The sequence below is a fragment of the Pseudarthrobacter sp. Hb11 genome (assembly GCF_059383655.1).
This window is the reverse complement of the sequence record NZ_JBWZCM010000017.1, coordinates 1-56,778: the sequence shown is the minus strand read 5'-3', so window position 1 is coordinate 56,778 and position 56,778 is coordinate 1. Positions and strand designations below refer to the sequence as shown.

54 protein-coding genes (1 of these 54 only partly in view) are annotated in these 56,778 nt (G+C 65.8%); 41 read left to right on the top strand and 13 right to left on the bottom strand.

Features of this window, described 5'->3' with window-relative positions; translation table 11 throughout:
* The 4 genes from AC50X7_RS17425 to AC50X7_RS17410 form a co-directional block, all read left to right on the top strand.
* Positions 1-466, top strand: partial view of an FtsK/SpoIIIE family DNA translocase gene (locus AC50X7_RS17425; RefSeq protein WP_494980154.1) — the 3' portion only. It extends 2,453 nt beyond the left edge of the window; the window shows 466 of its 2,919 coding nt (coding positions 2,454-2,919); its start codon lies off the left edge, out of view; its stop codon occupies positions 464-466.
* A gap of 23 nt (positions 467-489) precedes the next feature.
* On the top strand, positions 490-1,131 hold the full coding sequence (pgsA, locus tag AC50X7_RS17420; protein ID WP_494980153.1) for a CDP-diacylglycerol--glycerol-3-phosphate 3-phosphatidyltransferase: 642 nt from the start codon (positions 490-492) through the stop codon (positions 1,129-1,131).
* Positions 1,128-1,622 (top strand): CinA family protein, encoded by a 495-nt coding sequence (locus AC50X7_RS17415; RefSeq protein WP_494980152.1) that lies wholly within the window; start codon positions 1,128-1,130, stop codon positions 1,620-1,622. The genes pgsA and AC50X7_RS17415 overlap by 4 nt, the downstream gene beginning before the upstream one ends.
* 149 nt (positions 1,623-1,771) lie before the next feature.
* Positions 1,772-2,224: a helix-turn-helix domain-containing protein gene (locus AC50X7_RS17410; protein ID WP_104042778.1), complete on the top strand. Its 453-nt coding sequence runs from the start codon at positions 1,772-1,774 to the stop codon at positions 2,222-2,224.
* 136 nt (positions 2,225-2,360) lie between these two features.
* On the opposite strand, the gene AC50X7_RS17405 is transcribed toward AC50X7_RS17410, so the two are convergent.
* A complete protein-coding gene (locus tag AC50X7_RS17405; RefSeq protein ID WP_494980151.1) occupies positions 2,361-2,894 on the bottom strand; it encodes a MarR family winged helix-turn-helix transcriptional regulator in 534 nt (177 codons plus the stop codon).
* A gap of 41 nt (positions 2,895-2,935) precedes the next feature.
* On the opposite strand from AC50X7_RS17405, the gene AC50X7_RS17400 reads away from it, so the two are divergent.
* The 6 genes from AC50X7_RS17400 (at position 2,936) to dapF (ending at position 8,525) form a co-directional block, all read left to right on the top strand.
* Positions 2,936-3,160, top strand: coding sequence for a DUF3046 domain-containing protein (locus AC50X7_RS17400; protein WP_307095600.1), 225 nt, complete (start codon positions 2,936-2,938; stop codon positions 3,158-3,160).
* 190 nt (positions 3,161-3,350) lie between these two features.
* Positions 3,351-4,406, top strand: a complete 1,056-nt coding sequence (gene recA / locus AC50X7_RS17395; protein ID WP_307095599.1) for a recombinase RecA — start codon at positions 3,351-3,353, stop codon at positions 4,404-4,406.
* A gap of 3 nt (positions 4,407-4,409) precedes the next feature.
* Complete coding sequence (locus tag AC50X7_RS17390; RefSeq protein ID WP_494980150.1) at positions 4,410-5,048, top strand: regulatory protein RecX; 639 nt, start codon at positions 4,410-4,412, stop codon at positions 5,046-5,048.
* A 3-nt stretch (positions 5,049-5,051) separates the two neighbouring features.
* Entirely contained in the window at positions 5,052-6,632 is a 1,581-nt protein-coding gene (miaB, locus tag AC50X7_RS17385; RefSeq protein WP_494980149.1) for a tRNA (N6-isopentenyl adenosine(37)-C2)-methylthiotransferase MiaB, read from the top strand.
* A gap of 3 nt (positions 6,633-6,635) precedes the next feature.
* Positions 6,636-7,532, top strand: coding sequence for a tRNA (adenosine(37)-N6)-dimethylallyltransferase MiaA (gene miaA, locus AC50X7_RS17380; RefSeq protein WP_494980148.1), 897 nt, complete (start codon positions 6,636-6,638; stop codon positions 7,530-7,532).
* A 48-nt stretch (positions 7,533-7,580) separates the two neighbouring features.
* Positions 7,581-8,525 carry a diaminopimelate epimerase gene (gene dapF / locus AC50X7_RS17375; RefSeq protein ID WP_494980147.1) on the top strand — a complete coding sequence of 315 codons (945 nt, stop codon included), beginning with the start codon at positions 7,581-7,583 and terminating at the stop codon, positions 8,523-8,525.
* On the opposite strand, the gene AC50X7_RS17370 is transcribed toward dapF, so the two are convergent.
* Positions 8,497-9,120: a class I SAM-dependent methyltransferase gene (locus tag AC50X7_RS17370; protein WP_494980146.1), complete on the bottom strand. Its 624-nt coding sequence runs from the start codon at positions 9,118-9,120 to the stop codon at positions 8,497-8,499. The genes dapF and AC50X7_RS17370 overlap by 29 nt on opposite strands.
* A gap of 424 nt (positions 9,121-9,544) precedes the next feature.
* Here AC50X7_RS17370 and hflX point away from each other — a divergent pair, with 424 nt between their 5' ends.
* Both hflX and AC50X7_RS17360 read left to right on the top strand, forming a co-directional pair.
* Complete coding sequence (gene hflX, locus AC50X7_RS17365) at positions 9,545-11,125, top strand: GTPase HflX (protein ID WP_104042771.1); 1,581 nt, start codon at positions 9,545-9,547, stop codon at positions 11,123-11,125.
* Positions 11,118-13,175: an ATP-dependent DNA helicase gene (locus AC50X7_RS17360; protein WP_494980145.1), complete on the top strand. Its 2,058-nt coding sequence runs from the start codon at positions 11,118-11,120 to the stop codon at positions 13,173-13,175. Before hflX ends, AC50X7_RS17360 begins: the two co-directional genes overlap by 8 nt.
* 21 nt (positions 13,176-13,196) lie before the next feature.
* Here AC50X7_RS17360 and lexA read toward each other — a convergent pair whose 3' ends face one another.
* Entirely contained in the window at positions 13,197-13,928 is a 732-nt protein-coding gene (gene lexA / locus AC50X7_RS17355; protein ID WP_494980144.1) for a transcriptional repressor LexA, read from the bottom strand.
* A gap of 369 nt (positions 13,929-14,297) precedes the next feature.
* Here lexA and AC50X7_RS17350 point away from each other — a divergent pair, with 369 nt between their 5' ends.
* The 8 genes from AC50X7_RS17350 (at position 14,298) to AC50X7_RS17315 (ending at position 20,524) form a co-directional block, all read left to right on the top strand.
* Positions 14,298-14,654: a LysM peptidoglycan-binding domain-containing protein gene (locus tag AC50X7_RS17350; protein ID WP_494980167.1), complete on the top strand. Its 357-nt coding sequence runs from the start codon at positions 14,298-14,300 to the stop codon at positions 14,652-14,654.
* A gap of 63 nt (positions 14,655-14,717) precedes the next feature.
* Positions 14,718-15,836, top strand: a complete 1,119-nt coding sequence (locus AC50X7_RS17345) for a histidinol-phosphate transaminase (protein WP_494980143.1) — start codon at positions 14,718-14,720, stop codon at positions 15,834-15,836.
* A 60-nt stretch (positions 15,837-15,896) separates the two neighbouring features.
* Positions 15,897-16,523: an imidazoleglycerol-phosphate dehydratase HisB gene (gene hisB / locus AC50X7_RS17340; protein ID WP_104042767.1), complete on the top strand. Its 627-nt coding sequence runs from the start codon at positions 15,897-15,899 to the stop codon at positions 16,521-16,523.
* On the top strand, positions 16,520-17,287 hold the full coding sequence (gene hisH / locus AC50X7_RS17335) for an imidazole glycerol phosphate synthase subunit HisH (protein ID WP_494980142.1): 768 nt from the start codon (positions 16,520-16,522) through the stop codon (positions 17,285-17,287). The genes hisB and hisH overlap by 4 nt, the downstream gene beginning before the upstream one ends.
* Positions 17,288-17,446, top strand: a complete 159-nt coding sequence (locus AC50X7_RS17330; RefSeq protein ID WP_307095583.1) for a CG2302 family histidine operon protein — start codon at positions 17,288-17,290, stop codon at positions 17,444-17,446.
* A 68-nt stretch (positions 17,447-17,514) separates the two neighbouring features.
* Positions 17,515-18,261, top strand: a complete 747-nt coding sequence (gene priA / locus AC50X7_RS17325; RefSeq protein ID WP_494980141.1) for a bifunctional 1-(5-phosphoribosyl)-5-((5-phosphoribosylamino)methylideneamino)imidazole-4-carboxamide isomerase/phosphoribosylanthranilate isomerase PriA — start codon at positions 17,515-17,517, stop codon at positions 18,259-18,261.
* A 28-nt stretch (positions 18,262-18,289) separates the two neighbouring features.
* Positions 18,290-19,171, top strand: a complete 882-nt coding sequence (locus AC50X7_RS17320; protein WP_494980140.1) for an SseB family protein — start codon at positions 18,290-18,292, stop codon at positions 19,169-19,171.
* A 54-nt stretch (positions 19,172-19,225) separates the two neighbouring features.
* Positions 19,226-20,524, top strand: a complete 1,299-nt coding sequence (locus AC50X7_RS17315) for an MFS transporter (RefSeq protein ID WP_494980139.1) — start codon at positions 19,226-19,228, stop codon at positions 20,522-20,524.
* A gap of 181 nt (positions 20,525-20,705) precedes the next feature.
* On the opposite strand, the gene AC50X7_RS17310 is transcribed toward AC50X7_RS17315, so the two are convergent.
* Positions 20,706-21,092, bottom strand: a complete 387-nt coding sequence (locus AC50X7_RS17310; protein ID WP_307095577.1) for a DUF1844 domain-containing protein — start codon at positions 21,090-21,092, stop codon at positions 20,706-20,708.
* Positions 21,093-21,481: 389 nt separating this feature from the next.
* Between AC50X7_RS17310 and infC the strand changes: the two genes are divergently transcribed.
* From infC to AC50X7_RS17290, 4 genes are all read left to right on the top strand, one after another.
* Complete coding sequence (infC, locus tag AC50X7_RS17305) at positions 21,482-22,483, top strand: translation initiation factor IF-3 (RefSeq protein ID WP_494980138.1); 1,002 nt, start codon at positions 21,482-21,484, stop codon at positions 22,481-22,483.
* A 115-nt stretch (positions 22,484-22,598) separates the two neighbouring features.
* On the top strand, positions 22,599-22,793 hold the full coding sequence (rpmI, locus tag AC50X7_RS17300) for a 50S ribosomal protein L35 (protein ID WP_009358635.1): 195 nt from the start codon (positions 22,599-22,601) through the stop codon (positions 22,791-22,793).
* A 119-nt stretch (positions 22,794-22,912) separates the two neighbouring features.
* Positions 22,913-23,299 carry a 50S ribosomal protein L20 gene (rplT, locus tag AC50X7_RS17295; protein ID WP_050055645.1) on the top strand — a complete coding sequence of 129 codons (387 nt, stop codon included), beginning with the start codon at positions 22,913-22,915 and terminating at the stop codon, positions 23,297-23,299.
* Positions 23,300-23,365: 66 nt separating this feature from the next.
* Positions 23,366-24,277, top strand: a complete 912-nt coding sequence (locus AC50X7_RS17290; protein WP_494980137.1) for a TrmH family RNA methyltransferase — start codon at positions 23,366-23,368, stop codon at positions 24,275-24,277.
* 78 nt (positions 24,278-24,355) lie between these two features.
* Here the strand turns inward: AC50X7_RS17290 and AC50X7_RS17285 are convergent, their stop codons facing one another.
* Positions 24,356-25,564: an MFS transporter gene (locus tag AC50X7_RS17285; protein WP_494980136.1), complete on the bottom strand. Its 1,209-nt coding sequence runs from the start codon at positions 25,562-25,564 to the stop codon at positions 24,356-24,358.
* Between the two features lie 164 nt (positions 25,565-25,728).
* Between AC50X7_RS17285 and AC50X7_RS17280 the strand changes: the two genes are divergently transcribed.
* The gene (locus AC50X7_RS17280; protein WP_494980135.1) at positions 25,729-26,178 is read left to right on the top strand and encodes a (deoxy)nucleoside triphosphate pyrophosphohydrolase; all 450 of its coding nucleotides are present in this window, start codon (positions 25,729-25,731) and stop codon (positions 26,176-26,178) included.
* On the opposite strand, the gene AC50X7_RS17275 is transcribed toward AC50X7_RS17280, so the two are convergent.
* From AC50X7_RS17275 to AC50X7_RS17265, 3 genes are all read right to left on the bottom strand, one after another.
* Complete coding sequence (locus tag AC50X7_RS17275) at positions 26,175-27,287, bottom strand: Rv2578c family radical SAM protein (protein WP_494980134.1); 1,113 nt, start codon at positions 27,285-27,287, stop codon at positions 26,175-26,177. The genes AC50X7_RS17280 and AC50X7_RS17275 overlap by 4 nt on opposite strands.
* 70 nt (positions 27,288-27,357) lie before the next feature.
* On the bottom strand, positions 27,358-28,113 hold the full coding sequence (locus AC50X7_RS17270) for an SIMPL domain-containing protein (protein ID WP_494980133.1): 756 nt from the start codon (positions 28,111-28,113) through the stop codon (positions 27,358-27,360).
* 3 nt (positions 28,114-28,116) lie between these two features.
* Positions 28,117-28,593, bottom strand: a complete 477-nt coding sequence (locus AC50X7_RS17265; protein WP_494980132.1) for a hypothetical protein — start codon at positions 28,591-28,593, stop codon at positions 28,117-28,119.
* 208 nt (positions 28,594-28,801) lie between these two features.
* Here AC50X7_RS17265 and pheS point away from each other — a divergent pair, with 208 nt between their 5' ends.
* From pheS to AC50X7_RS17250, 3 genes are read left to right on the top strand one after another with little or no spacing between them, the layout of a single operon-like run.
* A complete protein-coding gene (pheS, locus tag AC50X7_RS17260) occupies positions 28,802-29,863 on the top strand; it encodes a phenylalanine--tRNA ligase subunit alpha (protein WP_494980131.1) in 1,062 nt (353 codons plus the stop codon).
* A 2-nt stretch (positions 29,864-29,865) separates the two neighbouring features.
* Complete coding sequence (gene pheT / locus AC50X7_RS17255; protein WP_494980130.1) at positions 29,866-32,409, top strand: phenylalanine--tRNA ligase subunit beta; 2,544 nt, start codon at positions 29,866-29,868, stop codon at positions 32,407-32,409.
* Positions 32,410-32,426: 17 nt separating this feature from the next.
* Positions 32,427-33,122, top strand: a complete 696-nt coding sequence (locus AC50X7_RS17250) for a 4'-phosphopantetheinyl transferase family protein (protein ID WP_494980129.1) — start codon at positions 32,427-32,429, stop codon at positions 33,120-33,122.
* On the opposite strand, the gene AC50X7_RS17245 is transcribed toward AC50X7_RS17250, so the two are convergent.
* The 3 genes from AC50X7_RS17245 to AC50X7_RS17235 form a co-directional block, all read right to left on the bottom strand.
* Positions 33,119-34,477, bottom strand: a complete 1,359-nt coding sequence (locus AC50X7_RS17245) for a M1 family metallopeptidase (protein WP_494980128.1) — start codon at positions 34,475-34,477, stop codon at positions 33,119-33,121. The genes AC50X7_RS17250 and AC50X7_RS17245 overlap by 4 nt on opposite strands.
* Before the next feature lie 71 nt (positions 34,478-34,548).
* Entirely contained in the window at positions 34,549-38,529 is a 3,981-nt protein-coding gene (locus tag AC50X7_RS17240; RefSeq protein WP_494980127.1) for a Pls/PosA family non-ribosomal peptide synthetase, read from the bottom strand.
* Positions 38,530-38,656: 127 nt separating this feature from the next.
* Positions 38,657-39,622 carry a quinone oxidoreductase family protein gene (locus tag AC50X7_RS17235; RefSeq protein WP_494980126.1) on the bottom strand — a complete coding sequence of 322 codons (966 nt, stop codon included), beginning with the start codon at positions 39,620-39,622 and terminating at the stop codon, positions 38,657-38,659.
* A 164-nt stretch (positions 39,623-39,786) separates the two neighbouring features.
* On the opposite strand from AC50X7_RS17235, the gene argC reads away from it, so the two are divergent.
* The 10 genes from argC to AC50X7_RS17185 all read left to right on the top strand — a co-directional run bounded on the left by argC (position 39,787) and on the right by AC50X7_RS17185 (position 49,827).
* Positions 39,787-40,818 (top strand): N-acetyl-gamma-glutamyl-phosphate reductase, encoded by a 1,032-nt coding sequence (gene argC / locus AC50X7_RS17230; RefSeq protein WP_494980125.1) that lies wholly within the window; start codon positions 39,787-39,789, stop codon positions 40,816-40,818.
* The gene (gene argJ / locus AC50X7_RS17225; RefSeq protein WP_494980124.1) at positions 40,815-41,981 is read left to right on the top strand and encodes a bifunctional glutamate N-acetyltransferase/amino-acid acetyltransferase ArgJ; all 1,167 of its coding nucleotides are present in this window, start codon (positions 40,815-40,817) and stop codon (positions 41,979-41,981) included. The genes argC and argJ overlap by 4 nt, the downstream gene beginning before the upstream one ends.
* Positions 41,982-42,020: 39 nt before the next feature.
* On the top strand, positions 42,021-42,974 hold the full coding sequence (gene argB / locus AC50X7_RS17220; RefSeq protein WP_307095556.1) for an acetylglutamate kinase: 954 nt from the start codon (positions 42,021-42,023) through the stop codon (positions 42,972-42,974).
* Positions 42,971-44,224, top strand: coding sequence for an acetylornithine transaminase (locus AC50X7_RS17215; RefSeq protein WP_494980123.1), 1,254 nt, complete (start codon positions 42,971-42,973; stop codon positions 44,222-44,224). Before argB ends, AC50X7_RS17215 begins: the two co-directional genes overlap by 4 nt.
* Positions 44,221-45,231, top strand: a complete 1,011-nt coding sequence (argF, locus tag AC50X7_RS17210; RefSeq protein WP_494980122.1) for an ornithine carbamoyltransferase — start codon at positions 44,221-44,223, stop codon at positions 45,229-45,231. The genes AC50X7_RS17215 and argF overlap by 4 nt, the downstream gene beginning before the upstream one ends.
* A complete protein-coding gene (locus AC50X7_RS17205) occupies positions 45,231-45,761 on the top strand; it encodes an arginine repressor (protein WP_102976225.1) in 531 nt (176 codons plus the stop codon). The genes argF and AC50X7_RS17205 overlap by 1 nt, the downstream gene beginning before the upstream one ends.
* 45 nt (positions 45,762-45,806) lie before the next feature.
* Positions 45,807-47,012, top strand: coding sequence for an argininosuccinate synthase (locus AC50X7_RS17200; protein WP_494980121.1), 1,206 nt, complete (start codon positions 45,807-45,809; stop codon positions 47,010-47,012).
* On the top strand, positions 47,009-48,424 hold the full coding sequence (argH, locus tag AC50X7_RS17195; protein WP_494980120.1) for an argininosuccinate lyase: 1,416 nt from the start codon (positions 47,009-47,011) through the stop codon (positions 48,422-48,424). Before AC50X7_RS17200 ends, argH begins: the two co-directional genes overlap by 4 nt.
* A gap of 88 nt (positions 48,425-48,512) precedes the next feature.
* The gene (locus AC50X7_RS17190; RefSeq protein WP_494980119.1) at positions 48,513-49,049 is read left to right on the top strand and encodes a pyridoxine/pyridoxamine 5'-phosphate oxidase; all 537 of its coding nucleotides are present in this window, start codon (positions 48,513-48,515) and stop codon (positions 49,047-49,049) included.
* A gap of 10 nt (positions 49,050-49,059) precedes the next feature.
* Positions 49,060-49,827 (top strand): maleylpyruvate isomerase family mycothiol-dependent enzyme, encoded by a 768-nt coding sequence (locus AC50X7_RS17185; RefSeq protein WP_494980118.1) that lies wholly within the window; start codon positions 49,060-49,062, stop codon positions 49,825-49,827.
* A gap of 16 nt (positions 49,828-49,843) precedes the next feature.
* Here AC50X7_RS17185 and AC50X7_RS17180 read toward each other — a convergent pair whose 3' ends face one another.
* Positions 49,844-50,338, bottom strand: a complete 495-nt coding sequence (locus AC50X7_RS17180) for a methylated-DNA--[protein]-cysteine S-methyltransferase (protein WP_494980117.1) — start codon at positions 50,336-50,338, stop codon at positions 49,844-49,846.
* Positions 50,335-51,885, bottom strand: a complete 1,551-nt coding sequence (locus tag AC50X7_RS17175; protein WP_494980116.1) for a DNA-3-methyladenine glycosylase 2 family protein — start codon at positions 51,883-51,885, stop codon at positions 50,335-50,337. Before AC50X7_RS17175 ends, AC50X7_RS17180 begins: the two co-directional genes overlap by 4 nt.
* Before the next feature lie 115 nt (positions 51,886-52,000).
* Here AC50X7_RS17175 and AC50X7_RS17170 point away from each other — a divergent pair, with 115 nt between their 5' ends.
* The 3 genes from AC50X7_RS17170 to tyrS all read left to right on the top strand — a co-directional run bounded on the left by AC50X7_RS17170 (position 52,001) and on the right by tyrS (position 56,347).
* Positions 52,001-52,648, top strand: coding sequence for a DNA-3-methyladenine glycosylase (locus AC50X7_RS17170; RefSeq protein ID WP_494980115.1), 648 nt, complete (start codon positions 52,001-52,003; stop codon positions 52,646-52,648).
* Positions 52,649-52,715: 67 nt separating this feature from the next.
* Complete coding sequence (locus tag AC50X7_RS17165) at positions 52,716-54,944, top strand: HelD family protein (RefSeq protein WP_494980114.1); 2,229 nt, start codon at positions 52,716-52,718, stop codon at positions 54,942-54,944.
* Between the two features lie 89 nt (positions 54,945-55,033).
* Complete coding sequence (tyrS, locus tag AC50X7_RS17160; protein ID WP_494980113.1) at positions 55,034-56,347, top strand: tyrosine--tRNA ligase; 1,314 nt, start codon at positions 55,034-55,036, stop codon at positions 56,345-56,347.
* Positions 56,348-56,778: the final 431 nt, after the last annotated feature.

Here is a 56,778-nt window from a genome sequence, read left to right as displayed (position 1 = left end):
GAAGCAAATCGACGACGACATCGGGGACGACCTCGAGGTGCTGCTGCAGGCCACCGAACTGGTGGTCACCACCCAGTTCGGCTCCACCTCCATGCTCCAGCGCAAGCTGCGCGTCGGCTTCGCCAAGGCCGGCCGCCTGATGGACCTGCTCGAATCAAGGGGTGTGGTTGGCCCGTCCGAAGGTTCGAAAGCCCGCGACGTCCTGGTGAAGCCGGACGACCTCGCCCCGGTCCTCGCTGCCATGAAGGGCCAGGAGGCACCCAAGGCACCGGATGCCCAGACCGCGGCCCTCAGCGACAACGCCAACGCCAACATCGCGCAGGGCGGCTACGCCGAGGACCTGGTGGCGGCGGACCTGGACCAGCGGAAGCAGAACGTCGAATACTACGACGGCTCGGATTCCCCGCCGGGGGGCTATGACGACGAAGAGGGATCGGAAGACGCCTGGTCGCTGACCGGGCGCTAGCCCGAAGAATGTAGCCTAGGAAGGTGACTAGCACTGATGCAACCGCCGCCGGCAAGGGCCGTGCCGAGGTCTGGAACCTTCCCAATGTCCTGACCATGCTCCGCATCGCGCTGGTGCCGTTCTTCGTATGGTTCCTGCTCCTGGACGCGCCGCGCCTGCAGAGCGAGGCAGGGCCCTGGCGCTGGGCAGCGGCGGCATTGTTCGCCGTCGCGATTTACACGGACAAGCTCGACGGCGACATCGCCAGGAGCCGGAACCTCGTGACCGACTTCGGCAAGATTGCCGATCCCATCGCGGACAAACTGCTTATCGGTTCCGCACTGGTGATGCTGTCCGTACTCGGCGAACTGCCCTGGTGGGTCACCCTGGTCATCCTGGTCCGTGAATGGGGCATCACCGCCCTGCGTTTCTTCGTCATCCGCTACGGCGTCATCCCCGCGTCACGCGGGGGCAAGCTCAAAACCGTTGTCCAGACCGCCGCCATCTTCCTTTATCTCCTGCCGCTGGCAGCCATTGCGCCCTGGCTTGGCTGGGTGGCGTTCGCCGTGATGATGGTGGCCGTGCTGATCACGGTGTGGACCGGCGTCGAGTACGTTGTCGAGGCGCTGCGCCTGCGGTCCAAGGGAAAGCTGCAGGGAACGGCCAACGGGCAGGAGCAGGAGTGACCAACGTCCAGCACGTGTCCCTTCACCATCTGTCTGAACAGGCTGTGAAACAGGCCCTGGAGCGCCGTCTCACCGTGGCCACGGCCGAGTCCCTGACGGCCGGCATGGTGTCCGCTGTCCTCGCCGACACCCCGGGAGCCTCCGGAATGCTGCAGGGAGGCGTGGTGGCCTACCAGAACTCCGTGAAGGAAAATGTCCTGAAGGTACCCCCGGAACTTCTGGCCGACGTCGGGTCGGTTGACAGCGATGTGGCGGCAGCGATGGCGGACGGGGCCAGGTCGGCCCTTGGCGCCGATATCGGCATTTCCACTACCGGGGTAGCGGGACCTGAAGCACACGATGGAAAGCCTGTGGGAACTGTGTACATCGGCATAGCGACGGGTACGGGATCAACAGGGTTCGAGTATGTGTTTTCCGGAAGCCGGGCGGAGATCCGCGGACAGGCCTGTGGGGCTGCCCTGGAACGGCTGCTCGAAGCGCTGGCATCCTGAAGTTACCCGGCTGTAAAGTTGGCGGGAACAAAAGCCGGTACCGATTAGTTATTACATTGTGTCGCTTCCGGAGAGCGGAGGCGCCTAGGATGAAAACACTAATGGTTCGCTCCACGGCGGACCGGACTATGAGGAGCAAGGCGATACAGATGGTAAAGCAGCCCGTATCCGTAAACGGCGTTGTCCGCTGGAAGGATGTGGGCCTCGCCGATCAGGCTAAGAGCGAACAAAAGGAGCGCAAGATGGTTGTACTTCGTCACGAAATTGGTGATGTCCTGCGCGATGTTCGCCAGCGTCAGGGGCGCACGCTCCGTGAAGTCTCGCACAGCGCCCGTGTCTCCTTGGGTTACCTCAGCGAGGTTGAGCGCGGCCAGAAGGAAGCATCCTCCGAGTTGCTGTCCTCGATCTGCTCGGCCCTGGACGTCCCCTTGTCCAGCATGCTTCGTGAGGTCAGCGACCGCGTGGCAGTCGCCGAAGGCGTTGCCGTTCCGGACACCGTACCCCAGGAATTCTCCCAGCGTTACGGACGTGACCTCGATCGCGACCTTAACAATGAACTGAACGACGAACTTTCAACGGGCCTGTTCTCAGGGGCCCGGTAAGGGCTGACCACCTTAAGGTTGCCCTGCAACTCATGAAGCCTCCGGCGGTGTGCCGGGGGCTTCAGTTGTTTCTGGACACTTGCGTCGGAGCGTAGCCTTCCTGCCCTGGCCGGGCGGTGCTGGTTTGCCCTGCCTGCTAGTCCCCGGAAGCGGCGGGGGCCTGCGGGCCGTCGTGCGGGAAACCGTCACGCTCATAGGTGGAGTTGAGCTTGGACATAAACCGGGCCAGCTCCTGCAGGTCCTCCACCGGCCATTCCCCCAGCCGTTCCCGGAAAACCTGCCGACGGGCATCCTGGACCTGGTGCATCTTTTCCTCCCCCTTGGGTGTCAGCCTGATGGCCTGGGCCCGTCCGTCCAGCGGGTCAGCCTCCTTGGACACCAGCCCGATGCTCTCCAGGAAGGCAATCTGCCGGCTCACGGAAGGTTTGCCGACGCCGATGTTCATCGCCAGGTCCGTGAGCCGGATGGGGCCCTCCCGCCGGATGACGGTCAGCAGGCCATAGGCCGCGGGTTCCATGTCCGGGTGCACCTGCCGGGAGAGCTGGTTGGAGATGGCCCGTGCGCGCCGCCAAAAAAGGCTGATTTGATGTTCCACGTTCTGCAGCGCGGCGTCCACGGTGGCATCGTCTTTGCGGCCGTCCGCGGGCGGGACGGCGGGGGAGTTGCTCATGGCAACAATTCTAGGGTGCGGGATCGTGAGAGACTTTTCTGGTGCGAATCAGCGACTATTGGCGACTTATGGACGACGAATTTGGCGCCGGGTACTCGCGGGTCCTCAGCAATACCCTGGTTCTTGCCGGGGTGGGCGGGCGCACCGCGGACCAGGCACTGGCCGCCGGCGTGGAACCGCGCAAGGTGTGGCTGGCCGTCTGTGATGTGCAGGACGTTCCGGCTGAGCGACGGCTGGGCCGGGACATCAAACCCCGCAGCGAGTAGCGGTTTTGTCCTGACACGCCGCGCGGTTGTTCGAATACCTGTTCGGATAAAGCTATGCTTTTCCTAGCGGGTTTTCCACATAGCCGCCGTCAACCGGCCGGAATGTCAGTGGGTCCCATTAGCGTCAGAGATGACCAATAAACGGCCGCTGAGGCCACTCCAAAGCGAGAAAGCATTAGAGGTGTGAACCATGGCGGCAGCCCCGGATCGTGCAAAAGCGCTCGAAGCAGCGCTTGCCCAGATCGATAAGCAGTTCGGTAAAGGCTCGGTCATGCGGCTCGGGGACGAAGTCCGGGCCCCGATCGAGGTTATCCCTACCGGTTCCATTGCGCTGGACGTAGCTTTGGGCATTGGCGGCCTTCCCCGTGGCCGCGTCGTAGAAATTTACGGGCCGGAATCCTCCGGTAAGACCACCGTGGCCCTTCACGCAGTGGCAAACGCCCAGCGCCAGGGCGGCATCGCTGCCTTCATTGACGCCGAGCACGCCCTTGATCCTGAATACGCCGCCAAGCTCGGCGTGGACACGGATGCGCTCCTGGTTTCCCAGCCGGATACGGGTGAACAAGCCCTGGAGATCATGGACATGCTGGTGGGCTCAGGCTCCCTGGACGTCATTGTCATCGACTCCGTCGCCGCCCTCGTGCCGCGCGCTGAAATCGAAGGCGATATGGGCGACAGCCATGTGGGACTCCAGGCCCGCCTGATGAGCCAGGCCCTGCGTAAGATCACCGGCCGCTTGAGCCAGACCAAAACCACGGCGATCTTCATCAACCAGCTCCGCGAAAAGATCGGCGTCTTCTTCGGTTCCCCCGAAACCACCACCGGTGGTAAGGCGCTGAAGTTCTACGCCTCCATCCGTATTGACGTGCGCCGCATCCAGACCCTCAAGGAAGGCGCCGACTCGGTCGGTAACCGCACCAAGGCCAAGATCGTCAAGAACAAGATGGCCCCGCCCTTCAAGATCGCAGAGTTCGACATCATCTACGGCCAGGGCATCTCCCGCGAGGGCGGCATCATCGACATGGGTGTTGAGCACGGCATCATCAAGAAGTCCGGCTCCTGGTTCACCTATGACGGCGACCAGCTGGGCCAGGGCATGGAGAACTCGCGCAGGTTCCTCCGCGACAACCCCGAGCTGGCCGCCGAGCTCGAGCGCCTCATTAAGGAGAAGCTCGGTGTTGGCGTGAAGCCGGCGGAGCCCGAGTCCAAGGACTCCCCGAAGCTGAAAGCCGTTGACGGGTTCTAAACCTTGACCAGTGCTGAAAGTGCGCGTCCCCGCCGGGCCAAAACCGGCGGGAGGCGCGCTGCTTCGTATTCCAACGACTTCGAGGACGGCCCCGGTCCAGGTTCGCCGGTTGCCGGTCATCCTGAACCGGATCCCGTTTCCGTCGCCCAGGCCATCGTGTACCGGCAACTCGCGGCTTCCGCGAAAAGCAGGCTTCAGCTTGCCCGCAAGCTCTCCGAACGGAATATCCCGGAAGACGTTGCCGAGGCTGTGCTGGACAAGTTCCAGGAGGCGCGGCTTATCAACGACGCCGAATTTGCGGACATGTGGGTGCGGAGCCGGTCACAGTCCCGGAAGCTGGCGAAGGGGGCGCTCCGCCGCGAACTTGCGGAGAAGGGCGTCGACCAGGAAACCGCCGCCGCAGCGCTGGAACAGCTCTCCGACGCCGACGAGGAAGCCGCCGCCAGAGGCCTGGTGGAGCGAAAATTGCGTCCCGGGACTGATCTGGGGGACAGGACGGAACGGGACAAAGTGACGCGCCGGCTGGCTTCCATGCTGGCCCGCAAGGGGTATCAGCCCTCCCAAGCGTTCCGCATTGTCAGCGAGGTCCTCGATGCCCACGGTGCTCCCAACAACGACGAGCCATTGAACCGGTACCCTTAACAGGTGAGTTTGACCATTCCTTCCCCTCTTTCCGGCACCAACCCGTCTTCAGGATCCAGCGGCGTGGACCAGCCTGCCCCTGCTCCGGAAGTTGGCCAGGGGAAGACACGGACCTATGAGGTGCGCACCTTCGGCTGCCAGATGAACGTGCATGATTCAGAGCGCATGGCCGGCATGCTGGAGGACGCAGGCTACGCGCCGGCAGAGGTTGGTGCGCAGGCGGACGTAGTGGTGTTCAACACCTGCGCCGTCCGCGAGAACGCCGACAACAAGCTTTACGGCAACCTCGGCATCCTTGCCCCCGTGAAGGCAGCCAACCCCGGCATGCAGATCGCCGTCGGCGGCTGCCTGGCGCAAAAGGACCGGGAAACCATCCTGAAGAAGGCGCCCTGGGTGGACGCGGTCTTTGGCACCCACAATGTCGGCGCCTTGCCTGCCCTGCTGGAGAGGGCACGGCACAACGATGAGGCGCAGCTGGAGATCCTGGAGTCGCTGGACGTTTTCCCGTCCACGCTGCCCACCAAGCGCGATTCCGTGTACTCGGGCTGGGTTTCCATCTCGGTGGGTTGCAACAATACCTGCACGTTCTGCATCGTTCCGGCCTTGCGCGGCAAGGAAAAGGACCGCCGGCCCGCGGACATCCTCGCTGAAATCCAGGCCCTGGTGGATGACGGTGCCATCGAAGTGACCCTCCTGGGCCAGAACGTCAATTCCTACGGCGTGGAGTTCGGCGACCGGCAGGCCTTTTCGAAGCTTCTGCGGGCGTGCGGGGAGATCGAGGGCCTGGAGCGGGTCCGGTTCACCAGCCCGCACCCTGCGGCTTTTACGGACGACGTCATCGATGCCATGGCCGAAACGCCCAACGTGATGCCGCAGCTGCACATGCCGCTGCAGTCGGGCTCGGACAAGGTCCTGCGGGACATGCGGCGGTCCTACCGCTCCACGAAGTTCCTTGGGATTCTGGACAAGGTCCGGGAGAAAATTCCGCATGCCGCCATCTCCACGGACATCATCGTCGGCTTCCCCGGCGAGACTGAGGAAGACTTCCAGGCAACTCTGGACGTGGTGGAACAGTCCCGGTTCGCGACCGCTTTCACCTTCCAGTACTCCAAGCGCCCCGGCACCCCGGCGGCGGACCTGCCGGACCAGCTGGCGAAAGCCGTTGTGCAGGAGCGCTTCGAGCGGCTCACGGCGCTGCAGGACCGGATCGCGGCGGAGGAGAACCGGAAACAGCTCGGCCGCCGGGTGGAGGTTATGGTCACCGCCCAGTCAGGCCGAAAGGCCGGGGAGACCCACCGGCTGTCCGGGCGCTCCCAGGACCAGCGCCTCGTGCACTTTTCGGTACCGGACGGTGCCCCTGCGCCGCGCCCGGGCGATCTTGTCACCGTCACCATCACCGAGGCCGCTTCCTTCCACCTGGTCGCCGATCCCGTCATTGAGGATTACAGCCTGCGGCGTTCCCGCGCCGGTGACGCCTGGGACAGGTCCCAGGCCGATTCCTGCGGGGCACCGGTACCGGGGACGGCCAACGGCCGGGCCGGGGTTTCCCTCGGGATGCCTTCGCTGCCTATCCGCAGCCGGTGACCCGTGGGCTCTCCGCCGGTTATCGCCGTCGTCGGTCCCACGGGTTCCGGTAAGTCAGACCTCGCGGTAGGCCTCGCCCTTGAGCTGGACGGTGAAGTCATTAACGCGGATGCAATGCAGTTCTACCGCGGCATGGATATCGGCACAGCGAAAATCACGGTTGATGAACGCAGGGGAGTTGTGCACCACCTCCTGGACATCCTGGACGTCACGGACGAAGCCAGCGTTTCCCAGTTCCAGCAGCAGGCGCGTGAGGCTATCGCTGACATCCACGCGCGCGGGAAGCGGGCCATCCTCGCCGGCGGCTCGGGCCTGTACGTTCGGGCTGCCCTTGACGTCCTCGAATTCCCGGGGACGGACCCGCGGCTGCGGCAGCAGCTGGAGGATGAGCTGGCCGCCCAGGGAAGTGGCGCAATGATGGCCCGGCTCGCAACGGTTGACCCGGTGTCCGCCGGCCGGCTCTCGGACGACAGGCGCATCATCCGTGCCCTGGAGGTCCATCAACTCACCGGCCGTCCGTTCAGTTCCTTTATGCCCCGGCGCGAGTACTTCCAGCCCGCGGTGCAGGTAGGCCTCACCGTGGACCGCGACCAGCTCCGGGAGCGCCTGGGCCGCCGAGTGCATGGCATGGTGGAAAACGGCCTGCTCGCCGAAGTGGAGCGGCTTGAAGCGCAGGGGCTCCGGCAGGGCAAAACCGCGCCCCGCGCCCTGGGTTACTCGCAGTTCCTGCGGGTCGTGGACGGCGCAACAACAGTCCCCGAGGCCGTTGAGGAGACCATCGTGGCCACGCGGCAGTTCGCCCGGCGGCAGCTGACCTGGTTCCGTGCCGATCCCCGGATCAAGTGGCTGGACTGGCAGGATCCGCACCTGGTGTCCGCTGCAGCAGTACTCAGCCGGTAGATACGGGTGGTTACAGAGGCACTGCGGCCGGCCGGTACCCTTGAAACCATGAACGCAACCCTCGCCGCGACGACAGAGCACGCCTTCCGGACGCTGGGCGGGCTCCGCTTTTCCAAGGGGCACGGCACCGGCAACGATTTTGTCCTGGTCGCCGACCCTGAGGGCCTGCACACGATAGCTGCCGACCAGGTGGCAGCCCTGTGCGACCGCCACCGTGGCATCGGTGGAGACGGCCTCATCCGCGCCGTTCCGTCCCGCCTCCTTCCCGAGGGCCGGGAACTGCTGGCCGCAACCCCCGACGCCGAATGGTTTATGGATTACCGCAACGGCGACGGATCACTATCCGAGATGTGCGGCAATGGCGTCCGGGTCTTCGTCCACTTCCTCCGCACCGAGGGTCTGGTGGACCTTCCCGACGGCGGCGCGCTCACCATCGGCACCCGCGGCGGGGCAAAAACGGTCGTACGGACCGGCGAGGATTACGCGGTCGACATGGGCCCGTGGGAGTTCATCTTCCCCGGCGAGGCTACAGCCAAGGCCATGGATTCGCTGGTCACGGCGGACGGGCTGGAAGTTCCCCGTCCCGCGTTGTCCGTCAGCATGGGCAACCCCCACACTGTGGTTGCCCTCGCCGAACTCTCGGAACTCGAAGGGACCCGCCTCTTTACTGCACCTGTGGTTGATCCAGCGCCGGTCAACGGCACGAACGTCGAGTTCGTCGTTCCGTCCGAACCACTGGTGCACGACGGCGTCGGTTCCGTCACCATGCGTGTCCACGAACGCGGGGTGGGGGAAACCCAGTCCTGTGGAACGGGAGCCTGCGCCGCAGCCGTGGCCATCAGGCACTGGGCAGGGGCGGAAGCGCCGGACACCTGGCTGGTTCACGTTCCTGGAGGCGTGGTGGGCGTCAAATTCTTTGCCGGCCCCGGAGGACACGAGCACGTGGAGCTCAGCGGTCCCGCCGTTATTGTGGCAGCTGGGACGCTTTCCTGACCGTCAGGATCCGGAAGGACTTGGACGTTGACTCGCGGCTCACGCTGAAGGAATTGTCCAGTTCTGCCGCCAGCCAGCGTTGAAGCGAGTCCGAGCCCAGGTTCTTCTGCACTACCAGCCAAGCAGTTCCGCCTGGCGCCAGGCGCGGCAGCCACAGCTTCAGGAGCGAATGCAGTTCGTCCTTGCCGATCCTGATGGGCGGATTGGACCAGATGGTGTCGAAACGCACCTCCGGGTCCACCGCATCAGGCGTACTGGCCGCCACATTGGACAGTCCCAGCGCAGCCGCATTCTCGTTGGTGAGCGTAACGCACCTTTCATTGACGTCAACGGCATAGACCTGGGAGTGCGGCGCACGCAGTGCCATGGTGAGCGCAATCGGACCCCAGCCGCAGCCGATGTCCAGCAGGTTCCCGGCAGGCGCGGGCGCGGGAACCTCGGCCAGGAGCACGGCAGTTCCCTTGTCGATCCCGTCCGGGCTGAAGATTCCCGAGGAGGTCTGCAGCCTGCGCGTTTCCCCTGCAAGTTCAACCGTGAGCGGCTTTCGCGTGAACGGGCCGGCGGGGGATGCGCTGAAATAGTGTGCGGACTCCATAACTCGCCAGAGTAGTTCCCCTTGCAGCGTAAAGTGAAACTGTGGTCTTTGCTCCTCTGCTAGGGTTGAACGCATGTTCCTGATCTTCGAGTAGCCGGCCCGGGCCCTGCCCGTTCCGCAGCCATGTCCCACAGCGACGCAGGTATTAATCCTTCCGCACAGTGCACCGGACCACGCGCATGCGTTCATTCCGGCCGCCGGACAATACTCGAAGGCCAGCCTCCCGCTTGCTCTTTCGCCGATTCTCCGGCTCCTTCAACTTCGCCACGTCCCCGCGATGTGGCCGCCACCGCCGTCCGCTATTCAGCCCGGCGCGACAAACCAGGAGAACCGCATGACCGCAGGCCGTCAGCCCAGCGCGAATACTTCCCCAAGCACCACCCATCGGCACTATTCTGGAGTTGCCGAATCTTCAAAGGAGACCATGACCAGCCAGCCCAACACCGGATCCGATCCAGCCGCCCAGGACATGAGCCCTGAGGAAATCCAGGCCGTGATCGACCGGATTCTTTCCAAGGACGTACCGGCCAAATCCGTCAGCACGCCAGGTGATGCAAGCCGCGGCGACGGAAGGGCCGTACTGGGCAAAGCCCAGGCCATATCCCGCCTGGATGAAGAACACACAACGTACGACGGCGACCAGCAGGATCTTGAGGAACGCCGTGCCCTGCGGCGCACGGCAGGCCTTTCCACCGAACTGGAAGATGTCACCGAAGTTGAGTACCGCCAGCTCCGTCTGGAGCGCGTAGTCCTCGCCGGTATCTGGTCGGAGGGAACCCTTGCCGACGCGGAAAACTCGCTGCGGGAGCTTGCCGCCTTGGCCGAAACAGCCGGGTCGGAGGTTCTGGACGGACTTGTGCAGCGCCGTGACAAGCCGGACCCGGGCACCTTCCTGGGCTCAGGCAAAGCGCTGGAACTGAAGGACATCGTGATGTCCACCGGCGCGGACACCGTTGTGGTGGACGCTGAGTTGGCGCCGTCCCAGCGCCGTGGCCTTGAGGACATCGTTAAGGTCAAGGTCATTGACCGGACAGGGCTGATCCTGGACATCTTCGCCCAGCATGCGAAGAGCCGGGAAGGCAAGGCGCAGGTGGAGCTCGCACAGCTCGAGTACCTCCTGCCACGCCTCCGCGGCTGGGGCGAGTCGATGTCCCGCCAGGCCGGTGGCCAGGTGGGTGGCGCAGCGGCCGGTATGGGCTCGCGAGGTCCCGGTGAGACGAAGATCGAACTGGACCGCCGGAGGATCCGTACCCGCATGGCCAAGCTTCGGCGCGAAATCGCCGCGATGAAGCCTGCACGGGAGACGAAACGCGCCAACCGCCGTCGCAATGAGGTGCCCTCGGTGGCAATCGCCGGGTACACCAACGCCGGCAAATCCTCACTGCTGAACCGCCTCACGGACGCCGGGGTGCTCGTGGAGAACGCACTGTTCGCCACGCTGGATCCCACGGTGCGCAAAGCAGAAACGGCCGACGGGCTGGGATATACGCTGGCCGATACCGTCGGATTTGTCCGCTCCCTGCCCACCCAGCTGGTTGAGGCGTTCCGGTCTACCCTTGAGGAGGTTGCCGATTCCGACTTGATCCTTCACGTCGTGGACGCCTCACACCCGGACCCCGAGGGCCAGATAACTGCAGTCCGCAAGGTCTTCAGCGAGGTGGACGCACGCAAGGTTCCGGAAATCATTGTCCTCAACAAGGCCGACGCCGCAGATCCTTTTGTGGTGGAACGGTTGAAGCAGCGCGAACCGCGCCACGTGGTGGTGTCGGCCCGCACGGGGGAGGGTATCCCCGAGTTGCTGAAGGCGATCAGCGAGTCCATTCCGCGTCCGTCGGTCAAGCTGGAGCTGCTCATCCCCTACGACCGTGGGGACCTGATGAGCAAGCTGCACGACTCCGACGCCGAGATCATCAGCGTTGACCATGATGAAGCCGGTACCCGGGCAGTTGTTAAAGTCCGGGAAGGCCTCGCGGCTGAACTGGAACCATTCGTCAGCAATGACTGACCTCGTGGCTGACGAAGCCACAGGCGCGGCCGGCGAGCAGTTCGTCATCGAGCTGCTCGACCGCGCCGTTGCCGGCATGGGCGGGCAAAGCCGGAGTGGGCAACGTGAAATGGCCAGGCAGGTGGCCCGGGCAATCGAAACCGGCGACCACCTGCTGGTCCAGGCGGGGACGGGTACGGGCAAGTCCCTGGCGTACCTGATACCCCTGATAGCCCACGCCCTGGAGAGCGACAAGCCGGCCCTGGTGTCCACCGCAACGCTTGCCCTGCAAACGCAGATTGTAGGCCGGGACATACCCCGGCTCCTGAAAACCATCACTCCGGCGCTGGACCGGCCGGTAAAAGTGGCCCTGGTCAAAGGGCGGTCCAATTACGTCTGCGTGCATAAACTCGAAGGCGGGTTTCCCTCCGAGGAGCCCGCGGAGGGCCAGCTGTTTTCCCTGGGGGAGGACACCAGCGTCCCGCACTTCGCCGCGGCTGTGGGCGGTCCAGCCTCCCAGCTGGGCAAGGAAGTGGTCCGCTTGCGGGAGTGGGCGGAGAAAACCACCACCGGCGACCGCGATGAGCTCCTGCCCGGCGTCACCGATCGGGCCTGGCGGCAGGTCTCCGTCACGTCCATGGAATGCCTGGGCGCCCAGAAGTGCCCCATGGCCGCAGAGTGCTTCAGCGAGCTCGCACGGCAGGACGCCGCCGAAGCCGATGTTGTGGTCACCAACCACGCCATGCTCGCCGTCAGCGCCTTTGAAGGCCTGGCCGTGCTGCCCGAGTACGACGTCGTGGTGGTTGACGAGGCCCACGAACTCCAGGACCGGGTCACCGGCGCCGTCTCCGGACAGCTCTCGGTGGCCATGGTCCACGCCGCTGCCGCTGGCGCCCGCAAGCACACCGCCATCACGGTGGACGCGCTCAACGCCGCCGCCGCAAACCTCGAGCTGGCCCTCGCGGGAGTTCCAAACGGGTTGCTCCCCAATGGCCTGAACGACGAGCAGCTGGACTGCGTGGACCAGCTGCGCGAGGCCTGCCGGGCAGCACTGTCTGACTCCAAGGGGGACAGCAGCACCACTGCCGACGGCGGGCGGCAACTCGCGCGCTCCCGGCTGATGCTCATCCTGGAACTGTGCGAACGGCTCCTCGCCGCCCGTGAGAACCGGGAAGTGGTGTGGTTTTCCCGCGCCAGTTCCTTTGACCCGCAGCAGGGATACTCGCAGCCCGACGAGACAGCGCCCGCGCTGATCAACATCGCTCCGCTGTCCGTAGCCGGGCGGCTGCGTGAGGGCCTGTTCACAGGTCATACGGTGGTGCTGACCTCCGCCACCCTCGCGATCGGCTCAGCCTTTGAGCCCGCCGCAGGCGGACTCGGGCTGGTGGGAGAAGGCGCCCCCAGCTGGACCGGTATCGATGTTGGATCCCCCTTTGACTACCCCAAGCAGGGAATCCTGTACGTGGCCGGGCACCTGCCCAAGCCGGGCAGGGGGGCATCCCCCGAATCGCTCGCCGAGCTGGAGGCCCTGATCAGAGCCTCCAACGGCGGCGCACTATGCCTGTTTTCGTCCCGGCGCGCGGCAGAAGAAGCAGCCGATGCACTGCGGCCCAAGTTGGATATGACCATCCTGTGCCAGGGCGACTCCACCATGACGGCCCTGGTGAAGCAGTTTGCCGACGAGCCCGACACCTGCCTGTTCGGCACAATGTCGCTGTGGCAGGGGGTGGACGTTCCCGGGGGCTCCTGCCGCCTGGTGGTCATCGACCGGATTCCCTTCCCCCGGCCCGACGATCCACTGATGACCGCCCGGTCCCGCGCCGTGGCGCAGGCCGGCGGCAACGGCTTTATGTCAGTCTCGGCCACCCACGCTGCAATCCGGCTTGCCCAGGGTGCGGGCCGGTTGATCCGGTCCACCGGGGACAAGGGTGTGGTGGCAGTGCTGGATTCCCGGCTGGCCACCGAGCGATACGCCGGATTCCTTCGCGGTGCGCTGCCGCCGTTCTGGTCCACAACGGACAGGAAGACGGCGGTCGCGGCGCTGGAGAGGCTGGCAAAGGAGAAGGTGTGAGCAGGCGCCGCAGCCCGCGGCTTAGAGCGAGCGGAGCACCGACACAACCTTGCCCATGATGGTGGCGTGGTCGCCAAGGATGGGCTCGTACTGGGTGTTTTGGGGGAGCAGCCAAGTGTGGCCGTCGCGCTGGCGGAAAGTCTTCACAGTGGCTTCGTCGTCCAGCAGCGCCGCGACGATGTCTCCGTTGGCGGCGTCTGCCTGGCGGCGGACCACCACCCAGTCGCCGTCGCAGATGGCGGCGTCCACCATGGAATCGCCGGCAACCTTGAGCATAAACAGTTCTCCCTGGCCCACGAGTTGGCGGGGGAGCGGCATCACGTCCTCCACCACCTGGTCCGCCAGGATGGGACCGCCGGCAGCGATCCGGCCCACGAGGGGAACCATGGCAGTGTCCATGGCGGTGGGAAGCACGGTAACGGTGCCGCCGCCGGGCAGGAGAGGAGCCGGCTCGGCCGCCTGCTTGGGAGAACCGCCGTCCAGCGTGAGGGGCATCAACACCTCCATGGCACGCGGCCGCTTGGGATCGCGCCGGAGGTAGCCAAGCTTTTCCAGCTGTGACAGCTGGTGGGTGACGCTGGACAGGCTTGCCAGGCCAACGGTGTCACCAATCTCCCGCATCGACGGCGGGTACCCGTTGTCATTGACCGAGCGCTGGATGGTCTCGAGGATCTTTTTCTGCCGTGGCGTCAGGCCCTTGGCGGTCTTCTTCGGTTGGGAGGTTGCCCTTCCCCCGGCGGCTGCTGCTGCCATATTCGCCAATGCCTTTCGGTTGCCCCGGGCTCCTGTGGCCCGGACCTGAAGTACACGCCGTAAATTGTCAGACCCTGCTGATCAACTTCAGAGTGGTTGTTCTTTCCTTCAAAGCTAGGCCAGCCACATTGCTTTTTCAAACATTTGTTCTAGCGAGTCTCGACATTGTTCGTTGATAAGTGCTAAAACAGTAGGAGCAAAGTTCGAACATTTGTTCTACTCCGAACGCGGACATTCGAAGACTCGGACCAAGAGTCGCCGGGGCTGCGGATCCGGAGGGGGAACATCGGGCAGCACAGTACGGTCCAGGAGGGCTAAGTCATGTCAGCTACATCTGCTTCGCAGGATTCATTTTCGGTGCACCACCTTATGTCCGGGCCGGACCAGCGGCCGGCGGAGCGTCCTACGCCCCTCCCGCCCCTGCGCCTGACGCGTCGCGGAAAGATCGTCCTGATCGGGATTCCCCTGGTCCTGCTGGCGGCCCTGCTGCTTTCCCTGGCCGGTTTCTTCAACTCGCCGGCAAGGGCCTCCGAATCGGCGACGGACCTGGCAGTTACCCCAACCGTTACCGTTACCGTGCAGGCGGGCGAATCCCTGTGGGCCATTGCCGGAAGCGTCGCCCCGCAGCGGGACGCGCGCGACGTCGTGGCTGACATCGTCCAGCTGAACAACCTGACCGGCGGTGCGGTCCTTCCTGGCCAGCAGTTGTACGTCCCCTCCCGGTAGTGGCCGGCGTCCCAGGAAGCGGTCACATTTTCCGGCGCCCGGCGCGGGCACTAAACTGTTCAGGTGAATGACCAGCTAGAGCGCCTCAACCGGCTACCCCTCCGCAGCAACCTCCGTGGGCTTACCCCTTATGGTGCGCCCCAGCTGGAAGTCCCCATCCTCCTTAACGTCAACGAGAACACCCATGGTGTCCCGGAGAACGTTAGGGCCGCCATCAGTACGGCAGTGACGGAAGCCGCTGCCGGTCTCCACCGGTACCCGGACCGCGAGTTCACGGAGCTGCGCAGGGCCCTTGCGGAATACTTGGGGCATGGGCTCGATGAGTCGAATGTGTGGGCGGCCAACGGGTCCAACGAAGTGCTCCAGCAGATTCTCCAGGCTTTTGGTGGCCCAGGCCGCACGGCACTGGGCTTCCCTCCCACGTACTCCATGTACCCGTTGCTGGCCAGTGGTACGGACACCGAATACGTCGTGGGTGAACGCGCTGACGGCTACGGTCTGAGCGCAGAATCTGCAGCGCTCCAAGTGAAGGAACTGCAGCCCAGCATCGTTTTCCTCTGCTCGCCGAACAATCCCACGGGAACCGGCCTGGGGCTCGATGTGGTGGAAGCCGTCTACGAGGCCGGGCATGCCAGCCAGACCATTGTCATCGTTGACGAGGCGTACCACGAGTTCGCGCACGACGGAACCCCCAGCGCCCTGACCCTCCTTCCCGGCCGGGAGCGGTTGATCGTCTCGCGGACCATGAGCAAGGCGTTCGCCCTTGCCGGAGCGCGCCTGGGCTACATGGCCGCGGCTCCGGAAGTGACTGACGCACTGCGGCTGGTGCGGCTGCCGTACCACCTGTCCGCCGTAACGCAGGCAACTGCCCTCGCGGCCCTCCAGCACCGCAAGGCACTGCTGGCCGATGTTGAAGACATCAAAAGGCAGCGCGACCGGATTGTGGCTGAACTGGCCCGGATGGGCCTCAAGCCGGCGGCCTCCGATTCCAACTTTGTCTTCTTTGGCGGGCTGGAAAATCCCCGCGAGGTCTGGCAGAAACTGCTCGACGCCGGCGTCTTGATCCGCGACGTAGGGATCCCGGGCCATCTTCGGGTGACCGCAGGAACTGAGACGGAAACCACTACGTTCCTGACTTCCCTGGAAAGCATCCTTACCGGCCAGCGCAAGCTTCCGGCCTAGACTTGAAGCAGCGGCGCTGGACGCCCTGAACCATTCCTTCTTCCCAAAGGACACTTGACCATGAGTTCCACCGGATCCAACGCGGCCGCGGCCCGGACCGCACGCATGGAGCGTGCCACGAGTGAATCCTCCGTGCTCGTGGAGATCAACCTGGACGGCACCGGCATCTCGGACATCGACACGTCGGTGCCCTTCTACGACCACATGTTGACAGCGCTCTGCAAGCACTCGCTGATCGACCTGACCGTGAAAGCCACCGGGGACATCCACATCGACGTCCACCACACGGTGGAAGACGTTGCCATTACGTTCGGAGAAGTGCTGCGCACGGCCCTGGGAAACAAGGCAGGAATCCGCCGCTTCGGCGAAGCCACCGTACCCTTGGACGAGGCACTGGCCCACGCGGTGGTTGACGTGTCCGGCCGCCCTTACCTCGTTCACGGAGGTGAGCCCGCAGGCCAGGAGTACCACCTGATCGGCGGTCACTTCACAGGCTCGCTCACCCGCCACGTCTTTGAGGCGATAACCCTGCACGCAGGGATCTGCCTCCACATGAACGTCATCGCCGGACGGGACCCGCACCACATCGTCGAGGCCCAGTTCAAGGCGTTCGCCCGCGCCCTTCGCGCCGCCGTCGAATCCGATCCGCGTGTTGAAGGCATTCCCTCCACCAAGGGTGCGCTGTGAGCGGCCAGGTACTGCGGGACGGCGCAATCATCGATCCGTCGGCTTCGCAGAAGCTGCCGTCGCCAGAGGGGAAGCCCACGGTAACCGTGTTGGACTACGGCTCGGGAAACGTGCGCTCGGCAGTACGCGCCCTCGAGCGGGCAGGTGCAGAGGTAATCCTCAGCTCCAAGCCCGAGGACGTCCTGAACGCCGACGGCCTGGTAGTCCCCGGTGTCGGCGCCTTTGAAACCGTTATGCGCGAACTTAAGGCCGTGGACGGCATCCGCCTCATCGGCCGCCGTGTCGCCGGCGGCCGCCCCGTCCTCGGCATTTGTGTGGGCCTTCAGGTGCTTTTCGAAGCCGGTGTGGAACACGGCACAGAAGCTGAAGGCATCGGCGAATGGCCCGGCAAGGTGGAACTCCTTCCAGCGGAAGTTGTCCCGCACATGGGCTGGAACACCGTCAAGGTACCCGTTGGGTCAAAGCTGTTCGCCGGAGTCGAAAACGAGCGGTTCTACTTTGTGCACTCCTACGGCGTGCAGGACTGGAACTTCGACGTCGTCCAGCCGCGGATGGCCGCACCCCTGGTCACCTGGTCCGAGCACGGCGCCCCGTTCATCGCCGCGGTTGAGAACGGGCCGCTGTGCGCCACCCAGTTCCACCCGGAGAAATCCGGCGACGCCGGTGCCCGGCTGCTGCACAACTGGGTGGATGCCCTCCGCAAGCCTTCCATGGCAGGCAAACCGGAGCACACCAGCGAAAACCCCGCGGGCGGCGACGCCTGAATGTGGTCCGTTATCCTGATGGGCCTCGCCGGCCTGCTGATCGGCGGCGCCCTGTCCTTCCGGCAGCAGCATAAGCCGCTCTGGACGCAGGTCTCGTTCTACGTCCTGGCCGGCATGGCGTTGCTGGCCGCCTATCTGCTCACGTTGCCGGCCGGCTAACTGCCCGCCCACTAGCTGGCGGTTAGCCGTCCGGCGCACGTCCCTGCCCCCTAACACTGAGGATCACGATGAACTCCGCTACCGACCTGCCGGTTCTTGAACTGCTGCCCGCCGTCGACGTCGTCAATGGCCAGGCCGTCCGGCTTGTCCAGGGTGAAGCAGGAAGCGAAACCAGTTACGGGACGCCGCTCGAGGCGGCGCTGAACTGGCAGCAGCAGGGTGCGGAGTGGGTCCACCTGGTTGACCTTGACGCAGCCTTTGGCCGCGGCTCCAACGCCGGGCTGCTCCGGGAAGTTGTTGGCCGCCTGGACATCAACGTTGAGCTCTCCGGAGGTCTCCGGGACGACGCCTCACTCGAGGCAGCACTGGACCTGGGCGTGGCCCGTGTGAACCTCGGTACGGCGGCGCTGGAGAACCCGGAGTGGACCCGCAGCGCCATAGAGCGCTTCGGCGACAAGATCGCCGTCGGGCTCGATGTCCGCGGAACCACCCTGGCCGGCCGCGGCTGGACCAAGGAAGGCGGCGACCTTTGGGACGTCCTGGGCCGGCTCGAAGAGGCAGGCTGCGCGCGGTACGTGGTCACCGACGTGACGAAGGACGGAACCCTGCAGGGACCCAACGTGGAACTCCTCCGCCAGATGGTGGAAAAGACCGGCAAGCCCGTGGTGGCGTCCGGCGGCATTTCCAGCCTGGATGACCTCAAAGTGCTGCGTTCCCTGGTGCCCCTCGGTGTTGAAGGTGCCATTGTGGGCAAGGCTTTGTACGCCGGTGCCTTCACGTTGCCCGAAGCCCTCGACGTCGCCGGCCGCCGCTAGGCAGCGGGCAGCCACACCCGGCGACGCTATGGCCAGCAACGAACCCGGCACCCCTCCGCAGCGCCACCTCCCCGGCCACATCGCCGCCGCACTGGCGGGGGCCGGTGGTGCCGCTGACTCTGCCGGGCAGCCCTGGGCCGGGCGGAGCCTCGCCGGGGACCGCGCAAAGATCCACAACTTCGAGGACGACGACGGAACGGCCGACGCCGGCTACCTCGCCGCCGTAGCCGCCCTGCAGGCCGGTGACGGGGACGAAGCCGGGGTCATCGCCGCGCTGGCCACCGCCCGCGTCTTTATCCCGATTGTTGCCCAGCTCGCCGAGGAAGCGGAAGGGCAGGACGGCCTGCAGGCCGATAAACAGGCGGACATGGCCCTCGTAACCCTGAAGGCGGCCGATGGCAGGACCGCCATGCCCGCATTCACCTCTGCCGCAGCCTTGGCCGCTTGGCATCCGGAGGCGCGGCCGGTGGCCGTCTACGCTGCCCGGGCCGCCCTTTCCGCTGTGTCCGAAGGCGCTGAACTCCTGGTTCTGGACCCGGGGGCGGACGTGACATTTGTGGTGCGCAGGCCGGCCATGTGGGCGCTGGCCCAGCAGCACGACTGGATCCCGTCCTACGCCGACCACGAACTGGCAAGCGGGATGAGCCAGGCCGCCGACGGTTTCCCGGCGGTCAGGAGGCTGGAACTCCTGCCCGGCAGGGGAGTGGCCGCCCAAGCGGCCGACGGATCCCTCCTCCCGGGCGGCGGCGCCGGGCCTGAGCTGCAGGTGGTGTTGTACCTGGCGGACGGCCTGGATGCAGAAGGGGTACAGCAGCTGGTGGCCGGACTGCAGGCTGAGTGGTCCCGGAATGTATTGTTTGGTGAGCGGGTCGACTCCATCGAAATCAAACTGCGGCGCGCTGTCCACTAGCTGCTGTCAGGAGGGGGATCCCCGGCAGGCTGCGGCAGACCGAAGGATCCTTTCGTGAATTTCGCTCTCTACCGGGAGTTGCTGGCCGTTCAGCCCACCAGACGGCTGCTTCTGGTCGGCATGATCGCCCGTATCCCGCACTCAGCGGCCGGTGTGCTGCTGACACTGCATATCGTCCTCACCCTCGGGCAGGGGTACGCCGCCGCGGGTGCAGCCGCTGCCGTGATGACCATTGGTATCGCCGTGGGGGCTCCGTGGCGCGGCCGGCGGGTGGACACCGTGGGCCTGCGCAAGGCATTGATCCCTTCGGTGGTGTCGGAGACTGTGATCTGGTCGATCGTGCCCCACGTCTCCTACGCGTGGCTCCTTCCCCTGGTGTTTGTGGGCGGACTGCTGACGCTGCCCATCTTCAGCGTGGTGCGCCAGTCCCTCGGCATCCTGGCCGACGGCGAACAGCGCCGCACTGCCTTTGCCCTGGACGCAATCACCACCGAAGTGGTTTTTATGATCGGTCCTGCTGCAGGCGCCATCGTGGCCACCAGCGGCTTCAGCGTGGTGGGCCTGACCATCGTGGGCGTGTGCACCTCCTTGGCGGGCCTGTTCCTGATGTGGTTCAACCCGCCCACGCGCAGCACGGCGTCCGTGGACGACGGCGAGGCGGACCAGCAGCGTGCGGCCGAGGCCGCCGTCGTCTCCACAGCGCCCGCCCACCTGCAGGAAGCTGCCGCGGACCTGGCCCCGGCTGCTGCCCACAACGCCCGCACAACCGGGCTGAAGGACAAAGTTGCCGGCAGCTTCACGTGGTTCACGGCTACCGTGGCCGCACTCTTCGCTGTTGCCGCCGGAGCGGGAATGGTGCTCAGCGGCACCGACGTCGGAATTGTTGCAGCTCTGGAGACTGGCGGCCACCAGGCCGAAATTGGCATCGTTTTCCTGTTCTGGTGCGCGGCGTCCGTGGTGGGCGGGCTAATCTACGGAGCCATGCACCGGCCGGTCTCGCCCATTGTCCTGCTGCTTGGTATGGCGGCCCTGACCATCCCCATGGGATTCGCCCACGACACCTGGTCGCTTGCCCTGGTTGCTGTCCTGCCGGGGCTCCTCTGCGCGCCGGTGCTCTCGTCGGCCTCCGAAAAGGTGGCGGACCTGGTGGATGAGGAGCGGCGCGGCGAAGCGATGGGCTGGTACGGCTCCGCGCTGACCGGCGGGGTTGCGCTCGGGGCACCGCTGGCAGGAGTGTTCATCGACCAGGTGGGACCGTCGGGGGGCTTTGTCTCAGTGGGCGCTGCAGGCGTGGCGCTGTGCCTCATCGGGCTGGTTCTCCAGCAACGCCGCCGAAGCCGTACCGCTGCCTGACTGGGCACTTCCCGCGGAGTTTTCGGACAGATACGACGGCTTCAAAGGCGTTAAGGTCCCCGTATGTGCCCAAAACCTGGAAAAGGGGTGCGGGACAACTGCCTGGATTACGACGACGGCGGGCCTCCCCTCGCGTGGGGGTGGCCCGCCGTCGTGAATTGCTCAGTTCTGACTTACCGTGTCAGTTGACCGCGCCGGTGTACTTCTCGCCCGGACCCTTGCCCGGGGCATCGGGGATAAGCGACTCCTCGCGGAAGGCCAGCTGGAGTGAACGCAGGCCGTCGCGCAAGGGACCTGCGTGCTGGGAACCGATCTCCGGGGCGGCGGCGGTGACCAGGCCGGCCAGGGCGGTGATCAGTTTCCGGGCCTCGTCCAGGTCCTTCAGTTCCTCGGCGTTGTCCTCCGCCGCAAGGCCAAGCTTGACCGCAGCGGCACTCATGAGGTGAACGGCTGCAGTGGTGATGACCTCGATGGCCGGCACTTCGGAAATGTCGCGGATCTGCTGGGAGACATCGGAACCGTTGTCCGCAGGCTCGAAAACGTATGAATTACTGTCTGGGGTGCTCATACTGGTAAGCTTGACACAGACCGACTGGATGTCGTTATTTCAGAGATTGTTCCCAAACGATCAAGGTTCCCACCGGCGCTTCACTGCGTTGACGGGAATTTTTTCTGTAAGATGGCATGCAGTTTGCAAGCGGAGTTCTCTCCCACCCGCGTCAGCCGCTGTTCCCTAGGATTATGGAACGCAAGGTTGCCGGGTACTGGTTGGCACTGGAACCGGCATGAGCTGGAACCATCCGTGCAGTCCCATCAGTGGGATCCGCACAGCCAATCTTCGAGGCCTTCGATTGCTCCGGCAATTGGGGGCCTTCTCTATTTGCCGGGATCCCACAACAACACAGGAGCTTTAACATTAGCGAGCCAAGAATCAATGAGCGTATCCGCGTCCCCGAGGTGCGGCTGGTCGGCCCTGCAGGTGAACAGGTAGGAATCGTCCGTATTGAGGATGCCCTGCGCCTGGCCGCCGAGTCCGACCTTGATCTCGTTGAAGTTGCACCTCAGGCGAAGCCTCCGGTGTGCAAGCTGATGGACTTCGGCAAGTACAAGTACGAGGCCGCGGTCAAGGCACGTGAAGCACGGAAGAACCAGACGAACACCGTTCTGAAGGAAATCCGCTTCCGCCTGAAGATCGACACCCACGACTACGAGACCAAGCGCGGGCATGCACTGCGCTTCCTCGGCGCCGGGGACAAGGTCAAGGCCATGATCCAGTTCCGCGGCCGCGAACAGCAGCGTCCGGAAATGGGTATCCGGCTTCTGCAGCGGTTTGCCGACGACGTCGCTGAAGTTGGCGTGGTTGAATCCAGCCCCCGCATCGATGGCCGCAATATGGTCATGGTGGTTGGACCGCTGAAGAACAAGGCGGAGGCCAAAGCTGAAGCACGGCGCGCCACCCAGCGGGCTGAAGCCATAGCGCAGAACGAAGCCAAGGCTTCCGGCCGCATCGACGTCTCCGGCGACGACCAGGCCCCGCTGACGCAGTCCCTCGCGGACCTGCTTCCCGAGGGATTCACGGTCTCGACGGAACCGGAAGCAGTAGCTGTTGCTCCCGTGCAGGAGGCGGCTCCCGCCGTCGAACCTGCCGCAACTGTTGCGCCTGCGGAGAAGACTGTCCAGGAGGCTCCCAAGCAGGAGGCTCCTCAGCAGGAAGCCCCCAAGCAGGAAGCTCCCAAGGCTCCAGCGCCGAAGGCTGCTGCACCGGCACCCAAGGCTGCTGCACCGGCCCCCAAGCCGGCTGCGGAGAAGCCCGAAGCTGCCAAGCCCGCAGCTGCGGCGCCGAAGCCTGCAGCAGTTCCTGCTCCGCCGAAGCCGGTGGCCAGGCCGGCTGCACCAAAGCCCGCCGCACGACCTGCTCCCAAGGCAGTGCCGAAGCCGGCTGGCAAGAAGACCACTTAGTCCACAGCTGCCGGAGGTCGCCCTCCGGCAGTCAGCAACCAGCACGCCGCCCCCAGGGCAGCTGCGCGATAGAACTGCAGGCCCAGCCTGCGGACACGTAAGGAGATCGGTTCCCATGCCGAAGATGAAAACCCACAGTGGTGCTAAGAAGCGCTTCAAGCTGACCGGCAGCGGCAAGCTGCGCCGCCAGCAGGCAAACCGCCGCCACTACCTCGAGCACAAGTCCTCCAGGCTGACCCGCCGCCTCGCCGGCGACAAGATCGTCTTCAAGGGCGACGCCAAGGTCATCCGGAAGATGCTCGGCATCTAGTTTCCAAGTTTTTTGACTGACCACCACCTGGTGTAAGTCACCTACCAAAAAGCCTTCTCAGGCCGCCGGGAATCCCGGCAGTAGATGCTTGGGAGCAGAATTTTCGAAGGAGTACGCACGTGGCACGTGTGAAGAGGGCGGTCAACGCCCACAAGAAGCGCCGGGTTATCCTTGAACGCGCAAAGGGCTACCGTGGACAGCGTTCACGCCTGTACCGCAAGGCAAAAGAGCAGCTGCTGCACTCGTTTGTCTACAGCTACGGCGACCGCAAGAAGAAGAAGGGCGACTTCCGCCGCCTGTGGATCCAGCGCATCAACGCTGCTTCCCGCGCCAACGGCCTCACCTACAACCGTCTCATCCAGGGCTTGAAGGCCGCTGAGGTTGAGGTTGACCGCCGCATGCTGGCCGAACTGGCCGTCTCCGACGCCAACGCGTTCGCTGCGCTGGTCCAGGTTGCCAAGGACTCGCTGCCTGCCGACACCTCCGCCAAGAAGGTTGTTGCGTAGCAACTGTCGGTTCCCCCGCTAGGGGCAGTTCAGGAACCCGTGGCCCTAGCCACTAAAGTTTCCTATATGAACGACACCGGGCGCCCGCAGGATTTTTCACTCTCCAACCCTCGAGCAGATCGGGTGAGGGATGTGGCGAAACTTGCCGGGCGCCCGGCCCGTTTAAAGCGCGGACAGTTCCTGGCTGAGGGACCCCAGGCGGTCCGCGAAGCGTTGAAGCTCCACCAGCAGCGCCTGGCTGACGGAGTCCCCGGACTGGTCACCGAAGTGTTCGCAAGCGTTGCCTGCCTGGACCGGTTTCCCGAATTCGAGGAGCTGTCCGAAGGAACGAACGCCCGGCTTGCCACCGACGAGGTCCTGGCCGCGATGGCAGATACCGTCAACCCCCAGGGCATCATCGCGGTCTGCCGGTTCCTGGACGTCACGCTGGAAGAAGTGCTGGACGCCGGTCCCCGCCTGATCGCCGTCCTGTGCCAGGTCCGCGATCCCGGCAACGCCGGAACGGTACTGCGCGCGGCAGATTCCGCCGGAGCAGACGCGGTGGTCCTCACCGGCTCCAGCGTTGACATCTACAACCCCAAGGCAGTCCGTTCCACCGCGGGATCCCTGTTCCACGTCCCCGTGGTGCTGGGGGCCGACGTCGACCACGTCGCGGCGGCATGCCGTGCCCGGGGGATTGGCATCCTGGCAGCGGACGGATACGGCTCCCTCAACCTTGATGCGTTGCAGGACGAGAACGCCCGGCGCCGCCTGACGGGTCACGGAACTCCATCAGAGTACGACCTGGAGAATCCGACGGCCTGGCTGTTCGGCAACGAAGCGCAGGGGCTGTCCCCGGAGGAGCTTGACCTGGCTGACCACCGGGTGGCGGTGCCGGTCTACGGTGCTGCGGAAAGCCTCAACCTGGGCACGGCAGCTACTGTCTGCCTTTACGCGAGTGCCCGTTCGCAGCACCTGCCGGCCGCCCTGAGGGCCTAGCAGGACCACACGCTGCCTGAAGGCAGTTGGGAACGACCGTAAGCCAGGAAGCCGCTGGCCGCCCTCCCCAAACAGGGATCAGGCGGTCAGCGGCTTTTTGCGTTCCAGCAGTCCGCTGGCTATTGCAACGCCGAGTCCCAGGACGGCCAGGCATGCGCCCACCAGGGCGGGGGCAACATAACCCCATCCCCAGGCAATGACCAGGCCGCCGAGGAAAGCCCCCAAGGCGTTGGCCACGTTCAGGGCGGCGTGGTTCAGGGATGACGCCAGGGACGGCGCGTCAGGGGAGGCGTCCAGGAGGCGGGTCTGCAGCGCCGGTACAAGCATGGACCCGGCGGCGCCCACCACAAAGACCATCACCAGCGCCGACCACGGCCACTGAGCGGCGATGGCGTACACCACCAGGGCTACCGCGATGGCAGGCAGCACCGTGTACAGGGTGCCCATAACGGACTTGTCAGCGATCCTGCCGCCCACCACGTTGCCGGCCACCATGCCCAGGCCGTAGAGCGCAACCACCAGTGGAATCAGCGAGGACGGGAGGCCGGCCACATGCGTCATCGTGTGGGAGATGTACGTGTACGTTGCAAAGAAGCCGCCGAAGCCCACGATGCCGATCAGGATGGCAAGCCACACCTGGAGCCGTTTCAGCGCCCCGAGCTCGCGGCGGATGCTCGCGTCAGGGTGGGCCTTCTGGAAGGGAACAAACCGCCAAATCAACACCAGAGTCAGGACTCCGAGGAAGCCCACAAGGATAAAGAGCAGCCGCCAGCCGTAGGCCTGCCCCACCCAGGTTGCCGCCGGCACACCGATAACGTTCGAAATGCTGAGCCCCGCCATCACCATGGAGATAGCCCAGCCGCGGCGGGTGGGCGGCACGAGCGAGGCGGCGATGACCGCGGCAACGCCAAAGAACGCGCCGTGCGGCAGCCCTGCCGCAAACCGCGAAAGCAGCATCGATCCGTAGTCGGGGGCCAGGAAAGACGTGAGGTTGGCGACGGTAAAGAACAGCATGAGGCCGAGCGCCAGATTCTTGCGCGGAAGTTTGGCGCCTACGGCGGCAAGCAGCGGTGCGCCGACCACCACTCCCAGCGCGTAGGCGGAAATGAGGTGCCCGGCTTCGGGTGTGCTGATCCGAAGGCCCTGCTCCACTTCTTTGAGCAGGCCCATCATGGTGAATTCAGTGACCCCAATGCCCACCCCGCCCATGGCGAGGGCGAGGATGGCCATGGCGATATTGGGGGAGGAAGTGCTTTTTGCCGTGGGCGACTGTAGGACGCTGCTCATGTGCCTGCTTTTCGAAGTGCTGGAAGTACAAGGTAGGGCTGCAGCCACGGCAGTGGGGCTGGATTAGGCCTGGACCCCGGGGAAAACCCCCGACGGGACGCAGGTATTCCCGCGACGAAGAAAGAGTGCCCGGGTCCTTCCATTGTCCCCCATAGAATGGGGCGGTGACTGGACTGATACAGGTGGTGGGCGGAGCCGTAGTTGACCGCCTTGAGGAACCTTCCATGCTTCTCGTGGCCCGCCGCAGTGCGCCGGAAAAGCTGGCCGGTCTCTGGGAGTTCCCGGGCGGCAAGGTGGAACCGGACGAGGAGCCGGAGGCGGCGCTCTGCCGCGAGCTTACCGAAGAACTGGGAATCAGTGTTCGGCTGGGTACGGAGCTGCGGGCGGAAGCCCCCAATGGCTGGCCATTGAATGACCGGGCCAGCATGCGGGTATGGTTCGCGGAAGTCGCCCAAGGTGAGCCGCAGCCCCTCGAGGACCACGATGAACTGCGGTGGGTATCACTGGACAACCACGATGAGGTCCTTGGCCTGCCGTGGATTCCAGCCGATTTCCCCATCGTCCGGTCGCTGTTGGCGGCCCTGGCTGTACCGGCAGGGGGAGCCCGCTCCTAAAAGAGCGTGGCTTGTCCCGCCGGCCCTGACGCTGAACTCGCTGAAGGCGCCGTTCCCGAAGGCGCCATGGCCGGGATGACGCCGGCCGGGTACTCCGCTTCCTCACCGCGGGGATCATCGAGGTCCCGGTGGCTGAAACCGGACGAGTGGGAAAAGCCGTGCCTTGCCTTGAAGTAGCGGACTTTTGCGGCGAGCCAGGTGCGGTATTCCTTGGAGGCGTAGGAGCCCGTCCCGTAGAGGCGCCGGTACCTGCCTGCGAGGCCGGGATGGTGTGCGGCGATCCACTTCATGAACCACTCCCTGGTTCCGGGCTTCAGGTACAGCGCACCGGCAGTTACCCCCGTTGCTCCGGCGGATGCGAGGGACGCGAAAAGCGAGTCCAGGGCTTCGTCGCTGTCCGAGAGCCACGGGAGGATCGGCATGGCCATCACGCCGCAGGGCAGGCCGGCCTCACGAAGCCTGGACACAAGCTTCAGCCGTGCCCGGGGCCCGGGCGTGCCCGGCTCAACGGCCTCGGCCAAGGCTTCGTCGGTCATGGCGAGGGAGATGCCCAGGCCCACCGGTACCTGGGTGGCCGCGCTCTTCAGCAGCGGAATGTCCCTGGCCAGCAGTGTTCCCTTGGTGAGGATGGACAGGGGAGTGCCGGACTCAGCCAGGGCGGTGATGATCCCGGGCATAAGCCGGTAGCGGCCCTCGGCGCGCTGGTAGGGGTCCGTGTTGGTGCCCAGGGCCACCTGCTGGTGGTTCCAGGACGGTCTGGCCAACTCCTTCCGCAGGACGTCGGCTGCGTTGACTTTCACCACCACCTGGCTGTCAAAATCCACTCCGGCGTCGAAGTCAAGGTAGGTGTGGGTTTTCCTGGCGAAGCAGTACACACAGGCGTGGCTGCAGCCACGGTACGGGTTGATGGTCCACTCAAAAGGCATCCGTGAACCGGCAGGCACTTTGTTGAGCACCGACTTGGAGTTGACCTCATGGAACGTGATGCCGGCAAAATCAGGTGTGGTCACGGACCTGACCAGGCCGGCAAGGGGAAGCAGCGCGGGCGGTGCGCCCGCCGCATCAGTTTCTGCCGGCGGCGGCAGCAGTGCTTGGGCATCCCATCTCATGACCTCCATTCGAATATACGTTCGAACTTAAGTCAAGCATGCGCAGCAGAACCCGCAAGAGACTGCTGGCTTAAACGCCGGCATGAAGCTCCCACACCACGCTGATGGCAGCGGTCACCGCGGCATCTCCGGCCTCAACGGCAAGGCTTTCCACGGCGGCAGCGCGCTGCATCCTGACCACGGGTACCGGGCTTTGGACCGGCGCCTGGTCCGCTACCGAAAGCACGCGTCCCAAACGGGCCGAGGCAAGCTGGGCGTACTGCTGTGCGGTACTTAATGCGTCATGCCAGGCGGCCTCCCGAGCACGGGCACGCACCGCGGCATCGTCACTGAAGGTCAGTTCCAGGCCGTTCAGCCGGACGTCGTTGCCGCCCGCGTTAACGGCGTCAGAAATTGCTGCCGAGGCGGAACCCAGGGCCCGCAACCTAACGGTGAGGGTGCTGGCTGCAACGTACCCGGTGACGCGCTGTCCTTCACCTTCCCTCCATACGAGGTCCGCCCGCACGTTGAGGCCTGTGGTGCGGATGTCGGTACCCTCAACGCCCCGCTGGCGGAACGCCGACGTCACGGCTTCGGAGCTCGTGCCCGCCCGGGAGTAAGCCGCCTCCACCGAGTCGGCCCGGCACTCCACGCCGATCGACACCACCATGAGGTCAGGGGCGGCTTCCGCCGAGCCCGTCCCGGTGACGGTGACAGTGCCAGCGGACGCGATGCCGGCGGCCCCGGTGCCGCCGGAACCAGTGCCAGGGGACCCGATGCCACCGTGCTGGTATCCGGCAGGCCCGACGCCGCCACTTGAGTCATCGTGCCTTGGTTCCGTATCCATGGGTCACGCCTCCACTTCTGATGGGCGCCGAGGCCGGCGGCCTGAGGGCGCAGGGTATCCGCCGGCTGCCAGCCCGGCGCGGCGTTCGAAGACATTGGCCGTACCCGGATTGCCGGTGCGGATCAGGGACCAGCCCGCGGCGAGCAAGTACAGCGGGAGGAAGGGAATACCCAAGCACCACGCGTACTGGGAACAGTGCTTTTCCTCATGTCCCAGCAGCGCCGGCCGGGCCAGCAGGTCAGCGGCAGTGCAGCGGCACAAGACCACGTTCCCGAGCGTGAACGCGGCGGCGAACGGCAGGCGCCACCGGTACCCGGCGGCGATGATCAGGCCCCGCGGGCCCCTGCTGAGTTCCGTCCGTGCCGCGGCGGCCACAGCGAGGCCCAGGATGGTGCTGCCGTTGACCACGTTGGCGGCAAGCCGCAGCCGCTGGTGGACAGTCAGGGGCAGCCGGGATGCCGAAACCAGCCGTGGTGTCATGAGGACATGGTAGCCGGGGGGTTCAATTAGACTGGAGGCAGTGGCCGCCGGAATTTCCGGTATGCCCTGACCTGGTCATTGAATGAACTGATATTCCACGAGAATTCAGGTCATTCATCCATGACCTGCCAGTGACGGACGCGCCGCCGGGAAACCGTGCAGGCTGCCCCGTTCACCGGCAGCCACGACTCGTAGCTAAGAACAGTAGATGACTGAAACTTTGCCGGGCGCCGCCATTCCGAACCCCACGGATGAAGCCGCCATCACCGCCGCTGTAGACCAGGCCGTCGCCGCCATCGCCGGCGCCGCCACCCTTGATGAGCTGAAAGCGGTGAGGCTCGCACACACCGGCGAGAAGTCCCCGCTCAGCCTCGCCAACCGTGAAATCGGAAAGCTGCCCAAGGACCAGAAGGCCATCGCCGGGAAGCTAATGGGTGCGTCCCGCGGACGCGTTAACAAGGCGCTCGCGGACCGCACGGCAGAGCTGGAAGCGGAAAACGACGCCCGAATCCTGCTGGAAGAGACAGTTGACGTCACTGCCGCCCCCAGCCGTCGTCGTGCCGGTGCCCGCCACCCCCTGTCCACCCTCCAGGACCGCGTTGCGGACATTTTTGTGGGCATGGGTTGGGAGATCGCAGAGGGTCCGGAAGTCGAATCGGAATGGTTCAACTTCGACGCCCTGAACTTCAAGCCGGACCACCCGGCCCGCGAGATGCAGGACACCTTCTTTGTGGAGCCGCCCGAGGCCCACCTCCTGATGCGCACCCACACCTCCCCGGTGCAGGTCCGGTCCATGCTGGAACGCGAGCTGCCCATCTACGTACTGTGCCCGGGCAAGGTGTTCCGCACGGACGAGCTGGACGCCACGCACACTCCGGTGTTCCACCAGTTCGAGGGCCTGGCCATCGACAAAAAGCTCAGCATGGCAGACCTGCGCGGCACCCTTGAGCACTTTGCCCGGCAGATGTTCGGCGATGAAGCCCAGATCCGGCTGCGCCCCAACTACTTCCCGTTCACCGAGCCCTCTGCGGAGCTTGACATCTGGCACCCCGGCGCCAAGGGCGGCCCGCGCTGGATCGAATGGGGCGGCTGCGGCATGGTCAACCCCAACGTGCTCCGCGCCGCGGGCATCGACCCGGAGGTCTATTCAGGTTTTGCCTTTGGCATGGGCATAGAGCGCACCCTTATGTTCCGCAATGAGGTGGGGGACATGCGCGACATGATCGAAGGCGATGTACGTTTCAGCGAGCACTTCGGGATGGAGATCTAACCGTGCGTATCCCACTTTCCTGGCTGCGTGAATTCGCAGAGGTACCGGCCGGAGCAACGGCCGAAGACGTTATGGACCAGCTCGTCAAGGTCGGTTTCGAAGAAGAGGATGTCCACCGTCCCACGGACACCCTCCAGGGCCCCATCGTGGTGGGCCAGGTCCTGAGCTTGGTTAAGGAACCGCAGACCAACGGCAAAACCATCAACTGGTGCCAGGTTCGTGTTGTCCCCGAGGGCCAGGAGCAGACCCTCACGGGCAAGGGCATCGACCCGTCCGGCGTGCAGGGCATCATCTGCGGCGCCCACAACTTCGTTGAGGGCGACAAGGTGGTGGTCACGCTTCCGGGCGCAGTACTGCCGGGTGACTTCCACATCTCAGCGCGGAAGACGTACGGCCACGTCTCCGCCGGCATGATCGCCTCAGTCCGCGAACTCGGCATCGGCGAAGACCACGACGGCATCCTGGTGCTGTCCCGCATCGGGCTGGACCCGGAAATCGGCACCGACGCCATGGAGCTCCTGGGCCTTTATGACCAGGCCGCCGAAATCAACGTCACCCCGGACCGCGGCTACGCCTTCTCCATCCGCGGCGTTGCCCGCGAGTACGCGCATGCCACCGGGACTGCTTTCACCGATCCCGCTTCCCGTGTTATTGCTCCCGCTGCGCTCGCGGGCGGCTACGGCGTCAAAATCAACGACGACGCCCCCATCTACGGCAAGCCGGGCTGTGATCGTTTTGTGGCCCGCACCGTCCGCGGTGTGGATGCCACGAAGCCGACTCCGCCGTGGATGACTTCCCGGCTCCGGCTGGCCGGCATCCGCTCCATCTCCCTGCCGGTGGACATTTCCAACTACGTGATGCTGGAACTCGGCCAGCCCACGCACTGCTACGACCTGGACAAACTGTCGGGGGACATCGTGGTCCGCCGGGCCTTGGCGGGCGAGAAAATCACCACCCTGGATGACAAGGAACGGGCGCTCGACGCCGAGGACCTCCTGATCACCGACGCTTCCGGTCCCATCGGCGTCGCCGGCGTAATGGGCGGGGCCGCCACCGAGGTGGGCGACTCGACGTCGAACATCCTGGTTGAAGCCGCGCACTTCGACGAGGTGTCCATCGCCCGCTCCCGCCGCCGCCACAAGCTGCCGTCCGAGGCTTCCAAGCGCTTCGAGCGCGGCGTGGACTGGCAGGTTGCCGGCATCGCCGCCCAGCGGGTGGTCGACCTCCTGGTGGAGCTGGCGGGCGGTACGGCCGACGAAGCAGGAACCGACGTCGGCACCGCCCCTGACTCGGTCACGATCGAGCTGCCGGCAGCCTTTGCTGCCGCACGCATCGGCATCGATTTCACCGAAGAGCAGATTGTTACGTCCCTTGAGGACCTTGGCGCTGCCGTGGTCAAGAACGACGGCGGCTGGAGCGTTACTGCCCCAAGCTGGCGGCATGACCTGGAAACCAAGGAGGACCTCTCCGAGGAGATCGCCCGCCTGGTGGGGTACGACCAGATTCCCGCCACGCTGCCCGTTGCGCCTCCGGGCCGAGGCCTGACGCGCGTGCAGCAGCAGCGCCGCCGCCTGATCCAGGCACTTGCTGACGCGGGGCTTACCGAAGTCCTTTCCTACCCCTTTGTATCCAAAGCGGCCAACGATACCTTCGGCGTGGCAGAGCAGGGAGCAGGCCGGACCGCGGTCAAGTTGGCAAACCCGATCAGCGAGGAGCAGGGCTTCCTGCGCACCTCCATCCTGCCGGGACTCATAGAGGTGGCCAAGCGGAACCACTCACGCGGCTTCCGGGACCTGGCGCTCTTCGAGTCGGGCCTGGTGTTCCTGCCGGCTGAGCGGATGGGCACGGACTCCATCCCGCCGCTCGGGGTCAAGCCAAGCGACGAGGTGCTGGACCGTCTGTACGACGGCGTCCCCGCCCAACCGTTCCACCTTGCAGTGGTCCTCACGGGTCACGATTCCCCCGCCGCGGCGGCACATGCACCGCGGGCGTGGGACTGGGCGGACGCCTTGGACATTGCCCGCCTTGCCGGCGACGTCCTTGGCGTGGAAGTCGTTGTCAGCCAAGGCAGCCACCAGGCATTCCATCCGGGCCGCGCGGCGCGGTTGTCCCTGCGGTCAGGGGAGGTGGTGGGTTACGCGGGAGAGCTGCACCCCAAGCTCCTTGCCGCTTCGGATATGCCCGCCCGCTCGGTTGCTTTGGAGCTCAACGCCGACGCGCTGTTTGATGCCGCTGCTGACGTTATCGTGGCGCGCCACATCTCCTCGTTCCCGGTAGCCACCCAGGATGTGGCGCTTGTGGTCCCTGCCGAGGTGCCGGCCGATGAGGTACTGGGCGCACTCCGCGAAGGTGCCGGCGAACTGCTGGAGGACGTCGCGCTGTTCGACGTGTATGCGGGCAAGGGAATCGAAGAGGGCAAGAAGTCTTTGGCCTTCGGACTCCGGTTCCGTGCCGCTGACCGTACCCTCACGGCGGACGAGGCATCCGCCGCCCGGGAAGGCGCTGTGGCCCTGGCGGCCGAGCGCTTCGGCGCGGTTCAGCGCTAGGCCTGAAGCGCACTCCCATGGACTCCCGGCTGGCCCTGCGGGCAATGGATATCTCTTCCGATATTCCCTGCCCGCAGGCTGGCTACAGTCCTGCCGGTGGGCTGGTTCCCTCGCCGGCAGAGGCACTGCGGGCGGCAGCGATGGAGCCTGGCGCAGCCGCGCGCTTCCTCGCCGGCAGGGCAGCACTCCGCCGCTTTGCGGCCCAACTCCTCGACCTCCCGGCCGCGCAGTTGCAGGCTGCATACTCCTGTCCAGAATGCGGTTCCGGACCTGACCTGTCCCATGGCCGCCCCGGCTTCACGCACCACGGCCAGCCGCTGCCCCTGCTCTTGAGCATGGCCAGGGCTGGACGATGGGTTCTGCTGGCGGGCCTCACATCGCCGCTGGCGGGGGAGCGGTTGGGAGCCGACGTCGAAGATCCTGAACGGCTTGGCTTCGATGACTTTGACGACGTGGCCCTGGCGGATGCTGAAAAGCACGCCGTGGCCGGACTGGAGGGAGCAGCCCTGCTCCGCGAACGGGCGCGGCTGTGGACCCGCAAGGAAGCCTGGCTCAAGATGACCGGCGATGGACTGCGGACGGATCCCCGGGAAGTGGCCGTCCTGGACAGGCCGGGGCTGACGGACCTGCCGCCTGCCGCGACGGGGCTGCCAGCGTCGCTCGTTGCTGCCTTAGCGCTTGGCCGGCTGGGTAGCGGGGCCAGGTTCGGCTAGGCAGGAAGCGGCGGAAGCGCCAGCTCAAAGAGCCAGGGGTGGAGCACCGCTTCGGTATCGATGCCCGCCACGCGGTTCGCCAGCAGCACGAAGTCTGCCGTTGACACCGATCCGTGGCGGTGGGTCCTGGTCCATTCCTGCAGCAGCGTGAAGAATGCAAGATCCCCGCAATGCCGGCGGAGCGCGTGCAGGGCCAGCGCGCCGCGCTTGTAGACGCGGTCGTCAAACATCAGGGCCGGCCCGGGATCTCCGACCAGCAGGTCCTGTTCCGCAGCAGACAACCCCCGCCAGGCCGACGCCGCCCGCTGGTGGGCGGTCATAAGGCCGGCTTCCTCGGACCAGATCCATTCCGCGTAGCAGGCGAAACCCTCATGCAGCCAGATGTCGTGCCAGGCTGCAACGGTCAGGGAGTTGCCGAACCACTGGTGCGAGAGCTCATGGGCAATCAGCCGCTGGGATTCCCAGTCCAGGCTGAGGTGGTTCCGGCCCAGGATCGACAGCGATTGGGCTTCCAGCGGGATCTCCAGGACGTCATCAGTCACCACCACGGTGTAACCCGGGAAAGGGTAGGGGCCGAAGCGCCGGACGAAGGCCGCCATCATGTCACGCTGCCGGCTCAGCCCGGCCTCCGAGACATCAGCCAGGGCCGGGGGCACGGCCACGGTCTGCGCTACGCCGCCGGCGGAACCGTCGTCGAGGACGAGGACGTCATACCTGCCGATCTGTACCGTGGCCAGATACGTGGCCATCGGCTCGTGCTGCTCGTAGGTCCAGGTCTCCCTGCTGGACCCGCGCGTGTGGCCGGCCAGGACGCCGTTGCAGACGGCGCGGTAGTCCGCGTCCGTGGTGACCGAAATGCGGTAGGCGGCCTTGTCCCGGGGGTGGTCATTGCAGGGAAACCAGGAGGGGGCGCCGTTGGGTTGTCCGGCCACCAGCACGCCGTCGGTCAGTTCTTCCCAGCCCACCTCGCCCCATAGGCCGCGGCGGGGAGCGGGATTGCCCTCGTAACGGACGTCCACGGTGAAACCCTCGCCAGGAACCAGGGCGGTTTCCAGATGCACCACCAATTGCTCGGCCCGCTGCGAAAAGCGGCGCACCCGGCGGCCGTTGAACTGCACTTTGACTGCCCGGAGCCCCACCAGGTCAAGCACAACAGCCGAAGCAGCCCGGTCGGCCACCGCGTGGAGCAGCGCCCTGCCGTTCAGCCGGTTGCTCGCCAGCCTGTAGTCCAGCTCCAGCTCGTAGCGCGTCACGCTGTAGGCGTCAGTGCCGTAGTGGGCCACATAGGGGTCGGACCGCAGGTCGGGTCCGGGCTCGCGGGTGGAGGTTCCGCGGACTGATTCTGGCGAGCTCATAAGGGGAACGGCCTTAACTAACTACTGTTGACGGACGGCGGTGGTGTTGCTTCAGGTGTTGCCCGGACGATTCATATCCCCCGCGGCAGGGCCGGCCCGGCCCACGGGCTGACGGGGTTGCCCATCCAGTAGGTGCCAGCGGGTACTGTTTCCCCGCGCATCACCAGCGACGCGGGGCCAACTGTTCCGCCGTGGCCGATCCGTGCCTGCGGGAGGATGACACCATGCGGTCCCATCGTTGCCCCGTCTTCGAGCGTAACAGGGCCAATGCTCATGATGCGGTCGTGGAACAGGTGGGTCTGCACCACGCAGCCCCTGTTGACGGTGGAGTTCGCACCCAGGGAAACGAGATCCGCCTCCGGCAGCCAGTAGCTCTCGCACCACGTCCCGGAACCGATTTTGGCGCCGAGGGCGCGCAGCCACCAGACAAGGGCGGGGGTGCCGGTGGCGGCGCGGGCAAACCAGGGCGCGCCGACCATCTCGATGAACGTGTCCACCACTTCATTGCGCCAGATAAATGAACTCCACAGGGGGTGTTCACCTGCGTTGATCCGGCCGATGAGCAGCCACTTGGCGGCTACGGCGCTCCCGGCAGCCACTGCTCCTGCCAGCAGCATCACCAAACCGCTGAGCAGGGCAGTTACGGCATAACCGTTGGCCGAGGCCAGCCAATCGAAGGCCAGCAGGACGCCGGCGGCCAGTCCCACCGTCAACACCACGGGAATGAACCGGCAGGCTTCCCACAGCGCCCGGGCCATTTTTAGCCTGCGTGGCGGCTGGTAGGTGAGCGAGTTGTCTGACGAGATGGCGGTGCGGCGCAGCCGGACGGGAGGGCTTCCCAGCCAGGACGTTCCGGACTTGGCTTTCGACGGGGTTGCCGAGAGCACGGCCACCAGGGAGTTCTTCGGAACATTGCGGCCCGCCCCGGTCATTCCCGAGTTGCCGAGGAACGACCGCTTGCCGATCTTGGCCGGTGCGATCCGCAGCCAGCCGCCACCGAGCTCGTATGAGGCCACCATTGTGTCATCGGCCAGGAATGCGCCCTCGCCCACTGTGGTCATCTTGGGAAGCAACAGCACGGTGGAGGCTTCCACGTTCTTGCCGACCTTTGCTCCCAGCAGGCGGAGCCAGACAGGGGTGAACAGGCTGGCATAGATGGGGAACAGGAGGTCCCTGGCCAGGTCAAGAACGCGTTCCGTAGCCCAAACCTGCCAGCCGATCCGGCTGCGGACACGGTAGTAGCCTTCGCGCAGGCCCAGCCCCAGCAGGCGCGTGGTGCCCAGGATCAGGAGCAGGTTCGCGGCGAACCAGGCGAGGGCGGCAAGCGGCAAGGAAGCAAGCAGGGGAAGCCAGGCCTCCGACAGCGAACTGTGGCCCCTGATGAACAGGAAAACCACCAGGCAGGCAGCTCCTGCGGAAAGGTAGGGAATCATGGCCAGCAGGGTGCTGGCGGCGGCGAATGCCGTAAACCAGAGCCGGGCCAGTAACGAGCTGGTGGCGGGCTGAGCCGGCCAATTCTGTTTTGCCCTGCCCCGGCGTTCTGCAGGGGAACCGGCCACAACCTGGCCTGCCTTGACCTTGCCCAGGACTGCCGAGCCCGGCTCCACCTGCCCGCCGGCCCCGATGCTGGCGCCGGGCATCAGGGTGCTTCGGGCGCCCACCGTGGCGCCCGCGCCGATGCGGATCGCGCCGATGTGCACGTTGTCACCGTCGATCCACCAGCCCGAAAGGTCCACCTCAGGCTCCACGTTCGCTCCGGCGCCCAGCGAGAGAAAGCCGGTTACCGGCGGCAGCGAGTGCAGGTGCACGTTGGTGCCGATCGTCGCGCCCAAAGCCCGCGCGTAATAGGGAACCCAGGGCGCGCTGGCCAGGCTCACCGCTCCGGCCAGGTCCTGGATCTGCTCAGCCAGCCATAGCCGCAGATGGACTTTGCCCGACCTGGGATAGGTCCCCGGCCCAACTTTCCGGAGCAGGAGACGGGCCGCTGCCACCGACAGGCCCATGCGCCCGGCAGGACTGACGAACACCAGCCAGGACGCACCCACCCACCACCAGGACACTGTTGCCGCCCCGGTGAAGCCGGCCAGCCCGGCAAGCAGGTTATTGCCTGCCATCAGGTAGGTCAGCCAGCGCATACCCACGAGAATGTGCAGCGGCACGCCCATCAGTGTCTGGAAAACCTGGGACTTGCGGGCGGTGGGCCGGACGATGCGGGCCTCGGCGGGACGCGCTACCGTTCCCGCCGGCACCGACTGGCGTGCTGCATCGATGAGGGCCCCGACGCGCGGCGTAGCGTAGATGTCCGCCACCGTGATGGTGGGGTAGCGGACCCGGAGCGCAGAAACGAGTTGGGCTGCTGCAAGGGATCCACCGCCGGCAGCGAAAAAGTCGGCGTCGAGGCTGGTTGCCTTGATGCCGAGGACAGCGCCCCACTGCTCAACGATCCACCGGGCGTCGTCGGGGAGGTTCAGCGGGGCACTGTCTGCATCATCGGCGCCGGAACCGGCAAGCGGCCAAGGCAGGGCGTGCCGGTCCACCTTTCCGCTGGTCTTGGTTGGCAAGGAGTCGACGACGGTCAGCAGCGGAACCAGGGCCGCCGGAAGGCTGGCAGCAAGGAGTCCGCGGGCAGCGGCCAGGTCCGGCGTCGCTGCCCCGGCGGGCGCAAGGTACCCCACCAGGATCTGGTTCCCGGCCGCCGTCGTCCGGACAGCGGCCGCAGCACCCGCGATGCCGGGCAGCGCCTGCAGTGCAGCATCCACTTCGCCGAGTTCGATGCGGCGTCCGCCCAGTTTGACCTGCTCGTCAGCGCGGCCCATAAAGACCAGTCCCGCGGCTTCATAGCGGACAAGGTCGCCCGAGCGGTAGGCGCGGTCCCAGCCGAGCGTTGGGAATGGCGCGTACTTTTCGGCATCCTTGGCCGCGTCCAGGTAGCGGGCAAGCCCTACACCGCCGATGATGAGTTCGCCAATGGCTCCTTCCGGCACCGGAACGCCCTCCCCGTCCACTACCGCCAGGTCCCAGCCGTCCAGGGGAAGCCCGATCCGCACAGGACCTGGCCCGCCCAGTGGTGCAGCACAGGCCACCACGGTGGCCTCGGTGGGGCCGTACGTATTCCAGACTTCCCGGCCGTCAACAGCAAGCCGTTCAGCAAGCTCAGGCGGGCACGCTTCCCCGCCGAAAATCAGCAGCCGGACGTTTTCGAGTGCTTCCGCTGGCCAGAGGGCAGCCAGGGTGGGAACTGTTGACACCACGGTGATGCCATGGCTGATGAGCCAGGGACCCAGGTCCATACCGGTGCGGACCAGGGCCCGCGGTGCGGGGACCAGGCAGGCGCCGTGCCGCCAGGCCAGCCACATCTCCTCGCAGGAGGCATCAAACGCGACTGACAGCCCTGCCAGCACCCGGTCTGACGCTCCGATGGGCTCCGCCGGAAGGAAAATCCGGGCTTCCGCGTCCACGAAGGCAGCCGCGGAACGGTGCTGCACTGCAACGCCCTTGGGGGTTCCCGTGGAGCCGGAGGTAAAGATCACCCAGGCGTCGTCATCAGCCTCCGCTGTCCGGGCGGCGGGGAACGGCGAGGGCCTGGAGCCATCGAGAGTCACTCCGCTTTCCGTGACGACGGCGGCAACCTTGGCTTCACCGAAAACCAGCCTTGCGCGTTCCTCGGGATCATCCGCGTCCACGGGAACGTAGGCAGCCCCGATGAGCAGGATGGCCAGGATGGAGATGTACAGCCTGTTGGTGCCGGACGGGATGCGAACGCCGATCTTGTCGCCGGCGCCGAGCCCGGCAAGGTGCATTTCCCGGCCAGCCGCGCGGACGGCCACCAGTAACTGGGCATAGCTCAGGGATTCCCGGCCGTCGTCGAGGGCGGAGGCATCCGGGTAGCGTTCCGCCGTGTCCTGGAGTATGTCAACCAGCGTCCTTGCGGGGGGAGTGGCGGCAGACCCGGCCAACTGCGGCTGGTAACGGGGCCTGGGTCCGGGGAAGCCGTCGGTTGCAAGGCTGCTGCTTGGTTGCTCGGTCACCAATGCAGTGTGCCGGGACAACATGAACAGAAAGTGTCCAGGTTTGCCGGCTGTCCACCCGTTGTTGGGAGGTTGTTCAGCGCGTGTTCCTCAACCTGCTCCCTGAATTGCTCCTGCACCCTTGAACTGTCCCTGCCTACCCAAGCTGCTCCTACGGAATGAGGACCACCTTGCCGGTGGTGCGGCGCCCCTCGAGGTCGCGGTGCGCCTGGGCGGCCTCCGCCAGCGGATACTCGGCGCCGATCCGGATTTTGAGGCTGCCGTCGGCGGCGGCGGCGAACATCTCATCTGAGCGCCAGCGCCGTTCCGCCGCGTCCTGCAGGTAGTGGGCCATGGTGGGCCTGGTCAGGAAAAGGGAGCCGCCTGCGTTCAGGCGTTGCGGATCCACCGGCGGGACGGGGCCTGAGGCTGCGCCGAACAGGGCCAGCGTGCCCCGAACGTGGAGGGCGCTAAGGGAACCGTCGAAGGTGTCCCTGCCCACGCCGTCGTACACAACGTCAACGCCCTTGCCGTCGGTAAGGTCGCGCACGGCTTTGTCGAAGCCGTCGTACCGCAGGACGTGGTCCGCCCCGGCGCCGAGCGCGAGGGCTTCCTTCTCGTCCGTGGATACCGTGGTGATGACCCGTGCGCCCTTGGCCTTGAGGAGCTGGATGAGCAGCAGCCCCACCCCGCCCGCGCCGGCGTGCAGCAGGACATTATGGCCGGCTTCAACCTTGAAGGTGGAATTGACCAGGTAATGGGCAGTCAGGCCCTGCAGCGGGAGGGCGGCTGCGGTGGCATCGTCCAGTCCATCCGGCACAGGCAAGGCTCTATCCGCGTCCACCAGGGCATAGCCGGCGTAGCAGTCGGCGCCCTCAGCCGTGGCTATCCGGTCGCCCTCGGCGAATCCGGTGACCCCTGCGCCGAGACCTACAACTGTTCCCGCTGCTTCGGAGCCGGGGGTGAAGGGATACTGGACCTTGTACACGCCGCTGCGCTTGTAGGTGTCGATGAAGTTCACGCCGGCTGCCGCTACTTGGATCAACAGTTGCCCGGGGCCGGGAATGGGGCGCTCAACGGGCACGTAGGACAGGACTTCGGGACCACCGGCTTGCCCGGCGACAATGGCGTGCGTCATGGTTTTCCTTCCGCGGGCGGGAGTTTCCGGCCCGGTCCACCCATCCTAGGCGTCAGGGATGCAGGGCAGGGCCGTTGCCGCTGTGGCCGGGCGTCATGCGCAGTAGGCAGAATAGGTGCATAAATATCGGTTGTAGTGAATAGTTTTACTGTAAGGTGGGTACCATGACTATTTCTGTTGCAGTCTCAGGTGCCAGCGGCTACGCCGGCGGGGAGGTACTGCGCCTCCTTGCGGGCCACCCGGACGTGACAATCGGAGCCATCACGGCGCACAGCAACGCAGGTTCCCGCTTGGGTGAGCTGCAGCCCCACCTTCACGGCCTTGCCAGCCGCATCCTTGAGGACACCACCGTGGAGAACCTCTCGGGCCACGACGTCGTCTTCCTCGCGCTGCCGCACGGGGCCTCTGCCGACATCGCTGCCCAGCTTCCGGAGGGCACAGTGGTGATCGACGCCGGCGCCGACCACCGCCTGCAGGACCCGGCAGCATGGGAGAAGTTCTACGGCTCAGCCCACGCCGGCATGTGGCCTTATGGCCTGCCCGAACTGCCCGGCCAGCGTGAAGCCCTTAAAGGCGCAAGCCGGATCGCCGTGCCTGGCTGCTATCCGACGTCGGCCCTGCTGGCACTGACGCCAGGGTTCGCCGCACACCTCCTCCAGCCCGACGACGTCGTCATCGTTTCCGCCTCCGGCACCTCCGGCGCGGGCAAGGCAGCGAAAGTCAACCTGATCGGCGCCGAGGTGATGGGCTCGATGAGCCCTTACGGCGTTGGCGGCGGCCACCGGCACACCCCCGAGATCGAGCAGGGCCTGTCCAATGCGGCAGGGGAGCAGGTGACAGTTTCCTTCACGCCCACCCTTGCACCCATGAGCCGCGGGATTCTCACCACCGCGACGGCGAAGGTCAAGCCGGGAACCACTGCGGAACAGCTGCGCCAGGCGTGGACCGACGCCTACGACGACGAGCCGTTTGTGCACGTACTGCCAGAGGGCCAGTGGCCGGCCACAAAATCCGTCCAGGGATCAAACCACGCCGTCATGCAGCTGGCCTTTGACGCGCACACCGGCCGGGTGATTGTCACCTGCGCCATCGACAACCTCACCAAGGGGACCGCCGGCGGCGCCGTCCAGTCCATGAACATCGCACTCGGCCTGGCGGAAACTGCCGGCCTTGACCTGCAGGGAGTAGCCCCGTGACAATTACCGCACCCCAAGGATTCCGGGCCGCCGGCGTCACCGCGGGACTCAAGGCCTCCGGCAACCCGGACCTTGCCCTGGTGGTCAACGATGGGCCCACGAAATCTGCAGCCGCCGTATTTACCAGCAACCGGGTGGCTGCCGCCCCTGTCCATTGGTCCCGACAGGTGATTTCGGACGGCCGGGTGGACGCCGTGGTCCTCAATTCCGGCGGAGCGAATGCCTGCACCGGACCCACCGGCTTTCAAAACACCCACAGCACCGCCGAAAAAGTGGCCGAAGCACTCGGCATCTCGGCCACCGATGTTTTTGTCTGCTCCACGGGCCTGATCGGCGAGCAGCTGCCCATGGACAAGATCCTCCCGGGCGTGGAGGCCGCCGCCGCTGCCCTCAGCACTGATGGCGGACCTGCCGCCGGCACCGCCATCATGACCACCGACTCGGTTCCCAAGGCTGCGTTGTTTATCGGCACCGATGCGGACGGCCAGGAATTCACCATCGGCGGCATCGCCAAGGGCGCCGGCATGCTGGCACCGGGCCTCGCCACCATGCTGGTGGTCCTCACCACAGATGCCGTCGTGGAACCGGAATTGCTCGACGTCGTCCTCCGCGATTCCACCCGCGTCACCTTTGACCGGGCGGACTCCGACGGCTGCATGTCCACCAATGACACGGTGGTCCTGCTGGCCTCCGGGGCCTCCGGTGCCGTGCCGTCCGCCGAATCCTTCGGCGCCGGCCTCACCCAGGTGTGCGCCGAGCTGGCCCGGAAGCTGATTGCTGACGCCGAAGGGGCCAGCCACGACATCGCCATCCGGACCTTCAACGCCGCCAGTGAAGCGGACGCCGAAACGGTCAGCCGCTCCGTGGCACGGTCCAACCTCTTCAAAGCCGCCATCTTCGGCAAGGACCCCAACTGGGGCCGGGTGCTCTCCGCCGTCGGCACCACCGACGCGGCGTTCGAACCGGACCAGCTCAACGTGGCCATCAATGGAATCCAGATCTGCCGGAACGGCAGCATCGGCGATGACCGCAGCCTGGTGGACCTGGAACCGCGCGAGGTGCTGGTGGAAATCGACCTGAAAGCCGGCGACACCGAGGCCACCATCTGGACGAATGACCTCACCCATGACTACGTGCACGAGAACAGCGCCTACTCAAGCTGAACCGGCCCCGCAGCCCGGCAACCCTGGAGATACTGCCTTATGAACACCCGCACCCGCGAGAACACCACCATGCTTGATGCCCAAAGCAAGGCCGGCACGCTGATCGAGGCGCTGCCCTGGATCCAGCGCTTTGCCGGTACCACCATGGTGATCAAGTACGGCGGCAATGCCATGGTCAATGACGAACTGCGCCGTGCCTTCGCCGAGGACATTGTTTTCCTGCATCACGTGGGAATCCATCCCGTGGTGGTGCACGGCGGCGGCCCGCAGATCAACGCCATGCTGGCCCGGCTGGGCATCGAGTCCGAGTTCAAGGGCGGCCTGCGGGTCACCACACCTGAGGCCATGGACGTGGTGCGTATGGTTCTGACCGGCCAGGTGGGACGCGAACTCGTGGGGCTCATCAACTCCCACGGCCCCTACGCTGTTGGCATGTCCGGCGAAGACGGCGGGCTGCTGCGGGCCGTCCGCACCGGCACGGTCGTGGACGGCGAAGAGGTGGACCTGGGCCTTGTGGGTGAAGTGGTGGGAGTGAACCCGGAAGGAATCCTGGACATCCTCGCCGCCGGCCGCATCCCCGTGATCTCCACCGTTGCACCGGAAATTGAGGGCGACGCGCTTCCTGCCGACGGCCGCGTCCAGACCACCGGGCAGGTGCTCAACGTCAACGCGGACACCGCAGCAGCAGCCGTTGCCGAAGCCCTCGGAGCGTCCAAGCTGGTGATCCTCACCGACGTCGAAGGCCTCTACGCCAACTGGCCGGACAAGTCCTCGCTGATCTCCTCCCTGAAGGCATCAGACCTGCGCGAGCTCCTGCCCTCCCTGGAATCCGGCATGATCCCCAAGATGGAAGCCTGCCTCAAGGCGATCGACGGCGGGGTGGAACGCGCGCACATCGTGGACGGGCGCCTGGCGCACTCCATGCTGCTGGAAACATTCACGACGGCGGGCATCGGCACGCAAGTGGTCCCGGATGAGGAGATCAACGGATGAACACCACGGAAAAGTCGTCACTGACAGAGCTCGTGGAGACCGCCGGCCACGCCGGGTCCGAGTGGTTGGCCCGCTACTCCACGTCTTTGATGGGCGTGTTCGGCACCCCTCAGCGGGTCCTGGTGCGCGGTGCCGGCTGCCTGGTCTGGGATGCCGACGGCAAGGAGTACCTCGACCTGCTGGGCGGCATCGCGGTCAACGCCCTGGGCCACGCCAACCCGTTCGTCACGTCAGTCATCTCCAGCCAGTTGGCCACGCTCGGCCATGTCTCCAACTTCTTCACCAGCCCCACCCAGATCGCGCTGGCCGAAAAGCTTCTAAGCCTCACCAACGCGCCGTCCGGTTCCAAGGTGTTCTTCACCAATTCCGGAACCGAAGCCAACGAGGCTGCCTTCAAGCTGGCCCGCCGCAACACAGATTCTGCCGGCACGCCGCGGACCAAAATCGTCGCCCTCGAAGGCGCCTTCCACGGACGGACCATGGGCGCCTTGGCCTTGACTGCCAAGGAGGCGTACCGTGCGCCGTTCGAGCCACTGCCCGGGGGTGTGGTCCACATTCCCTTCGGCGACATTAACGCCCTGGAAGCCGCCCTCGACGAAACGGTGGCAGCGGTCTTCCTGGAGCCGATCCAGGGCGAAGCGGGCGTACGGCCCCTGCCTTCCGGCTACCTTCGGGCTGCACGGGAGCTGACCACCAAGGCGGGCGCGCTGCTGATCCTCGACGAGGTGCAGACGGGCATCGGACGAACCGGCAAGTGGCTGGCCAGCGAGGACGCAGGCATCGTGCCGGACGCTGTCACCCTGGCGAAGGGCCTGGGCGGCGGCTTCCCGATCGGTGCGCTGGTCACGTTCGGCGGCGGGACGTCGTCGTTGCTGACCGCTGGCCAGCATGGCACCACGTTTGGCGGCAACCCGGTGGCGACGGCGGCTGCCCTCGCCACCCTGCACGCCATCGAAAGCCAGGATGTCCTGGCGAACGTGGCAAAGGTGGGGGAGCACCTGCGGTCCGCGCTGGCGGCCATTCCGGGCGTCACGGAAGTCCGGGGCGAAGGTTTGCTCATCGGCTTCGACCTGGACGCGGACATTGCCCCGGCCGTAGTGCAGGCGGGTCTCGAAGCAGGCTTCATCGTCAACAGCCCCGGGCCCCGCACCATCCGCCTGGCGCCGCCGCTGGTGCTCACCACCGCCCAGGCGGACACCTTCCTCTCCGCCTTCCCGGCCATCCTCCAAACAGCAAAGGACGCCCAGTGACTTTTGTAACCGGTTCTACCCGGCACTTCCTCAAGGACACAGACCTCAGTCCTGCCGAACAGGCGGAGGTCCTGGACCTTGCCGTCCGCATGAAGGCTGCGCCGTACAGCGTCCAGCCCTTTGCCGCGGATGGCAACGGCCGCAAGACCGTGGCAGTCATTTTCGACAAGACCTCCACCCGGACCCGGGTCTCGTTCGCCACGGGCATCGCCGATATGGGCGGCAACGCCCTCATCATCAACCCGGGTGAGGCCCAGATCGGCCATAAGGAATCCGTGGAGGACACCGCCAAGGTCCTGGAGCGCATGGTGTCCACCATCGTGTGGCGCACGGGTCCGCATGCAGGCCTGGTGGCCATGGCCGAAAACTCCAGGGTGCCGGTCATCAACGCGCTGTGCGACGAATACCACCCATGCCAGTTGCTGGCCGACCTGCTGGCGGTGAAGGAGCACAAGGGCGAGCTCAAGGGCCTCACCATGGCCTACCTCGGGGACGCTGCCAACAACATGGCCAATTCCTACCTGCTGGCAGGCGTGACGGCGGGCATGCACGTCCGTATCGCCGGGCCTGAGGGCTACCTTCCCGCCGGGGACATTGTGGCCGCGGCTGAGGAGCGCGCCGCAGAGACCGGCGGCTCGGTGCTGGTCACCACCGACGCCGCGGCGGCACTGAAGGGTGCCGACGTCGTCGCAACAGACACGTGGGTGTCCATGGGCCAGGAAGCCGAAAAGGAAGCCCGGCTGCAGCTGTTCCGCGAGTATTCCGTGGACGAGGCGGCCATGGCACACGCAGCGGATGACGCCGTCGTGCTTCACTGCCTTCCCGCCTACCGCGGCTACGAAATTTCGGCGGGCGTGATCGACGGGCCGCAGTCCATCGTCTGGGACGAGGCCGAAAACCGGCTGCACGCCCAGAAGGCCCTGATGGCCTGGCTGATGCACCAGTCCGGCCTGGCATTCGTCGATGGCCTTTCTCCGGTCGAGGGCACTGGGGAGAGCACGTTCTAGTGTCCGCCCAACCGGCGTCGCCGGGCTCCAGCCCGGCCACCAAAACGGCCCGCCAGGCGCGTATCACCGCCATCCTGACGGGTGAATCGGTGCGTTCCCAGGCGGAGCTGGCAGCTTTGCTGGCGGACGACGGCGTGCAGGTCACCCAGGCGACGCTGTCCCGGGACCTCGTGGAACTCGGCGCGGTCCGGGTCCGCGGCAAGGAGGGCGTGCTGGTGTACGCCGTCCCCGGCGAGGGCGGCGAGCGGGCCGCGAAGAGCGGGGTGAGCCAGGAGATTCTGGACGCCCGGCTGGCGCGGCTGTGCAGCGAGCTGCTGGTCACCGCGGAGGCATCGGCCAACATCGCAGTGCTCCGCACGCCCCCGGGCGCGGCCAACTTCCTTGCGCTGGCGATCGACCATTCGGTGATGCCGTCCATCCTGGGGACCATCGCCGGCGACGACACCGTGCTGTTGGTCTCCCGGGACCCGCAGGGCGGCCAGGACCTCGCGGCCAGGTTCCTGCAACTGGCTGAAGAAGCCGGGCAATAAGCTTGATGACAATATCTACAACCCCAATCACAAGGAGCATTTCAAGTGACTGAACGCATTGTGCTCGCCTACTCCGGCGGCCTGGACACCTCAGTAGCCATCGGCTGGATCGGTGAAGCCACCGGCGCCGAGGTCATCGCCGTCGCGGTTGACGTCGGACAGGGCGGCGAATCCCTGGAAACCATCCGCCAGCGTGCCCTGGGCTGCGGCGCCGTCGAAGCCTACGTGGCCGACGCCTCGGACGAGTTCGCCGACGAGTACTGCATGCCCACCTTGAAGGCCAACGGCCTCTACCAGGGCCACTACCCGCTGGTGTCCGCCATCTCCCGGCCCGTCATCGTCAAGCACCTGGTCAAGGCCGCCCGCGAATTCGGCGCCACCACGGTTGCGCACGGCTGCACCGGCAAGGGCAACGACCAGGTGCGCTTCGAGGTAGGCATCCAGACCCTCGGTCCGGACCTGAAGTGCATCGCCCCCGTCCGCGACCTCGCCCTGACACGCGACAAGGCCATCGCCTTCGCCGAGGAAAAGGGCCTGCCGATCGAGACCACCAAAAAGAACCCGTACTCCATCGACCAGAACGTCTGGGGCCGCGCGGTGGAAACCGGCTACCTTGAGGACATCTGGAACGCCCCCACCAAGGACATCTACGACTACACCGCCACCCCGGAGTTCCCGCCGGCACCGGACGAGGTCACCATCAGCTTCGAGGCCGGCGTTCCGGTAGCGATCGACGGCGTGAAGGTCACCCCGCTGCAGGCCATCAAGGAACTCAACCGCCGTGCCGGCGCGCAGGGCGTGGGCCGGATCGACGTCGTCGAGGACCGCCTGGTGGGCATCAAGTCCCGCGAAGTCTACGAAGCCCCCGGCGCCATGGCCCTGATCACTGCCCACAAGCACCTCGAGGACATCACCGTCGAGCGCGAGCAGGCCCGCTTCAAGGCCACCGTTGGCCAGCGCTGGGCCGAGCTGGTGTACGACGGCCAGTGGTTCTCCCCGCTGAAGCGCTCCCTGGACGCCTTCATCGAGGACACCCAGAAGTACGTCTCGGGCGACATCCGGATGACCCTTCACGGCGGCCAGGCCATCGTGAACGGCCGCCGCTCCGACACCTCGCTCTACGACTTCTCGCTGGCCACCTACGACACCGGCGACACGTTCGACCAGTCGCAGGCCAAGGGCTTCATCGAACTGTGGGGCATGTCCGCGAAGGTAGCCTCCGGCCGCGACATCCGGGTCGCTGGTCAGTGACAAGCGCTACTAACGAAGGTGCACTGTGGGGCGGCCGGTTCGCCGGCGGCCCCGCTGATGCCCTGGCGGCGCTGAGCAAGTCCACGCACTTCGACTGGCGGCTGGCCCGCTACGACATCGCCGGTTCCAAGGCGCATGCCCGCGTGCTGCACAAGGCGGGGCTGCTGGACGACTCCGAGCTGAAGGGCATGCTTGATGCCCTCAGCCAGCTGGACGAGGACGTTGCTTCCGGCGCCTACGTGCCGGCCGAATCCGACGAGGACGTGCACGGCTCGCTTGAGCGCGGCCTGATTGAGCGCGCCGGAACACAGCTGGGCGGCAAGCTCCGCGCGGGCCGGTCCCGCAACGACCAGGTGGCCACGCTGGGGCGGATGTTCCTGCGCGACCACGCCCGGATCATCGCCCGCGGCGTGCTCGCCACAGTGGATGCGCTGGTGGAACAGGCCAAGGCCCACCATGGAGTGGCCATGCCGGGCCGCACCCACCTGCAGCACGCGCAGCCGGTACTGCTCAGCCACCACCTCCTGGCCCATGCCTGGGCGCTGCTGCGCGATGTGCAGCGGCTGCAGGACTGGGACAAGCGGGCAGGCGTCTCGCCTTATGGTTCGGGTGCCCTCGCCGGCTCCTCCCTGGGCCTGGACCCGGAAGCCGTTGCCGAAGACCTGGGCTTCTTCTCCGCGTCGCACAACTCGATCGACGGCACCGCTTCCCGCGACGTCTTCGCCGAGTTCGCCTGGGTGTGTTCCATGATCGGTGTGGACCTCTCCCGGGTGTCGGAGGAAGTCATCCTCTGGGCCACCAAGGAGTTCTCCTTCGTCACGCTGCACGACTCCTACTCCACGGGCTCGTCCATCATGCCGCAGAAGAAGAACCCGGACGTGGCGGAGCTGGCCCGCGGCAAGGCAGGGCGCCTGATCGGCAACCTGACCGGGCTGCTGGCCACGCTGAAGGGCCTGCCGCTGGCTTACAACCGCGACCTGCAGGAGGACAAGGAACCGGTGTTCGACGCCGCCGACACCCTGGAGCTCCTGCTCCCGGCAGTCTCCGGCATGATCGCCACCCTGACGTTCAACACAGAACGGATGGAGTCGCTGGCACCGCAGGGCTTCGCGCTGGCTACTGACATCGCCGAATGGCTGGTCCGGCAGGGTGTTCCATTCCGCGAGGCGCACGAACTCTCCGGTGCGGCCGTCAAGCAGGCGGAATCCCGCGGCGTGGAGCTGTGGGACCTGACTGACGAGGAATACGCCGCCATTTCCGGGCACCTCACGCCGGAGGTCCGCACGGTCCTGTCCACGGAGGGGTCGCTCAACAGCCGCAACTCCCAGGGCGGAACCGCACCGGCTGCCGTCGAACGCCAGCTGGTTGCACTGGAAGCCGAGCTGGCGGGCGTGCGGGAGTACGCAGCCTAACCAACCAACAAGCGAGGATGACACTTCGCGGCAATGTTTTTGAAAACACTGCCGTGAAGTGCCATCTCGCGGCGTTTAAGCTGAGGCAATGAGCGAAACCTTCCAGAAGTTCCTTCGCACCCTGCCCGACTTCCCGGACAACCTGCCCGGCTTCGACCCGGCCACCGCGCCTACAGATCCCACCGAACTCTTCCGCCACTGGCTGGACGAGGCTCTGGCAGCCGGGGAGCGCCAGCCGCATGCCTGCAGCCTTGCCACGGTAGACGGCAGCGGCCAGCCGTCGTCGAGGATGCTGATCCTGAAAAACATTGACGACGACGGCTGGCACTTTGCCACAGCCCGCTCCTCGCGCAAAGGCAGGGAGCTGAGCGCCAACCTGCACGCCGCCCTCAACTTCTACTGGCCGTCGCTGGGCCGGCAGGTCCGGGTGGCCGGCCCCGTCGTCGAGCTGTCCGTCGAGGCATCGGCCCGGGATTGGGCGGAGCGCCCGCGGGCTGACGGCAGCCGCAACCCCGACTGGCAGCTTTACGCCATCCAGCCAGCAGAGATCGAGTTCTGGCAGGCGAGCCACGACCGCTCCCACATCCGCCACAAGTTCGGCCCCGACGGCGTCCTTCCCGGCTAGGATGAGCGCCATGACTGCTCCCGCACCAGAAGTCCTGCTCGCCGGGCTCCATAAAGCCGCCGACGACGTTGCCTCCGATGCTGCCAAGCTCGGCGAAGAGGACCTGCGGGCTCCGTCCGCCCTGCCCGGCTGGACGCGGGGTCATGTCCTGGCCCATCTGACCGGGATCTCCAACGCCATGGCCCGGCAGCTCGAGTACGCCGCCCGGGACGAGAGCATCGAGCTGTACGACGGCGGCACGGATGGCCGGAACAGGGCGATCGACATGGCTGCCGGCCACGACGCCGCCACACACCTGGCGGATCTGAAGGCTGCCCTGCAACGGGCGATCAAGACGTTCGATGCGCTGCCCGGCATCAAGGATTCGTCTGCCAACCGCACCGGCTGGTACGCACCCATCACCTACCGCGGGGGAGTTGTCCTGGACGGCGGCCTGGCGCTGTGGCGGGAACTCGTTATCCATAACTCGGACCTGTTGACGGGCAGGGGACCGGAAACCTGGAGCCGGGAGTTCTGTGAGCACCTGTTCGATTTTCTCTCAGCCCGCGTCCAGCCCGACGACAGACTGGTACTGCAGCCCCTGGGCTACCCGCCGCTGAGCATCGGCAGCGGCAACAGATCCACCGTAATCAGCGGGATGGCCACGGATATCGCGGCCTGGTTGGCGGGGCGCGAACCCACACTGGGCAGCCTGAGGGCATCCGCGGCAGCCGACGGCGTGGACCTGCCCGCCCTGCTGCCGTGGCCTGCGGGAACGCCAACACCTCAACAGGACTAGCGTTCCCCAACCTGGATCAGGCGGCTTCGCGCGCCAGCAGGCTCTGTTTGACGGGCAGTCCCCAGCGGAATCCACCCAGCGAACCGTCGGTCCGGATGACACGGTGGCAGGGGACGAACAGGGCTGCCGCATTGAAGGCACAGGCGCTGGCGGCCGCCCGTACGGCCTTTGGATTACCGGCCAGCCCGGCGTACTCGGTATATGTCACGGGGGACCCCGCCCGGACCAGCCGCAGCACGTCCCACGCGTGGACCCGGAACGGCCCGGACATTTGCCTCACGGGAACCTGCATCGCCGGGGCCGGATTTCCGGCGTAGAACGCTTCGACCGCCGCCGAAATCTCTCCAAGTTCGCTGACGAGTTCCAAGGTGGCGGGCCGCAGGGTCGGATGGATCTGCCCGGTCAAATCACCGGGTTTTTCGGTCCAGCCGCTGGAGAGGACCACGCCGTCCCGGGCGAGGATGGTGAACGGGCCGTCGGGGGTGGACATGTGAAGCAACTGGGCCTTCATCGGTTCGCTTTCTCTGCTGTTCTGCTGCCTGCTGCGGCAATGTCCTTTGTTGTGCCAGGACGTGTACCCGCCGGGAACTGCGCTGCTGCCCGCCACAGGTGCATGGTGGCGTAAGAGCGCCAGGGGCTGACTTCGCGGAAGTCCAGGTTCGCGGTCCAGGACTTCCCCGAGCCGGCCGGGCCTGGATTTTTCGGGCCGTCCAAGGCCTTGATTCCGTTCCGCACCGCCGCGTCATTGGCAAGGAACACGTCCGGGGCGCCCAGGATACGCATGGCGAGGTAGCCCACGGTCCAGGGTCCGACGCCGGCCAGCGGGAGCAACTTTGCACTGAGGCTTGCCACGTCGTCGCCATAGCCGAAGTCGAGCGTACCTTCTGCCAGGGCAGAAGCTGCCGCGCCGAGGGCATCGATGCGTTTCCGGGGGCCGCGCAGGAGGGCGCAGCCGTCGGCAGCAATTTCCGCCGGGGTGGGAAACATCCGGTCGAGGCCCTCACCGGGGCTTCGGCTTGAACTTCCTACGGCGGCCAACTGGGTGAGGGCGGTCCGCGCCGCAGCCACGGTGATCTGCTGGCCGATCATGGCCCTGATCAGCATCTCGGCAGGGTCAAGCGCCCCCGGCATCCTGATTCCCGGAGTGCGGGCCGCTGCAGCCGCCAGCCTGCTGTCCCCGGCCAGGGCGCCGTCGATCGCCACCGGGTCCGCATCCAGGTCGAACAGCCGCCGGACGCGGCTCAGCAGGGCCGGCAGGTCCCGAAGGTCCACCGCGCCGATGGAGAGAGTCAGTGGCCTTCCCGGTGCGCCGGCATCGTACTCAATGGTGAAGCGCGCATCACCGTGCGGCAGCCTTAGCGTGCGCGCGTAGGAGGTCGCCGTTCCTGTCTCGATCCCGGGGATGGCCCGCACCGCCAGGAAAGTGAAGACGCCGGGGTCGAAGGGGTCGCGGTAGGGGAGGCTGAGGGTCAGTGCGGTAGACCCTCCGGCGGCTGCCTTGGCATGCCTGGCGGAGCGGAGGGCGGTGGGAGTCATGTCAAAGACTTCCACCATGGTTTCGTTGAACTGGCGGACGCTGCTGAAGCCGGCCGCGAAAGCGACGTCCGCGAGCTTCATCGACGTGGAAACCAGCAGCGTGCGCGCTGTCTGTGCCCGGCCGGCACGCGCGAGTGAGAGGGGACCGGCGCCCAGCTCCTGGCTGAGGATTCGGTTCAGCTGCCGTGAGGAATAGCCCAGTCGGGCGGCCAGGCCATCGACGCCGTCCCGGTTCACTACGCCGTCGTTGATCAGGCGCATGGCACGCCCCGCGATGTCCTGCCGCACGTTCCAGGCAGGCGTTCCCGGAACCGCCTCGGGGAGGCAGCGCTTGCAGGCCCGGTAGCCGGCGTCGTGGGCTGCAGCTGAGGTCTCATAAAACGTGACGTTCGCAGCCTTGGGAGTCCTGGCCGGGCATGACGGGCGGCAATAGATGCCTGTGGTGCGGACGGCAGTGTAGAACTGCCCGTCAAACCGGGTGTCCCGGGCGTCTATCGCCCGGTAGCGCTGCCAAAAGTCCATTACTCCATCCTGCCAGCAGCACAGGAGCGGAGCTAGCGGAAATCGGACATGGCCGTGCGCCCATTTTGTAGCGTTGCGGCCCGGCTCCGTCGCAGTCTTTGGATAGAGTCTGGCCATGAGCAGAAGTCCCTCTCCGGCCCGGGAACCGCTGCGGGAATTCCTGTCGGGAGATGCCCGCGAACTGGCACCGATGCTGCTGGGGGCTGTCCTGACCCATGATTCACGGGACGGCAGGGTCTCCGTGCGGCTCACCGAAGTGGAGGCCTACCTCGGGCCGGAGGATTCCCTGCACCCTGATCCCGGATCACATACGTACCGCGGCCCTACGCCCCGGAACGCTCCCATGTTCGGCCCCGCCGGACACCTGTACGTCTACTTCACCTACGGCATGCATCACTGCACGAACATTGTGTGCGGCCCGGCGGGCGTTGCCTCCGCCCTGCTGCTGCGCGCCGGAGAGATCGTGGAGGGCCTCGAGCTGGCACAGCACCGCCGGCCTACCTCGAAAAACCCTGCCGATCTTGCCAGCGGCCCCGCCCGGCTCGCCAAAGCCCTCGGCCTGACAACCGCCTACAGTGGCCGTGACGCCTTGGAGCCGCCTTTTGGGCTGAGGCTCGCGGAGCAGCCGGTTCGGGAGGTCAGTTCAGGCCCCAGGGTGGGGGTTTCCGGCGTCGGCGGATCCGGGAAGTACGCCTGGCGGTTTTGGATCACGGGGGATCCCACGGTGTCGAAGTACAAGGCGGCCAAACCAAGAACGCGGTAGTTTCGCCAGCGTTAACGGAAATGGTTGTAGAATGGTAGGTCTGTCTTTTGCGATAGGGGAACGTTAAATGCTCGACGCCGATTTGGCCCACGAACGGGACTATGTTGCCGGCCTGTATGCCCGGCTGGAGGAGTTGCGCGAGGAAAAGCGCAAGCAGCTCGCGCAGGTCCGGCGGTCAGGGGCCGTGGGCACCATGCAGAACGTTTCTGAGCGTGACGCTTTCGCCGCTCTGTACGAGGACCGCCTGGCGCAGCTGGATGCTGTTGATGACCGCCTGGTCTTCGGCCGGCTGGACCTGGACTCCGGGGAAGCGCAGTACATCGGCCGTATCGGACTCACCACCGAGGACCTGCAGCGGCTCATGGTTGACTGGCGCGCGCCCGAAGCCGGGCACTTCTACCAGGCCACGGCCTTCGACCGGCAGGGCGTCCGCCGCCGACGCCACCTGATCCTGCAGGGCCGCGAGGTCAAAGCCATCGAAGACGATGTGCTGGACGCGGACATGCTGGCAGACGACGAATCACTGCAGGGTGAGGGCGCCCTGCTCGCCGCCCTGAACTCCAAGCGCACCGGCCGGATGTCGGACATCGTCAGCACCATCCAGTCGGAACAGGACCGCATCATCAGGTCCTCCATCTCCGGCGCCGTGGTGGTGCAGGGCGGGCCGGGTACCGGCAAGACCGCCGTGGCACTGCACCGCGCCGCCTACCTGCTGTACACCCACCGGGACCGCCTCAAGTCCGCGGGCGTGCTGTTGGTGGGCCCGTCGTCGTCCTTCATGAAGTACATCGAAAGGGTGCTGCCCTCCCTGGGCGAGACCGGCGTCGTGATGGCCAGCGTGGGCCGCCTGATGCCCGGCATCAATGCGGTGCCCGAACCTGATGCGGGCGTTGCCGCCATCAAGGGCCGGCTCGACATGGCCACCGTGGTGGCCAACGCCGTCGCCAACCGCCAGCGGATCCCTGCCGAAGACCGGATCCTGGAAGTGGACGGCCGCAAGCTGGTGCTGACCCCGCGCCAGGTGCGCCGTGCCCGCGAACGCGCCCGTTCCACCGGGAAGCCGCACAACGAAGCCCGGGTGACGTTCGTCAAGATCCTGCTGCGCGAACTGACCGAACAGATGACCGAGCTCGTGGAAGCCGGCAACATCGGCAACAACGCGGACCGCTCCTACCTGGCCGAGGATGTCCGCACGGCGCGTGATGTCCGGATTGCCCTCAACCTGTGCTGGATGCCGATGACGCCCGAAAAGCTGATCTCGGAGCTGTTCAGCAAGCCGGCCGTGCTTGAATTCTGCACTCCGCATCTGACTCGGGCTGAGCGCGCCCTGCTCCAGCGCCCGGCTGATGCCCCCTGGACTGAATCCGATGTTCCCCTGCTGGACGAGGCTGCCGAGTTGCTGGGCGAGCTGGATCCGGCTGCCGGGCGTGGACTGGCGCAGCAGGAGCACGACCGTGCCCGCGACCTTGCCAACGCGAAGCAGACCCTGGTCAACATGGAGGCTGCAGGCGTGGATCCGCTGATGTCCGCCGAGGAGCTGGCCGAGCAGAACCAGGAACAGGAAGCACGGCTGACCGCCGCCGAGCGCGCCACGAGCGACCGCACGTGGGCCTTTGGCCACATCGTGGTGGACGAGGCGCAGGAGCTTTCGCCCATGCAGTGGCGCCTGCTGGTCCGCCGTTGCCCCCTGAAGTCCTTCACGATTGTTGGAGACATTGCCCAGACGAGCTCAGTGGCAGGCGCCAACTCCTGGCAGGGCGCACTGGCCCCGATGTTTGGCGACCGCTGGCAGCTGGAGGAGCTGACGGTCAACTACCGCACACCGTCCCAGATTGCCGAGGCAGCTGTGCGGATGGCCAACGCTGCGGGACTCGTCGTCTCCGCACCCAAGGCCGTCCGGGAAGGACGCTGGTCTCCCGTTATCGACGAAGTGGACCCCGGCCAGGTGGTCCGCCGTCTGGTGGAAGTCCTGCCGGAGGAACTGGAAGCGCTCGACGGCGGCCTGCTGGCTGTCATCGCGGATGGTCACCTCCTGCCGGAGGCCATGGCCGCCCTGCGCGCCGAGTACGGCCGCCGGATCGGCACCGGCGCCGGCGGTTATGAGCAGGACATTGTGGTGATCAGCCCCCGCGAGGCCAAGGGCCTGGAGTTCGACGGTGTGGTGGTGCTGGAGCCCGGCATGATGCTGAACCATGAGCACGGCAAGGTGGGGGACCTCTACGTCGCCATGACGCGCGCAACGCAGCGGCTTCGGCTGATTGCTTCAGAGCCCGTGCCTGCAGGGATCAAGCGCTGATCTTTCCGGCTCAAGCAGTCTGATCCGGTCCAGGCGCCGGTGCCGCCCACTCGGCGCCTGGACTGGGTAATCCTGCTAACTTAGAAGGCGTGCCAGAACTCAACAGCCTCGAATCGCAACACAACGACCCCACTTTTGCCAACGTCTGGCAGGAACTGAAGTGGCGTGGCCTGGTCCACGTCTCCACTGACGAAGCAGAGCTGGAAAAGCTCCTCGCCGGCGGACCGGTCACGTACTATTGCGGCTTCGATCCCACCGCGCCGAGCCTCCACCTGGGCAACCTGGTCCAGCTGCTCGTCATGCGGCGGCTGCAGCTGGCCGGCCACAAGCCCCTCGGACTGGTAGGCGGTTCCACGGGCATGATCGGGGACCCCCGCCCCACGGCCGAGCGCACCCTGAACACCAAGGACACCGTTGCTGAATGGGTGGGCTACCTCCAGGCGCAGGTACGCCGGTTCCTTAGCTTCGACGGCGACAATGCTGCGCAGATGGTCAACAACCTGGACTGGACTGCCCCGCTGAGCGCCATCGACTTCCTGCGTGAGGTGGGCAAGCACTTCCGTGTGGGCACCATGCTGCGCAAGGACGCGGTGGCGTCCCGGCTGAACTCGGACGAGGGCATCAGCTACACCGAGTTCAGCTACCAGATCCTCCAGGGCATGGACTACCTCCAGCTGTACCGTGACTACGGCTGCATGCTCCAGACCGGCGGCTCCGACCAGTGGGGCAACCTCACCAGCGGTACCGAGCTGATCCGGAAGGTGGAAGGCAAGAGTGTCCATGCGCTGGGTACTCCGCTGATCACCAACTCGGACGGCACCAAGTTCGGTAAGAGCGAGGGAAACGCCATTTGGCTCGACGCCGGCATGTGCAGCCCGTACGCCTTCTACCAGTTCTGGCTCAACACCGCCGATGCCGACGTCGTGGACCGGTTGAAGGTGTTCACGTTCCTGACCCGCGCCGAGATCGAAGACGTTGCCAAGGCAGTGGCCGAGCGCCCGTTTGCCCGGGAGGGCCAGCGGAAGCTTGCTTTCGAAGTGACGTCACTTGTCCACGGGGTGGATGCCACAGAGAAGGTCATTGCAGCTTCCGCGGCGCTCTTTGGGAACGGCGACCTGTCCGCGCTGGACAAGCCGACGCTCCAGGCGGCTACCTCGGAGCTTCCTTCGGCCACGGTGCAGGTGGACGCACTGGGAATCGTCAACCTCCTGGTTGCCTCGGGGCTCTCGGAAAGCAAGTCCGCTGCCCGTCGCACTGTTGGCGAGGGTGGCGCTTACGTCAACAACGAGAAGGTATCCGATCCGGAAGCGGTGATTTCGGAGTCCGAACTGCTGCACGGGCAGTACCTGCTCCTGCGCCGCGGAAAGAAGAATCTGGCCACCGTGGAAGTGCTGGTTCCGTAGCCCGGTCCTTACCATTGCACGCTCCTCCGCAGCCGATTTGCAAGGCTGCGGGGGAGCGTGTAATGTCTTTCTAGTCGCCGCCGCTGAAGCGGAAAAATAGCGACCAACCCCCAACAAAAACTGAAGCAGCTTCACCGTGTGCGAAAGCGCCGGAGCGAAGAAATGCTTCGTTTATGCTGGGCGGATTCATCTCCACAGAGTGAATTCCGGGAAAACAACGGATTTGCAAAGTGAAAATGAATGAAATAACATTGAAACATCGCAGCGAAGAAATACGAAATAGAAAATTCATTGAATGAATTGTTTCGGGAATATTCGAATGTGTCTGTTGTTTGAGAACTCAATAGTGTGCCAAGTTTGTTGATACCAATTTTTTATTGATTGGTTGAATTGACTGGATCGTCCGCCCCTGTGGGTGGTCTGGTTTTTAC

What these genes read in the sequence shown, in the direction of transcription:
- AC50X7_RS17410 (WP_104042778.1), top strand. Translation starts at nt 1,772, where the DNA reads ATGGTAAAGCAGCCCGTATCCGTAAACGGCGTTGTCCGCTGGAAGGAT.
- AC50X7_RS17405 (WP_494980151.1), bottom strand. Translation starts at nt 2,894, where the DNA reads ATGAGCAACTCCCCCGCCGTCCCGCCCGCGGACGGCCGCAAAGACGAT.
- recA (WP_307095599.1), top strand. Translation starts at nt 3,351, where the DNA reads ATGGCGGCAGCCCCGGATCGTGCAAAAGCGCTCGAAGCAGCGCTTGCC.
- dapF (WP_494980147.1), top strand. Translation starts at nt 7,581, where the DNA reads ATGAACGCAACCCTCGCCGCGACGACAGAGCACGCCTTCCGGACGCTG.
- AC50X7_RS17370 (WP_494980146.1), bottom strand. Translation starts at nt 9,120, where the DNA reads ATGGAGTCCGCACACTATTTCAGCGCATCCCCCGCCGGCCCGTTCACG.
- hflX (WP_104042771.1), top strand. Translation starts at nt 9,545, where the DNA reads ATGACCAGCCAGCCCAACACCGGATCCGATCCAGCCGCCCAGGACATG.
- AC50X7_RS17360 (WP_494980145.1), top strand. Translation starts at nt 11,118, where the DNA reads ATGACTGACCTCGTGGCTGACGAAGCCACAGGCGCGGCCGGCGAGCAG.
- lexA (WP_494980144.1), bottom strand. Translation starts at nt 13,928, where the DNA reads ATGGCAGCAGCAGCCGCCGGGGGAAGGGCAACCTCCCAACCGAAGAAG.
- AC50X7_RS17350 (WP_494980167.1), top strand. Translation starts at nt 14,298, where the DNA reads ATGTCCGGGCCGGACCAGCGGCCGGCGGAGCGTCCTACGCCCCTCCCG.
- hisB (WP_104042767.1), top strand. Translation starts at nt 15,897, where the DNA reads ATGAGTTCCACCGGATCCAACGCGGCCGCGGCCCGGACCGCACGCATG.
- AC50X7_RS17330 (WP_307095583.1), top strand. Translation starts at nt 17,288, where the DNA reads ATGTGGTCCGTTATCCTGATGGGCCTCGCCGGCCTGCTGATCGGCGGC.
- priA (WP_494980141.1), top strand. Translation starts at nt 17,515, where the DNA reads ATGAACTCCGCTACCGACCTGCCGGTTCTTGAACTGCTGCCCGCCGTC.
- AC50X7_RS17320 (WP_494980140.1), top strand. Translation starts at nt 18,290, where the DNA reads ATGGCCAGCAACGAACCCGGCACCCCTCCGCAGCGCCACCTCCCCGGC.
- AC50X7_RS17310 (WP_307095577.1), bottom strand. Translation starts at nt 21,092, where the DNA reads ATGAGCACCCCAGACAGTAATTCATACGTTTTCGAGCCTGCGGACAAC.
- rpmI (WP_009358635.1), top strand. Translation starts at nt 22,599, where the DNA reads ATGCCGAAGATGAAAACCCACAGTGGTGCTAAGAAGCGCTTCAAGCTG.
- AC50X7_RS17290 (WP_494980137.1), top strand. Translation starts at nt 23,366, where the DNA reads ATGAACGACACCGGGCGCCCGCAGGATTTTTCACTCTCCAACCCTCGA.
- AC50X7_RS17285 (WP_494980136.1), bottom strand. Translation starts at nt 25,564, where the DNA reads ATGAGCAGCGTCCTACAGTCGCCCACGGCAAAAAGCACTTCCTCCCCC.
- AC50X7_RS17275 (WP_494980134.1), bottom strand. Translation starts at nt 27,287, where the DNA reads ATGAGATGGGATGCCCAAGCACTGCTGCCGCCGCCGGCAGAAACTGAT.
- AC50X7_RS17270 (WP_494980133.1), bottom strand. Translation starts at nt 28,113, where the DNA reads ATGGATACGGAACCAAGGCACGATGACTCAAGTGGCGGCGTCGGGCCT.
- AC50X7_RS17265 (WP_494980132.1), bottom strand. Translation starts at nt 28,593, where the DNA reads ATGACACCACGGCTGGTTTCGGCATCCCGGCTGCCCCTGACTGTCCAC.
- pheS (WP_494980131.1), top strand. Translation starts at nt 28,802, where the DNA reads ATGACTGAAACTTTGCCGGGCGCCGCCATTCCGAACCCCACGGATGAA.
- AC50X7_RS17250 (WP_494980129.1), top strand. Translation starts at nt 32,427, where the DNA reads ATGGACTCCCGGCTGGCCCTGCGGGCAATGGATATCTCTTCCGATATT.
- AC50X7_RS17245 (WP_494980128.1), bottom strand. Translation starts at nt 34,477, where the DNA reads ATGAGCTCGCCAGAATCAGTCCGCGGAACCTCCACCCGCGAGCCCGGA.
- AC50X7_RS17240 (WP_494980127.1), bottom strand. Translation starts at nt 38,529, where the DNA reads ATGTTGTCCCGGCACACTGCATTGGTGACCGAGCAACCAAGCAGCAGC.
- AC50X7_RS17235 (WP_494980126.1), bottom strand. Translation starts at nt 39,622, where the DNA reads ATGACGCACGCCATTGTCGCCGGGCAAGCCGGTGGTCCCGAAGTCCTG.
- argC (WP_494980125.1), top strand. Translation starts at nt 39,787, where the DNA reads ATGACTATTTCTGTTGCAGTCTCAGGTGCCAGCGGCTACGCCGGCGGG.
- argB (WP_307095556.1), top strand. Translation starts at nt 42,021, where the DNA reads ATGAACACCCGCACCCGCGAGAACACCACCATGCTTGATGCCCAAAGC.
- AC50X7_RS17215 (WP_494980123.1), top strand. Translation starts at nt 42,971, where the DNA reads ATGAACACCACGGAAAAGTCGTCACTGACAGAGCTCGTGGAGACCGCC.
- AC50X7_RS17190 (WP_494980119.1), top strand. Translation starts at nt 48,513, where the DNA reads ATGAGCGAAACCTTCCAGAAGTTCCTTCGCACCCTGCCCGACTTCCCG.
- AC50X7_RS17185 (WP_494980118.1), top strand. Translation starts at nt 49,060, where the DNA reads ATGACTGCTCCCGCACCAGAAGTCCTGCTCGCCGGGCTCCATAAAGCC.
- AC50X7_RS17180 (WP_494980117.1), bottom strand. Translation starts at nt 50,338, where the DNA reads ATGAAGGCCCAGTTGCTTCACATGTCCACCCCCGACGGCCCGTTCACC.
- AC50X7_RS17175 (WP_494980116.1), bottom strand. Translation starts at nt 51,885, where the DNA reads ATGGACTTTTGGCAGCGCTACCGGGCGATAGACGCCCGGGACACCCGG.
- AC50X7_RS17170 (WP_494980115.1), top strand. Translation starts at nt 52,001, where the DNA reads ATGAGCAGAAGTCCCTCTCCGGCCCGGGAACCGCTGCGGGAATTCCTG.
- AC50X7_RS17165 (WP_494980114.1), top strand. Translation starts at nt 52,716, where the DNA reads ATGCTCGACGCCGATTTGGCCCACGAACGGGACTATGTTGCCGGCCTG.